Source organism: Rhizobium terrae (assembly GCF_003425685.1).
Taxonomy (GTDB): domain Bacteria; phylum Pseudomonadota; class Alphaproteobacteria; order Rhizobiales; family Rhizobiaceae; genus Neorhizobium; species Neorhizobium terrae.
On sequence record NZ_QJKM01000022.1, the window covers coordinates 1 to 55,578 of the forward strand.

Genomic DNA, 55,578 nt, shown 5'->3' on the forward strand with positions numbered 1-55,578 from the left:
GCCACCCAAAGAATGGGCGATGGCAAAATCCCAATTCGCCGTTCTCTTCGCGGACCGCTTCCACGCCGCGAGGGCGTAAAACGAAATGTTTAACCGCACGCCCGTACACGAAATTCCTGACACTCCCCCTGGGCCTACGACTACGCGTCGTCGCGCGTCGAGTTGATCGATAATCGCGCGCTAACCATCCTCTGCTACGAACCCGGTTACACCCTAGTAAAAAAGCTCCAGGCCATCTCCACCAAATATCGCCTGGATCAGGAAACTGAAAAGTTCCCCGTCAATTTTCTGCGGCACTACTACGACGTCTACTGCCTGCTTGACCAACCGGACGTGCAAACCTTCATCGGCACGAAGGCGTATAATGTCAATAAGGACCGACGCTTTCCGAAGCTCGACAATAAGGTCATCAGCAGCAATCCCGCGTTCAGCCTTTCCGAGCCCGTGGCATTCCGCCGTTATGAACACGCCTATGAGCAGACCGCGGATCTCTATCACCACGGCAGGCCCAGCCTGAAGGAGATTCTCGCCCGCATAGCATCCTGCGCAGAGCGCCTCTAACGACCCTGTCGCTTTCTGGCTGACCTTTCGCTTTCCCTCTCGTGCCTGTGTCAGGACAACGACTCCTCTATCCGGGGTGTGAGGCAGAAATCCAATGCGTCCGTCCCGGCGCACCCAAACGACGCAAAGTTTCTTTGCCGATTGAGGCTGCTCGAGCTGCCTGGAAGCTGTGGGTTAAGGCATTCACTTACCTCCAGAAAATCAGCGCCATGCCGGCGACGACAAATGCGGCTCCGACCCAGGCCCCGGGTGCAGGCGGCTCCCGCGTCTTTAGCCAGAGCATTGGCAGAATAATCACCGGTGTTGTCGCAGACAGCGTCGAGGCGATCCCGACCTCTCCGCCGGAAAGCGCGAAGAGAAGGAGTGTCATGCCGAGGGCCAGGGCAACGATGCCCGTCATGGCAGTCTGAAGAAAGACACTTTTGGTCAGCGGAGCCTTCGGCCTGGCCGCTTCGATGGGCAATTGGGTGATCGCGGTCAGGCAGAGGGCGGCGACTGCAACGCGCAGCATGGAAGCGGCCAGGGGATCGATCCCGGTCGCCATGACAGGCCTCGCGATCAAGGAGCCGATCGCCTGGCTGAGCGCAGCCAGAAGTCCGACCAGTACGCCAAGCCAAAGCGGTCCCTTCACGGTCTCCCATTCGTGCGGCTGCGCCTTACGCTTGCCGAAGAGGATTGCGAGCAGCACCCCGCAGAGAGTCAAGCCTATGCCAGCCACGGCAATACCGGAAAGCTTCTCGTCAAGCACCACCCATCCGAGCAGCGTTGCGATCGGGGCATTCAAGGCAAATAGGATCCCCGAGCGGCGCGGCCCCAGCCGATTCAGGCAAGTGAACAGAAGCGTGTCACCTACAAATATGCCGATGAAGCCGGACACGAGAAGGGGCCACAATACATCCGGCTGCAGTTCCCGCCATGTCCCCGACGCGAGGACGTAAAGACCGAGCAGGAAGGTGATAAAGAGCTGCCGCGTCCTGTTGAAGGCCAAAGCTCCGAGATATTCCGCTGGGCGTGCAGAGAGGAGCCCCGTCAACGCCCAACAGGTCGCCGCGCCCACGGCTGCAAGTTCATAGATCCGCATCTCGTCCTCCTTGTTCTTCTGCCCGCTTTATCCGCTCATCCAGGCTAACCGTGCCTGCGCGCCCATCGCAGGTTCTGTGTCAGCCCACCGTAGCCATAGGCATCGCCGTCGACGGCGTGAACCAGGACATAGCTTGCCTCGTGCACCGGACCGATCAGGGCATTCATCTCGTCATAGACACGTCGGACCCATTCGGTCGTCTCGTCTTTGATATTCGTATGCTCAGTGATCGAGACCTCGACATAGAAGGTTCCAAGCTTCTGGTCGGCGACGCTCGATCCGGCAACAATCCAGTCACCGGGTTCGGCGCTTTCGACGAGGACCGCGGTGACACCCGGATCCTTGTGTAGGATTTCGGCCGTAAGGCGAGACAGCAGAGCTGCAACGTCCAGTTTCGGATCGCGTCCGTCCTGAGGTTTCGTGTAGCGGGCTTTGATCATGGGCATGGGGTATCTCCTTGTTGCCGGATGACCTTGTGCTAATCTCATCATAATGAGAAGATGCATCACGGTATTCCAAACATAGTGATTTCATATGATTGATCTCGAGAGCGTCCGCCTGTTCATCCTTTCCGTCGAACTCGGCAGTCTGACGAAGGCGGCCGATGCGGCAGGAACCGTGCAGCCTGTCGTCAGCCAGAAACTGAAGGCGCTGGAGCAGCGCATCGGCAGGCGGCTGATCGACCGTACACCACGGCACCTGCGGCTGACGGAGGACGGCCAGGTCTTCCTGCCGAAGGCACGAGAGCTGCTCGCCAAACACGAGGACGCGTTGATCTTCGGCGACGAACCACCGCTGCACTTCTCGCTAGCTGCCAGTGACCATGCAATCGGGGGCCGCCTGTCGGCGGCCATACGGGCGATTCGGATGGCGCTCCCCGCCAACGCGGTGATCGAAGTGAGTATCGGCTTCTCCCTGAACGTGAAGGATATCTTCGCTTCCGGGCGCGCGGACGCCGCCATCATCCGGCGCAACGGCGGTGGCTCCGACGGCGAGATCCTGCGCACCGACAGCCTGGGGTGGCGGGCGGCCCCCGGCTGGCGACCGCGCTCGAACAGCGCCATCCCGCTGATGTCGTTGGGATCCGGGTGCGGCGTCCGGGAAATCGCTGTGACGGAGCTTCGACGGGCCGGCGTGGACTGGCGCGACGCCTTTACCGCCGGCAGCTGTGCGGCGCTCCACGACGGAATTCTTGCAGACGCGGGTGTCGCGCCGATGGGCGACATCTGCGCCCGTGGCCTGCCCGACCGAGGAGCTGAGCTGGGGCTGCCGCCACTACCATCTTCGGACATCGTCCTTCTGTCTCGAGCACGAACGCCAGCCCATGCATCGGCGATCAGGGCACTGGCCGCGGCCGTGTCGGGCACGGGCGGCTGACGTAGCGCAATCACCGCAAGCTGCTGCACCTTGGCTGGTGACTCCGCATTCGAAACTCGCGGCATCGCCAAACAATTTTGGATCTTGTTTTGCAGCTGAAAGGGTGAGAGCCAACGACCCTGTTATTGCAAATTCCGTCTGTGGAAGATCGTAGGTCAGCTAATACTTAGCCTAGCTGGAATGACTGATTTGGGTCGGAGAACGAACCGGCTGTGAGAAAACGCTGACGTTACGTCTATTTGTTGATATCGACGCATGCCAGCGTTCATGGTAGGCAGGTTCGATTTCGAACTCCCTCCAGATGCCAAAGGCTTTTGCGAATTCGCGCTGGAAGAGTTATACCTCCTCAACAATTGCCGACAGACGTGCAAGCACAGCACCTTCCAGAACCTCTGCGAGTTGGGGCCGAGGGACGAACGAAAGCACAAAGCCGGAAACACGAACATCCGTATTTCCGACTATTGGCGGAATCGCTTTCCCGACAGCGATTTCGGGTTCGAGCACAGCTTCGTCAAATATGCGTCCGATCTGAAGATCGACTTGCGCAAACCTCCGGTGATATTGGGTTTTTTCGGATTTTTAGCCATGCCGACAGCGGGAACAGGAACCCGGACGGCAGGGAGATGAAATCACGGCACCAGCATTTTCTCGATGACATACATGGGTAGCACCAGCCGCATCGAATCCGGCAGACGCACGAACCCGTTGCCTTCATAGAAGGCGGCCGCGCGCTCGTTGATCGCGTCGACGACCAGCATCGACGAACCGATGGTCGAGGCGGAAGCGTAAGTACGCTGCACGGCGTCGGCAAGGAGGATCGCCCCCAGGCGCTCCGCTTGCCGTGCGGTCGACACCGCAAGACGCCCGACCAGCGTGGCGTTCACCAGCGGATAGCGCGGGATATGCTTGCGGGCGGCGACGGGAACGTCGCCCTGCGGCAAGCCCGTCGCGCAGAGCGTGTAATAGCCGAGCACCGTTCGGGGCTGCTCGGGTTCGAAGAGGATGAAGACGCCGTTCGCCTTGCGCCGCACGTCCTGGCTCGCCTGCGTCCGCAGGTAGCGGTCGAGGCTGTCGACCCCGCATGAGAAGGCATCGCGATCGTGATCGACCGAAAGCGGCACGATCTGCAAATCCGCTTGAGATGTCGTCACTCTTGCGGGGCGACCCGGTGCTTGTGGTCGGCGAGGGCACGCTGAAGACGATCGTTCGGTGTGGGCGGATTGATCAGGGCGTTGAAGAAAGCCTCGCGATCGCGGTCGGAGAGCACGAGCATTTCATGCTCTGTGATCGTCCGGCGCGCGGTGTCGGCGAGCGCCGTCACGCAAAAGTCGCTCACTTTACGCTGCGACAGGTATGCAGCACGCTCGATGAGATCTTTTGTTGCCTCGTCAACACGGAACCCGAGCCGTTCAATCCGGCCCGGCGTGTCCCGGTGCAATCTGGTCTACTTCTGAGGCATGGATATTGACCTCAACAAGTTTCTATTCCTCTGGATATGCACGTTCATTTGACTAACAATGCAAGATCAGCCGTCACCAGAGATGAAGCGATATGAAAACGTGACATTTTTGATTTTTCCGGCCAGTGGCCGCGATACCTGGCAGATCAGAGATCGAGAAATGACTGAAGCAGCTAAGAGGCCGACTACCGACTGTATCGGCGGAGAACGCCTTGAAACACGCGTAACCGCTGACCAGAACACCTGATAGAACATGCTGCTGCCCTCCAAGGGCGCACGGTGACAGCACGGCAAAATGGCACCAGCGGCTCTGCGACAGCCGTCAACGATATCAAACAACCTGCTCGACGTGCAGCGTACCCATTGCCAACGGCCTGATCAGGGTCTTAGCGGAAACCGTTGGCCAGTCGCCAGGAGCTGCGGTCGAGAATGAACGATCTGCCGGTCGTGATAAAGGGAGATGTCGAGACCAGGAAGCATGTCAGCATGATGAAGGCTTCCCGACTTGCCGCATCGGCTCGAATGCACCCGTTCAAATACCCGTAGATGTAGAGCTTCAGCATGTCGTCCGGATCGAACCCGTTCGCCCTGTTTCCTTCGCCGCCACCCGCTCGAATCCGGCGGCAGCAAGATCGAGGCCGTTAACTTTGATTGCAGCAGCGCCTACCCTCGCGCCAATCGCGCTCCGCAGTCAAATATGCCCAAGCTTGCCGACACTGGTAATGGTTTAGACTGAGAGATGCCGGATATGTAGACGAGAAAAGGCGAGATTTCGCAATTTACAGTAGCGCGGCAATCTCCTACAAAAGAGAAACTCTGAATCGGGACCGGCATTGGACGTCGATCTCCATAGAAGGTCAGTCCCCGCCACTGGAGGCATTCGAAGCTGACTGAGCAATGAAGCGTTCTGCGTCCTCGATGGGCTCATTGAGCTTCGATACGAAGACAACCCCACCTGAAAGCGCGACCACGCCCGAATAATTGCGTCTGAAGCCTGCTTGGTCCGCCCGACTGATGTCTGCCAGCGGCACCTTTGGAAGGGACGCAGGTTCGAGATGCTCTTAGCGAGTTTGCTATTTCAGTTTTCTGAAGCGTGCAACGCCGCGCAAAATCAAGAGGACGTGTCAGCCCTCGTTGAACGGGTGACCGCCGCTCTTGGCTTCGAGCGGTTCGCAATGACAGGGCTTCCTCTTCCCCATGAGGGACTTGAGAGCCATTTTCTATTAAACGGCTGGCCGCCCGGCTGGTTCTCCCAATATGTCGAGAAAGACTACTTTCGCGACGATCCCGTCGTCAACCTCGTCCGTCGCGTCGACCGCGCCATTATCTGGTCCGAGGCGATCAACAAGCAGGCCCTTCCCCCCAAGGCCAGTCAGGTCATGCGCGAGGCCGCCGATTTCGGACTGGTGGACGGTGTGACGGTCCCGATCTTTTCCCAAGCCGGCTTCGTCGGCCTTTTTTCGCTGTCCGGAAAGCAGGTCTCGTTATCTCCTCCTCATCGGGATCTTCTGCACATCATCGCGATCAGCGCCTTCACACGGCTTCGAGAGCTTGGCGGGACCAAAACCAAGATTGCGGACGAGGTGATGATTTCCCGTAGCGAGAGCGAATGCCTCACCTGGTGTGTCGCTGGCAAGACGGATCGAGAGATCGGGGAAATCACCCGCCGTTCACCCCGAACAGTTCAAGCGCATCTCGCCAATCTGCAGCGAAAACTTAACGCCGTAAACAGGGCTCAACTGATCGCCGAGGCCTTCCGACGCGGTCTGCAGCGGTGAAAATTACGACAATTTACGAATAGAATTCTTCCACCGGAGGCTGCACAATTAGCCAGTTATCCCCCGGAGGCGATTGAATGTTGGAAATCGTCAGAGGCGAACAAGGCCGGCAAAACCGCGTTCTTTTAGAAAAAGTATGGCGCTTTCGTCATCGATGCTTCGTTGAAGAGCTTGGCTGGGAAGAGCTCAGACGCGCCGATGGCCGTGAGCGAGACCAGTTCGACACAGCCGCCACAATTCATCTCGTGTTGACGGAGAAAGGCGAGGTCGCGGGTTATTCACGGCTATTGCCCACGACCACACCCCATCTGCTTTCCCACATCTTCCCGCAACTGGTGACAAAACGCCCCTACCCGAAGGGTGAGCATGTTTTTGAATGGGGCCGGTGTGGAACTGATAAGGGCGTGAACCAAATTCGCGGCGTTGCGACTGCTGATCTTTTGATGACCGGCGTCTTGGAATTTCTTGTAAGTGCGGAGATTGAAACCGTCATTATCGAAACGAACCTGAGGCTTGTCGATATGTTGAAGAGGAGAGGCTATCCCATGGATCTTCTAGGCGAACCTATGGTTTATCGGGGCGAGACGCTGATAGCCGTTGCGGCATATCCCTCCCCTCAATTGCTCGAACAGCATCGTGAAGCCTATTCGATAGACGGCTCCTTGCTTTCTTTCCCACCTGGCAAATGGCCAGCTATCGCCACTGCGCGTACCAATCTTCATTCGCAGGAAGGATGTGGCATCTAAGGGAACCGTCGAAACCGCGGCCCCTTGGACGTTGGGTGATTGGCAACGCCTCCGCCAACGCACGGAACAGCTCAATCTGGTCCCCAGGACGCGATATGCTGATGATAAGGGTTCTTAATTTTCGGCTTTGGGCCGCAATCGTGTCATTGCTTCGACAAGTGACAACAGGGAGTCTACCGCGTCGGAGGGCAGCGTTTCGACAATCTTAATGAGCGCAAGGCGCCTGTCTGCTTCCTCTCGGGTCTTGCCAAGTCGATAAGGAGCTGCAGCCATGACCACATCGATCGGCGAAAAATCAAGGAGTTCGCTTAAGTGAATGAGCCGGCTGACATTCATCTTCGTCTCGTTTCGCTCATATCGCCCGTAGACTTGAGGATGAAGCCCGAGCATGAGCGCAACATCGGCGTGCTTGAGCCCGCTTCGTTCACGCAGCTTTCTCAGCGTGTCGGAAATTCGCGCGTCGAGTTCGGAAAAATCCGGCACGCCTTCGTATCCGGGACGCCGGTAGATCAGCTTGTCGGCCTCCGGATCTTTGATCTCCACAAGGCCCTCATCCTCAATGTGCGTCTCAAGTCTGTTTTTCATGAAAGGAGGCTCGTCATTGTTTTCTCATCCTCATACATCAACGATACTCCCCATAGCCAGGCGGCAAGATATCGTTTCGAATGGCCGCAATTCGTCAAGCCCCGACCAAGACACAGTGGAAAGAGACGATGCTTCGCCAGATCTGGCAACCCTCACCTGCCATCACCAAAGCCTGCTGCTCGCTTTATTGCGGCACAATATTATTGATCAAGGAAATCCCCACCTCGCGGAACTCGTCCGGGCCGAGCGATTAGTCCGCCAACAACTTGTCTTGTGGCAACCAAGAGATGAACCTGAAGCACGCTTAAAGCTCGCATATTTCGCGAGCTACGTGTTGGCCACCCGAACTGGCTTCGACGCGGAGGCTATGCAGATTATTCGCGGCTCGGTAGAGAGGTTCTTCTAATGCAGCGCCTTGTCTCGGCCAAAAGTCACCGTCACGAGGACCAAGGCCGTAATTTTGCCGCCCAGATGCGGCGATCGCTGAGCGCCGCTGCTTAATCCTGCCATCGACCACCTTAACGGGACCCGGAACCGTATGAATGACAGGCGGTTTGAATGACAATTCTGCTTGATCGTCGGAGAGTGAGGTTGTTTGGAAAAAGGCGGTCATCTCCATATCCTGCAGAAAATTATCTTTCTTTCATGGCCGCAGAAGTGACTTCCGCGATCGGCGAAAACAAGTACTCCAGAATCCGGCGCTGTCCTGTCTTCACTTCCACTGTCACGATCAACCGTCACCAATGTGGCGCAATGACTCTTCGGCGAGCAAATTACGGCGCCAGACATTCCTCGCAAATACCGCAACAGTCTTCCTCGGTCGATGCTGGCCGTCCGCAACAGGCGAATGGCGGCGCTGTCGGATCAGCCGACACGGTCTCCGGTGGCAGGATTTCGATCTTGGGCAGGGACGGCGATCTCAGAACGGGCTCCGGAGTGATTTACGCCTTCGACTTCAGGCGTGAATCATAGAGCCATCTACGAACCTTCGTCGCTGAGATTTTGCCAGCGTCTGGGTGCAGCGGATTGACGAGCACATTCGACTCGTCGGGTACGATGACCGAAGGAACGAACAGACAGGCCGACCGACGTTCAGCCAGCCAAGTCGAGCCAAAAGCCAAACTGGCGCGCCCCGCCGGTAGCGCATCCCATCCTACCGGCGCTGTTTTGGCATCCAGCCGCTCGCTTGCGTCCCAGAGGTCTTGAGGGATGTCGATTCTGACGAGGTAGCGGTTTAAAGGTAAGCTAGACGCAGCAAAATGCACCAGCGTTTCCATTGCCGCGAGCGAGATGTTTTCCGCGCAGTAGAGTACGGCGAAGCCCGCCGCATTCCATCTCCCCCCCGTAACTTTTGCGCCCGTTCCTGTGAGGTCGTCCGCTTCATAATCTGGAGTGTCCGTCGCGATCCGCCAAACTGCGGGCATCAGGAATAGGCCCCACTCTGCATCCGGGCGAGTAATTGCGACACCATTGCCTGCCCTTCAAGTGTATCGATGAAATCGAGTGGACGGGCACCCCCAAGAGCCGGCACGGACTGCTGTAGCCAGGCGGCCAGCCAGCTTGCTGCGTCAAAGTCTTGCGCATCACCAGACTGCCGTACTATCTCAGTAACTTGGCCAACGAGTTTGGAAACGCCCAACACGCGCTCGCTATCTTCCGGGGATAGGTTTTCCTGCTTACTCACCTTGCGGTTCAACGTGGCGGTTGACATCCTGAGGCTTTCCAAAAGCACACTCTGAGGTATGCCAAGCCGCTCCTGCAGATGCTTCACGTCTCGTGCGCTGATCCCTTCGCGTATCATCTCAATCCGCTGCCAAGGCGGTGCTCGGAAGATTTCCTCGAAGTCGGAAACAGAAACAGTCCTCTTCCGCTTACTGCGACGCCCGGATTCCGATTTCTCGCCGAAAATCGCCCGCAGGAGCTTTTCCTCCTGGTTCAGCTGATCGAAATCGGATTTGACTTCGCGTGTCGATGTATCTCTTGCTGTTGCCGGGTCCATATGAATATCACGACATCACTTGTCGTGCTCCTTTGAGCATTAATATAACTCAAATGATTAGATATTCAAGCGCCATTGCCGCTGATTGGCTTTGCGATCTGGCAAATGGCAGGGTTGATGGACTCCAACCACCGACACTCGGTTACCAGGCTCAAGTTCCACGCCGCCACATGAATAAACGTTGGTCTCACCTGCAAATTTCTTGAGCCACTCAGTCTAGACAATCGTTCCGCTGAATGTCGATCATACAAAAGCAGATGTCCTTGTCATCGACGACGAACGGGCTTAGCCCATTAGAGCTGGCGAAGGCGGCGCGACGAGACAGAAGGAAAAGGACATAAAAAATGTAGAGATAAACAATGATGAGAAAAAATTGAAAAATTCGACGTTTATTTTATAGTAAATCCCTCGTATAATAATATAATCCAATTAAAGTTAGTGAAACCGGCAAGAAACCTACAGGCATTATTTATTTATACTTTGGGGCGCGCCGCCTAAAGGTTAAAGGATTTATAATTACATCTAAATCCAGAAAGGGCTAGTGCTGCAATTATTACTTGATAAACTTCATGTCCGTTAAAATTCTTCATTGTACCTGTGAATCTAAATGGTCGACGGTAGCCCCTGATCGAGTCTTCTTCCTGAGGATATGCAATTATGAGTTGCGAAATTGCAAACCAAGGTTTTACAAAATCAACCGGGAGTTTTAAACTCTCGTCTGTTTTGCCTGCTCTCATGGCGGTGCGTTTGAAATCCTTGAGCTTGCAGAAGAAGTTTTCGATCAAATGCCGGTGTCGAACCGCCAAGGGCGCGAACCAAATTCGCGGCGCTGCGACTGCTGATCTTTTGATGACCGGCGTCTTGGAATTCTCGTGCGGCACAATATCACTGATCAGGGAAATCCCCCACCTCGCGGAACTTGTGCGGGCCGAGCGATTAGTCCGCCAGCCAGCAACTTGTCTTATGGCAACCAAGAGATGAACCTGAAGCACGCTTAAAGCTCGCATATTTCGCGAGCTACGTTTTGGCCACCCGAACTGGTTTCGACGCGGAGGCTATGCAGCTTATTCGCGACTCGGTGAGGAGGTTTTTCTAGGGCCTCGCGTCGCTCGGCCGAAAACGATCCTCACAAGGGCGAGGACGCCGCCAGATCGCCGTGTCCAGCCTCTTCTCAATGACGCAAATTGAACCAGAACCGGCGCTTGCCGCCCTCACCGTCGGCGATATCGAAATAATAGGGGTCGGTACGCCGCGGCCTCGGGATAGATATCTCGACTAGGCAGCTGTTACGGTTACGCCAATCGTCGTTGCCGCTGTCCAGATAACGAAGCCGAACGCCCGTCCGTTCGTTTACAATTTCGTCGCCGTAGTGGCTTTGAAACTCTGCGCGGTCTTCGCATCTGTCGACCGTCTGAATGCATCGGTCGACGGTCGTAGGATTTGTGCCATGATTGCCGTTGGGATTGACCCGAGTTCCGACGGGGCAATCGCCATATTCCTCGTAACCCGACTTATCGACATTGGCTTCGCGACAAATCGGCCAGGAAAATCTTGGCTTTTTCATCTCGCGGATGAGCCTTGTCATTGGTGGGACACAATAGCCGATGCCCTGCCATGACGGCTCTCTGGAAGCTGCGCATAAAAGGACCTGACATCCCCAGGAAGCGTCCTGCGCCCGGGTCCAATCTGACGGAGGAATGAGAAACACGGCAATTCCAGCTAATTTCAAGAGAAGCCTTTTCATCATGGCATCCTTTACTCATCGCTATTGATCGGATCGGTCGCAACGGTCCAGACGTGAACAGAGAACGGTGGGCGGATTTTCCATTCGCCCACTCCGATCAGATCTTTCTGGTCGACGCTGATGGTTAGGTTTCCCACTATCCGAACCATAAGGTGGCCGGCGCTCCTCCGCAGCGGAATGCAGGCGCGGCGCTCGGCCGGCATGACCGCACCACTTCTCATGGCATGCCGACATCACAGCCCAGATCCCATAACCGGCGGACATAGCGTGGCTTTGATAGAGCAAATAACTGGGAGGGACCGGAGACGGGGACGAGACACGAGCCAAGCCAACGCGCAGCATATCGAGCGCAATGTCGCGACCCGCCACCAAACAGCGCCCCTGCGCAAGATTATCTGACCCATGATCCAGGGCGAAGCATTCGACGGATCGCCCACCGACCAACCTCTCCAGCCAGGCTTTGGCCAGCGCTCCGCAAGGCAGAGGTGACCGCTGATCCCGTGCTTTCGTCTGCAACGGCGAACGGGGATAGAATAAAAACTGCGGAATCGTACAAGTATCGATCTGTGCTAGCCGGACCCATTGCCCGCTTGCGGGATAAAAAAGTGTCCGGCCATCGACGACCGAGACCAAACCTCGATAGACCACCCCAGGATGGACCGAAAGCTTTGATCGAGCGTGACCTAAAAGGGCAAAATTGGTCGGACTTGTCGCTGGATCGGCGCCTTTTGCGGTCGGCACGATCGCGGCAAGAACTATTAAGCAGCCCGCGTAACATACGAGCTTGGGCAAACGCCTTAGAGGGGCTGACATGGGGCTAACGATCAAAGAGCATGCTGATCGGGAGAGAGATTTGCCACTCATGGTTCTTTCGTCCTTGGATCTGCCCACATCCCGAACGCCCCTTTCCTGCCGATTTGCTCGGCTCTCATGAGATCTGGACGGGCGGGGGAGCCATCACCGATTTTTTCAAGGCGCAACGCCCCCAATGACACAAGCTGCTCCTCAAACATCGACACGCTATCGAGACTGCCCGGAAAATAATGATAACCGTAGCAGGTGGCGTTCTGGACTTTGGCTTTCTCCTCACTGATGAACGCTCGGCAGAAGATAACCTTCGGATTCTTGAGCATGATCTCGAGCTGCTGCCGGGCATAATCTTCGCAGCGCCCGACAAAGCCGTCGCGTTGATTGACCATTTCTCCATCGCAAGGCGCCACCCCGTAAAGGTGGATAGCCATTGTCTCATGAACCCGAAAATCGGTTCCAGACAGAGCTTTGAACGGGCCTGACGCCGCATAACCCTGACGGCGGACCACGTTTTGCTTCCCGTCGTAATATTCGATCACAAGCACGGTACGTCCGGGCGCGGCCAGCGAACGCACATAATTTTTATCAAGGGCCTCCGCAGCTGGGCTCGGCATGGCAAGCACCAAGCTTCCGAGTGCACAAACCGCATTTCGCAACCCCATCATCATAACTAAATCCGTTATATCAGATCTGGAGAATCAGCCTTGCAATCGCCTCTGTTCCGTGTAGATATATACGAAAAACGTATCCCATTCAACTGGACTCCATTCGCCAAAGAATGAGACCGTGATGCGCCAGAGCCAGCATTTTTCCTCGATCCTAGAGCAAGCGTTACTCGCCTGCATGGCCTGCTTTGCAACGCCATCGGAGCATATAGATTTTGAGTATAAATTTCATAATTTATACGTAAAATCAAAGAACTATTATGAAAATCTGAAATTTCAATATAGGACGAACACACCCCTGGCTTCGAAAGACCTAGCCAGTTTCACGAAAGAGCCCCCTGCCCTGGGCTCTGCACGGGAGGATGCCCACAACAGCGGATACAAAGGCGAAACAAGTTGGTACTTTTTTAGTAACAGCCTTTCGAGGCACCACCTGCCGTCACTCGTTCTCGCCGGGCCCCATGGCTATACCAAAAATATGACACTGTTGAAAAACCGTTCAGCTTCCGTATCCATAGATCCGAAACCGGCGTGGAAGGCTCAAGAATGCGGCCCCTCACCGCTTGCGCCCACAGAGATCCGTCGTCTCGTCCAGCAATCGGCCAGGCGCCATCAGGTCGATGAGGCCTTGGCGATGGCGATCGCCTGGGCCGAGAGCGGCTTTGATCGGCGCCGGAATTCACCGAAAGGCGCTCGTGGACCGATGCAACTCATGCCGGAAACCGCTTTGCGCTTCGGCGTCACCGACATCTGCGACCCGGAAGACAATATCGAAGGCGGTATGAAATATCTGCGGGTATTGTTCGACGAGTTTCAAAACCCGCTCTTTGTCGCGGCCGCCTATAACAGCGGTGAACAGCGCGTTCGACAATATTCCGGGATCCCGCCGTTTGCCGAAACCCTCGGATACGTGGCGAAAGTCGTCAACCATCAGCTTGGCCTGCCAATGCCGTCGTTAAAGCGGAGCGCTACCCGTCGCTCGGGCCGCGCCGCCGCTGCGACCAACCGCGACGACGCAACCGGTGTCATCCCAGTTGAAAAAACCGGCCGGTTCATTGGCGGCGTCATGCATTTTTAAGAGGAGAAGTCGATGCGACAGGAAGGCAAAAACGCCCTTTTTACCGCACCAAAACCCATCATAGTCATCAGCTTCAGCATCGCCTTACAGCTGATTGTTGTCGATAGCGCATTGGCGCAAAGCAATGGGGGCGGAGCGTTTGCGCCGCTACAGGCGGCAGTGCAGATGATCGTCGACTTTATAACGGGTCCCTTTGGCCGACTGCTGGCGATCATCGCGGTCATCGGTCTTGGTTTCCTCGCCTTTGCCGGTCGCCTTTCTTGGTTCACGGCAGGCGCCGTAGTGATTGGGATCGGTTTGGTGTTCGGCGCACCGGCGATCGTCGATCAGATGATTGCGGCTGTGGGGCAGTAATTCGATGAACCCGCTTCAGGACGAAAGGCCGGTGCTGACGCCGCTTGTCATCGGCTTAACGAGACCACCCACGCTATGGGGAGTTCCCTATATGGCGGTGATTATCGTCATCGGCATCACCATCATCGGCTGGCTGGCGACAAATCATCTTTTGGCGCTTTCGATTGCCCCTGTCGCTTATCTTGTCTTGTTCTCGCTCTGCGCGCTCGACAGCAAGATCCTCGACGTATTGCAAGTTGCTTCCCGCAAGACGCCCCGCACGCCCAATACGCGTTTTTGGGGCACGAATTCCTATGGGCCGTAATCATGTTGAAGATCGTCAGCCAAGAACTCGGGTTTGGCCGCGTCGCTCGCGGCGAACGATCCATGTCGCGGCACATCCCCTATCTGCGACATGTGTCTGATACGGTGATCGGGCTTGAGAATGGCTCCCTGCTCAGCGTCATCAAACTGCAGGGCCTGTTTTTTCAGACCGAAGACCAGGCTGAGCTCAACATGCGCTCGGTGGTGCAAAACACGATGATCCGCGCGCTCGGGTCCAGCCGTTATGCACTTTGGTCAACGGTGATGCGCAGACAAGTCGAACCCGAAATCAGGGGCGTTTTCGAAAACGCCTTTTGTGCGCGTTTGAACAGGCGTTACCTGGAGCAATTGCATGACAAACGGATGTTCAGGAACGAGATCTATCTGACGCTCCTGCGGTCGGGCATGCGAGGCATGCTCGGCGTCGGCGGCACCGTTAAGGCGCTTTGGGAACAGGTGGATAAGGACACCCAGCTTAAACGAATGGGCGAAGAGGTTGCCGAATTCGAGGAACTTGTCGGCAATCTCGTCCAGGATCTCGGCAAATACGAGGCGCGCCCGCTCGGCATAATCTATCGGAGGCAGTCGAAGGGCCCTCAAGGCGATGAGGAACTGGCCGACACGATAAACGGAGAGCCCTATTCGGAGCCTTGTGAATTCTTCAATATGATCTTGACCTGCGGTGTGCCGCGCAAGATGCGGTTACCGCGGATCGGAATCCGGAACTATATCGGCGCCGCCCGCCTGCATTTCGCCAGGAGGACAATGCAGGCACAAGCGGCCAGCGATGAAGACAGTCGCTATGGGGCAATGCTGTCGGTTAAGGAATATCCGCCGTTCACCGGTCCGGGCATGCTCGACGGCTTGCTCCAGGTGAACCACGAATTCGTGCTGACGCAATCCTTCACTATTGCTGACAAGCCGATTGCGCACGAGCGGATAAGCCGATTGCAACGGCAAATCAGGGCGTCGGACGAAGCGGGAAGCTCGGTCGAGCAAGATATCGACCATGCTTTGAACAGCTTGATGAACCAGGAAGCAGTGTTTGGCTTCCATCATCTGTCGCTTTTATGCCTGTCGCGCGACCTCGAGGGGCTTGGCCGAAGCGTTAGTGAACTTGGTGCCTGCCTGACCGATATGAACATCAACTGGCTGCGTGAGGACCTCAACCTCGAAGCGGCCTTTTGGGCGCAGCTTCCTGGCAATTACGCTTATATCGCCCGCAAAGCGCTATTATCGAGCGCGAATTTTTCCGGGCTATCGGCAATGCATAATTTTGCAGCGGGACAGGCCGACCGCACCCATTGGGGATCGCCGATCACCATTCTCGAAACGACCTCCCAGACACCTTATTGGTTCAACTTCCATCGCCGCGACATCGGCCATTTTTTGGTCACCGGCCCGACCGGATCGGGCAAGACCGTCGCTTTAACCTTCCTAATGGCGCAGGCGATGCGTGTTTTGCCCACACCAAAGGCGGTCTTTTTCGATAAAGATCATGGCGCGGAGATCTTCGTGCGGGCGATCGGAGGCTCATACGAGATCCTTTCACCGGGAACGCCGACCGGCTTTAACCCGCTTCAGCTCGAAAACACCGGTCCGAACCGCGATTTTCTGCTGCGGCTCTTAAAGGCAATGCTGCGTTCTGGAGACCGCGGCGACCTCACGCAGGAGGACGAAGATACACTCGAGCGGGCGATTGTCCGCCTGATGTTAGAACCAAGGCCAGCCCGCAATTTCGCCAACCTGTCGGGCCTCTTGGTGGGGCGATCGCGGGCGGATGCCAATGACCTTCACGCGCGGCTGCGGCCATGGATCGACGGCGAGAAGGGCTGGGTGTTTAATGCGGCACAGGACGTTCTTGCCTTTTCGGCCGGCCGGGTCTTCGGTTTCGACATGACCCACATTCTCACCAACGAGGACGTCCGCACGCCAGTCCTGATGTATCTCTATCACCGGCTCGACGAGCTACTCGATGGCACGCCCACTATGTTTTTCATGGATGAGGGCTGGCAGCTTCTGATGGACGAGACCTTCAGCAATTTCATCGTCGACAAGATGAAGACCGTGCGAAAGCTGAATGGCATTGTCGGTTTCGGCACACAATCTGCCGCTGACATTGCAAGGGCAAAAGTCTCCCATACGCTGATTGAGCAGACAGCCACCCATATTCACTTCCCCAACCCGCGCGCAGATGAGGAAAGTTACGTCAAGCGCTTCGGCCTGACGATGAAGGAATTCAATTTTATCAGGACCACGCCCCCTGAAAAACGAACATTCCTGATTAAGCACGGCAATGATTCCGTTATCGCGAGGCTTGACCTTTCGACGATGCCCGATCTCGTCAAGGTGCTTTCAGGGCGCAAGGAGACAATCGAAGAATGCGCGCGCCTGCGTGAAAATCATGGCGAGGCACCGGACCGTTGGCTTGACCGGTTCTGCGGTTGGGGGGCGGACCAATGAGCAAACGGCCTGCTCTATGGGTGCTCGGCCTTTCCTTGGCGTTCGGCGCCGGCGGTCCAGCGCCGGCGCAAGTCCCGGTGATCGATCGCATCATTTTGTCGAGCGATGCCAATCGTGATGAGACCACTTCAAAGATCGAGGGCACCGATAACCGCCGTTTTTCTGTCAACCAGAGTGTTACTTGCGCGATCTATCGGCCGGGTCACCCAGGCGATGCAGCTTCGAGCGCCACCGCCAATCCTGAAATCGCCGGTCTCGTAAAACGTATCGCACGGGAAGAAAATGTCGAAGAAAGCCTTTTTCTCGCTTTGGTCTACCAGGAGAGCCGTTTTAACCCCTGCGCGAAATCGACGGCAGGCGCAATTGGCCTGGCGCAGCTGATGCCGGAAACGGCGCGAGAGCTTGGCGTCGATCCCTATGACATCGAAGAAAACCTTTCCGGCGGCGCTCGTTATCTTAAGCAGCAGCTTCAGCAGTTTAACGGCGACAGGTCGTTGGCGCTGGCCGCGTATAATGCAGGTCCCGGCCGCGTGCAGACTTATGGTGGCATCCCACCATTTAGGGAAACGCAGGGTTACGTGGCGGCAATCACACAAAAATGGCTACCAGCCTTTGGCGGCTCGAACGTCTCTGACATTCCGGCAAATTACGGCGGCGGTTCAATCGCCTATATCGGGATGCGTAACGCCACGATCACCTCAATGGCCACCTCGCGGGCGATTTCCGATAGCAGCGGCAATGTCGCGTCTTGGTTGGGACAATTGGGCGAAATGCCGGCCGGCACGCTTAAGGATAGCTGGGATCATAATGCCGGCGCCCGCATCGCAAACCTTGAGATGATGAACCAGGTCATTCGCCTTGGCGCAACCATGACTGATCTGTTTCATTCCCGTAGCGCGGTCAAGGTCAGCGGCCTGTCAGGCTCATCGCGCTCGGTCGATACCGAGGATGGTCACGAAAGTAAGGACGACCCTGACACAGCCGGAACTTGCGATCCGCACCAGGGACTGGAGTGGAGCTCGATTGCGAGGGCTTGTGTTCTACCGCGTCAGCGCTCAGCCGATATCGCACTGATGTTAAACGCTCAATGAGGAGAGCTGTCATGAAGAAGTTGGTACTCATAGTGTCCTTGCTGTCGATTACATCACCCGCGCTCGCGCAGGTGCCCGTCATCGACAATGCTAACTTGAAGGTCGCCGAAAAAACCTCGCGCACGACGGACGAAATCCTCGAAACGAATAAGCAGGTTCTAAAGACCGCCGAGGAAACGCTGAAGGCGGTGACCGGAAACCGCGCCGGCGAGGCAAGTCCGATGCAAAAGCTTGCCGTCGGCGACGGCTTCAGTGTCTCCCAAATGCCGCCACTCGATAGTCTTGTTTCCAGCGAGACGGTGAATTTCGGGGCTATGAAGGGCGACGCTGCACAAGTTGCCACCAGGCTTCTCAACGGTCTGCAGCTGGTCAAAAACCTGTCAGGCAAGAACAATAGCGGTTATTCCGGCGACAAATCCTATGAGGAGCTGGTCAAGACGGTGCTTGGTGTGGCCGCACTCGTCGCCGGATCGCATCAGGCGGTTCAAAATCGCCGCGTCGCATTTGAGCGAGCAGGCGCCAGCATCGGGCAGAGCCAAGACATTAAAGGTTCGATCGATCAAAATACCCAGCTTCAGGTCCAGGCCGGCATGACCATCAACGAGCTGATCGGCGTCATGAATGGCGCGGTCTCCTCACTGCAGGCCGACAACCAGCGTCGGCTGACGGATATGTCGAACTCAAAAAAAGCACTCAGCTATCAAGACGAGTAACCAATGATGATCGCCAAGAGGCTTGTTTTTTTGGTCGCCGCGGCCCTTGCCGGCTGCGGCAGCGCCTCTCAGGATAAAACGGCACCGTGCAAGCGGCCTGCCGAGCTAACATCCTTTGCGCCCAATCCAATAACAGACTGCGGCAAGATGACGAAGGTCAACGGCGACGCCAACGCCGCCTTGGCGGCCATTGACGCGTTGGCGGATAGATAGAGAGCCCGGCATGCACGACTTTCTAGGCGACCTCCTTGAACGCGTTGAGCAAACAGGTGCGCATTTCTCCGAAGCGGCCTTTGGGATCGTAGCGACCCAGATCGCGCCGCTACTTACGGTCCTATTCATCGCCTATGTGGGCTATTACGGTCTCCAGCTCCTGATCGGGACCGCGCGGGTGAGCATCGGCGAAATCATCGGCCGCGTCACGCGCATGCTCATCATCCTGTCGCTTGTTCGTGAATGGGGAAATTTCAACAACCTATTTTACACCTGGCTGAATGATACGCCCGAAGACGTGGGACGTGCGATCCTGGCAGCGACCGGAACCGGTATCACCGAGCCGACCAATGGGTTGTCGATGATCTGGAAAACCGCCAATCAGGCCGCCTCAGCATTTGCCGAGGAGTCCGGTTATCTTTCGATCCTGCCCTCGATGGTCGGTTTCTTGATCATGTTATGCGTTGCCGTTTTCATCGCAGTGGCGCTTGCGATCCTCCTGCTTGCGAAGGTGATGATGTGGGTGTTGACGGGCACAGCTCCGATCTTCATCGCCTGCATGCTCTTTGATCGGTCCCGCGGCATTGGGGTGGCCTGGGTTCAGCAAGTTCTAACCTATGCGTTAATCCCCCTATTCGTTTATGTCGTAGCGGCGTTTTTAATTGCCGCCATGGATCCGGAGCTTTCGAAGGTGACAGATGCTGCTGGCCAAAGGCGTCTGCAACTGAGCGACGTCTCGGCCTTCCTGTTGCTTTGCTGCGCCGGCGCTTTCGTTCTCTTTAACATCCAAGTGCTCGCTCAAGGCATTACCGGTGGCGTCGCCGCGGGCATTGGCAGAATGGCGCGCAACGCCGGACATCTCATGGCGCTCACCATGCCCAAAGCGGCGCTTGGATTATCCCGCTCATTGGCCGGCGCGGTTGGCAATCTTGGCATGCAGGCCAGAACGCGAACGATGGAAGGGATGAGGACCAACATTCGCAACGCAGCGGCTGAGGCAATGCAAAATCGCATCACCAGCAACAGCCTGCCCAACTGAGGTTGTTGTTCGTCGCGGATGATTTTGGAGGTACGCGCGAAATGACCAAATCGGACGACACCGCTCTTCATAGCTATTTTCAAGACGGCGAGCGATGGGAACAAGAAATCCTGAAAAGCGCCAAACGCTCTCGCGCGATTGCCTGGCTCCTCGTCGTTATCTTCGCCTCCATGACTCTATTGTCACTGACAGCCATCATCCTGCTGGTGCCGCTCAAAACCTTCGAGCCTTATATCGTCGAAGTCGACAAGAATACCGGCTATCTGGAGGTCAAATCCGGGCTTACCCGACCCGCCAAGCTCAGCGATCAGCAAGCCGTCACCCAGGCCAATGTGGTCCGTTACATTCGCGCCCGCGAGGGATATGATCCCTTTGCGATCACCGACAATTTCGAACTTGCCGCCTTGCTGTCCACCGGCGCTGCGGCCCGTGAGTTGCAGGAGCTTTATAGCGCGGCGCGAGAGGACAATCCGGCGAAGGTGTATGGCAAACACAAGACCGTAAGCGTCGATGTGAAATCCGTCACATTTTCAAATTCAAGCACGGCCCTCGTCCGCTTCTCGACCACCGAAAAATCCGACACCGAGCAGATCGTCCGCCATTTCATAGCGGTCGTGCGTTATCGCTATACCGAAACACCGGCGACAAATGAGTGGCGGTTCGAAAACCCCCTCGGCTTTCAAGTCTATAACTACCGCCGCGACCAGGAAACGGTAACTGCGGGAGATGCCGGATGATGAAGCCGTTCGCCCTTCAGGCAGCCTGCTGCTCTCTTGTCGCCGCCAATGTCTTTGCCGCACAAGCGCCGCGTCCAGGCTCGCTTGATCAGCGCGTCACTAGCGTCGTCTACCAGCTCAACAATGTCGTCGAGGTGTCTGCGACCTATGGCATCTCGACAATGATTATCTTCGACGAGGACGAAAAATTCGAGACAATCTCGCTCGGCGACACAGACAGTTGGCAAGTCGCCCCTTCAGAAAAGGGCAACATTCTTTTCGTGAAGCCAGTCGCAAAGGACGTCGCCACCAATATGAACGTCGTGACGACTAAGAGGATCTATTTCCTAAAGCTCAATGACTATGCGCCGAGAGATGGGAAGCAGGTGTTCGGCATTCGCTTCCTCTATCCGGAGAAGGATTTAAACGCGCGATTGCGCGAGGAAGCCCAGCATCGGGCGGCCTTTCCGAATATCTCGAGCATCGACAAGGCAAATGTCAATATCGACTACTCGTTTTCGGGTGATCCCGCTCTCAAGCCATCGATGATCTTCGATGACGGGAAGAAAACCTTCTTTAAGTTCAAGGCAAGCGTGCCGGCAATCTTCGCCGTGCAGGCGGATTTTTCGGAAACGCTGCGCAACTTTCGCAAGGAAGGCGACTACATCGTCGTTGACGGCGTCGCCCAGCAATACACACTTCGAGACGGCAACCAATGGACCTGCATCTTCAACCTTGGAAAGCCGGATGTCAGTGACCCGGATCCCGACATTTTGGGGCCGGTCCTTGACGTGAAGGCGACAAAACGGCGGGGCGGCGGCAACCAATGAAAGTGGGCCCCGAACTTCAAGCCTTGGCGGCGGCCGATCAAACGCCAATCGGCAACCATAATGCCGGGCGAAATCAAGCCCTGGGAATGGTGGCGTTGCTTATTGGTGGTGTCATTGCCGGTTATCTCACGCTGACGAGCACCACAGAAAAGTCGCAGGACAATCTTCAAAGCGACGAGGAGTTTCAAACAACGACGTTCCGGCCGCCCTCCTTCCTCAGGGAACTTGAAAAACCGAAGCCCGAACCACCGCAGCCGATCATCCAACTGCCGCCTCCACCCCCGGATATGTCCAATACGCAGCCCACGACATTTGAGGTCCCTCCCCCGCCGGCGGCGATGGAGCCTCTGGCGGCGCCCCAACCGGCAGAGGAGGATTTTCCGAAGCGGTATCGCTCAAGCCTGATCACGCTCGACCAACAAGGCGATCGAACTCGCGATGATAATTTGAGCAGCAGCGATGGTTCCACTCTGGTAGCCGCTGGAGAGGACCGCAACAACAAGTATCTCAACACAGCCGCCGGCCTTGCCGATCGCCGCGCCACGGCACGCCAGATCGAGCGGATCGACGCAATAATTCCTGAAGGCACCCTCATTCCAGGCATTTTAGAGACCGCGATCAACAGCGATTTACCCGGTCAGATCAGGGCAATCACATCCGAAGATGTTTATTCATTCGATGGCCGACATGTCCTGATCCCGACTGGCACGCGCCTTATCGGAGAATATCAGTCCGAGGTGACCCGCGGCCAAAGGCGAGTTTTTGTCATATGGACTCGTCTCCTGCGTGACGATGGTGTTTCGGTCCGGCTGAACTCGATCGGTGCAGACAGTCTCGGGCGATCCGGATTGAGCGGTCACGTCGATAACAAGTTCCGCGAACGCTTCGGCGCGTCGATCATGTTGTCGGTCGTTGGAGCCGGTGCCAGTTATCTGACCGGATATGGCAGCGCGCGGTCGTCCGGCAACCGCGATGACAGTGAGCGCGGCGCCGAGCTTGCCCGCCAAACCATAGCGGAAACCTTTAGCGATATGGCAAATACGGTGCTTTCCGAGAACCTTCGCATCCCACCGACCATCAGCGTTGCCCAGGGCGAACGCATCTTTGTTTATGTCCGTCAGGATCTCGATTTTAGCGCTTTATACGACGATCCGGTTAATCAGGCGATGAAGGAGATCCAACGTGAACGGCGCGGCAGGTAATCTGACACCGGCATGGCGCGATCGCGATTACTTTCTCCAGCGCGCGCTTGAGCCCATCCGGCATTTCCTCAACGATCCCGAGGTGATCGAGATTGCGATCAACAAGCCGGGGCACGTGTATGTCGAACGGCGCGGCGCCAACTTTATGGAACATCATCTGATCGACGGGCTAACCGCCGGCGAAATCCAAAACCTCGGCGAGCGTGTTGCGGCGGCGACAAGTCAATTCATCAGCCGCGCCAAACCGATCTTGAGTGCCTCGCTTCCAACTGGCGAACGCATTCAGATCATCCTGCCGCCGGCCGCGGTCGAAGGCGGTGCAGTATCGGTGCGAAAGCAGGTGGTAAGTCATTTTACGCTTGAGGAATTGAGAGATGCCGGAGGGCTGGAAAAGGTCACCGTCTCGGTCGGTGGTTTTAGCGACGTCGATCGTGATCTGGTTGGGCATCTGCGCGGCAATCGGATTTACGATTTTATCCAGACGGCAGTCAGCCGGCGGCTGTCGATGTTAATCAGCGGCGGCACGTCGTCCGGCAAGACGACATTTTTAAATGCCTGTTTAAAAAGCGCCCATCCGCAAGAGCGGATCATCACCCTTGAAGACACACGAGAACTTTTCCCACCGCAGCAAAACGCGGTTCACCTGGTCGCCTCGAAGGGCGATCAAGGCTCCGCCGACGTGACTATTCAGAGTTTGCTCGAAGCGTCACTTCGCATGCGGCCCGACCGCGTGTTCGTTGGAGAAATCCGCGGCGCGGAAGCCTTCTCTTTCCTTCGCGCCATCAATACAGGACATCCGGGCAGCATGTCGACAGTGCATGCCGACACGCCGCTTGGCGCTTATGAACAGATTGCCATGATGGTCCAGCAAAACGGGCTGTCAACGGGATTTTCCAGGCAAGATCTGATGGCTTACATCAAGATGGTCATACCGATCGTTATCCAGCTCCGCCGCGAGGGCGGGAGACGCGGCGTCTCTGAGATCTTCCTTGCCAGGAATGAGCTATGACCGGGAAGCTCAGGGCCTTTTATCTCGCCTTCTGCCTGGGCATCGCGCTTCCGGTCTGGATGCTAGGTTACGGCCTTTGCCTTCAGCTCTTCTACAACGACGGCCGCATTCTTGAAGCAACGCTGACAGACAACCCGTTTGCCGCGGTCGAACAGCTCTGGTTTTATAAGACGAACCGCGCTTTGCAAAAGGTGGCTCTCGGCGCGACAGTGCCAGCATTGCTGGTTGCCGGCTTCGTCGCTCATATTGGCATTCGGACCAAGAGCAGTCCTTTGGGTGATGCTGCGTTTCAAGACAGGTCCTCGCTTCGGCGCGGCAAGTGGTTTCGAAAGCGGGGACATATCCTTGGGCGCAGCGGCAGTAGAATTCTGCGTGTCGACGACGATCGGCACCATCTAGTTATCGGCCCGACCCGCTCCGGCAAGGGCGTCGGTTATGTTATTCCCAACGCTTTGTTGCACGAAGGGTCGATGATCGTCACCGACCTGAAAGGCGAGATTTTCAAGGCCACCGCTGGTTATCGCCGCCGCAACGGCAGCCAGGTATTCCTGTTTGCACCAGGGTCCGAACGGACAAATTCCTACAATCCACTTGATTTCGTGCGGATGGAGCGGGGCGATCGAACCACGGACATTCAAAATATCGCCGCCATCCTTATTCCTGAGAACATCGATTCCGAAAATTCCGTTTGGCAGGCAACAGCACAGCAAGTTCTAGCCGGCGTCCTCAGTTATATTCTCGAAAGCCCCCATTATCACGACCGCCGCAACCTTGGGGAGGTCAATTCCTTTTTCAATACCGGTCTTAACCTGCAAGCGCTGATGAAGCTCGTCAAGGAGAAGGAGCCTTCTCTTTCGAAGTACACGACCGAGAGCTTCAATTCCTATATCGCGCTTTCCGAGCGCGCTGCCGCTTCGGCTCTACTTGACGTGCAAAAGGCCCTGCGTCCATTCAAAAACGAACGGATTGTTGCCGCGACCTGCTTCACCGATATGAACCTGCGCGCCCTGCAGCGCCGGCCGATGTCGATCTACCTGGCGCCTAATATTCGGGACATATCGTTGTTGCGTCCCTTGCTCACCCTCTTTGTCCAACAGGTCATGAATATCCTGCTGCAGGAGCAAGAGTATGATCAGAGCTCGTTGCCCGTCTATTTCCTCCTGGACGAGTTCCGCCAGTTGAAGCGGATGGATGAGATCATGATGAAAATGCCTTATGTCGCGGGGTACAAGATCAAGCTAGCTTTCATCATTCAGGACCTGAAGAGTCTCGACGAAATCTACGGCGAGACGGCACGTCACTCGCTGCTTGGCAATTGCGGCTATCAGCTGATCCTTGGAGCCAATGACCAAGCAACTGCCGAATATGCCTCTCGGGCGCTTGGCAAGCGCACCATCCGATATCAGTCTGAATCGCGGACCATCGAGTTGCTCGGTTTGCCCCGGCGGACCAAGACCGAACAGATCCGAGAGCGCGACCTGATGATGCCGCAAGAAATTCGGCAAATGCCGGACGACAAGATGATCCTTCTTGTCGAGGGTCAAGCTCCGATTTTCGGGGAAAAGTTGCGATACTTTCAAACCCAGCCATTTAAATCGGCGGAAGCATTCGCGCGGCGAAACGTTCCCCATCCGCCACGGATCGAACCTTGTCTACAATTGTCTATTCCAGCGGCGATCGCTCGCTACGCGGCATTGCTGGATATGCCCTCATCGACGTCGGTTCAAGACAAGGAAGACCAGACCTAACCCGCTTTGCGCGGCGGATGATTAAGGACGCGGTGTCTGCACATGTATCATGACCCTATGCCGCAGATCGATCATTGGGGGCATGCCGATGGCTGCATTCCTCCCATGACCCACCGCGAGCATCCTTACATCTGTGCTCGCGTGTAGATGCACGCCGTCTTACGTGTCTGGCGACATCATCAGCATTTCGCCTGTTAAGGCATGTAGGCGAAGGCGACCTTTCAGCCCTCAGATGCGGGTTAACCGGTTCGTGTTCCTCAGCCTTCCAATACTTCAGCCTCGGGAACCATCTTGGCGTAACAACTCGCCTCAATCCCCTTTACCTGCGGGCTACGTCACCCGGCGCGGTTCACAGAGCAGACAGCTCGAGAGATTCTGCGCGAGCCTCCTAACAGCCGACGCCACCCACTCAATGCCGTCCTTGTCCCTCACCGCTTAAACTCGACCTCAGACCTGATTTCGGGAACATCCAAAAAAGAAGGCAACGGAGCGACCCAGCGGCGGGCGGTGGCGGCCGCATCGATGCCGAAGCGGAAGGGGTCGCGCCCGAATGCTTCCCAGGTTACCTTGTCATCGAGCTCAAGCAGACCCCATGTTCCGGCGGGCTCCGGATGGCATGTGAAGGTCTCCGTCAGGGATTGGACGGTCACATGCGGGATCCCGTCAACCATCGTCACAGTGTTCCAATGCACATGACCGGAGAACCAGACGACGGGGATGGTCGCGGCACGCAGAAGCGCGCGAACGCGATCGGCATTCGGATAGCAGGAGAACTGCGGATTGCGCTCGAAATAATAGTTGCTTTCCTGAGCATGTCCGGAGACCGGTACGTGGCTCATGATAGCCAGCGGACGATCGGCGCTGCGCACCACGCCCGCCAGCCAGATGAAGTCGCCTTCGCTTAATTTGAAGCCATCCGTTCTCACCAGCGTGTCGGCCGACCAAAGGACGATGCGCCATCCGCCGAGATCGATCGTCCGGTGGCCGAGGGGTTGTCCGAAAATTTCCTCGTTCTCCGCAACCGAAAGCCAGTTGCGGTCGTGATTTCCGCAGATGTGGTAGACGGGCCGTACGATCGGCCTGAAGGCCTCGGCGATCTCACGCTCAAGCCTCAGATCGGTTTCGCGGTCCACGTCGGAGATCCGGTCGCCGAGATCAATGACCGCATCGGGGTTTGCTTCGGCGACGAAACGCCGGAATTCCTCCATCAGCGCAAGCGCGGTGCTACCCTTCTTAGTGAACTTGTCCGTTCCATGATGGATGTCGGCGATAAGTGCGACGCGTACGGGGGCCATGTTCGTTTTCCTTCGTGATCGAACCGAGGCGAACGATCACCTCGAAATTGGCTGTGCCTTTGACCGGGCGTGAAGGACGCCGCGTGGGAACGGCGGCGTCCGCGATGGGGACCGGCCCGAGGGGGTGGCGGTCCCGGCGCTGGCTTAGGCGTGGGGAAGCAGGCCCTGGACCGCCTGGCCCAGATCGGCTAGCGCCTGATCGCCGGACTTCTTGCCGGTGAGGACCGGATAAAGGCCGTCGACGATGGTCTGTGTTATCTTCAGGCCGTTCTGTCCCGGAAACTCGAACCAGCCGGTGATCTTGTCGGTGCGCGAAGCGCCGAGCTTCTGCAGAGGATCATCCCGGTAAAGCTTGGCGAGCATGTCCTCGCGCTCGGCCGGAACCGTTGTCGAGGGAATGTATCCGAGGTGCTTCACCATCGAACTCGCGCCGATCGGGCCGGTGGCGAACTTGATGAACTCCCAGGCAGCCGCCTGCTTTGCCTCGCCCTTGGAGAACATCATCGCAACGCAGCCGCCCGCCGGCACGGTGCCGTTGTCTGCAGAGATCGGATGGGACGCGCCGACCAGCGGGAAACGGTTGCCGATCTCGCGATGGAAGCGGCCGAGTTCGGCGCTCGACGTGTTCATGAAACCGAGGCGGCCGGAGAACATTTCCTGATACATCACCTGGTCGCTGAGGTCCTTCATCCTGGCCTCGTCCACGAAGCGCTGCAGGAGCTGCAGCGCCTTCTGGCCCGGTTCCTCGGTAAAGCGGACCTTCGTGCCGGTCTTGTCGACGAACTCTCCGCCATGCGAACGGATAAGCGCCTGAAAAGCCCAGTCGCCCGCCATGCTCCAGCGATAGAACATTCCCTTCGTATTGGTGGAGGCGTTGTCGATCGCCTTCGCCAGTTCGATCAAACCGTTCCAATCCGCGGGCAGAGCTTGCGGATCGCCGCCAGCCTTCTTCACGAGGTCGGCGTTGAAATAGAAGACGGGCTGGGACATGCCGAAGGCGATCCCTACCTGCTTGCCTTCGAGCTGCCCGACCGAGAGAAGCGCCGGTTTATAGCCGAGCTCGGCGACTTTCGGATCAGACTTCAGGAACGGCGTGAGATCGACCGGCAGGTTTCGGTCCAGCAGCGCGCGCTGCCGGTTCAATCCATGCAGTCCGACATCTGGAAGAGTGCCGGTAATGCTGTCGCGAAGGCTGCGCTGGAGCAGTTCCGGGTAGCCGGGCTCGGGGGCGCGATACTTGACGCGGATGTTCGGATTGGCAGCTGAGAAAGCGGTTGCGATCTCCTTCATGGCCGGGTCAAAGACAACGGGTGACTGGTACTGAACCTCGATCTCGGTCACGCTGGACTGCGCGCGCAGGTAGGAAGGCAGGGCAACGGCGCTGCCGGCGGCAGCAGCTCCGGCAAGGATCTGACGGCGGGTGACGGGGATGCTGGTCTTCATGTCGAAACTCCTCGGAGAATGATGATTATTTCATGGAACTCATGGTGAGGCCGTCGATGAACCATCGCTGGGCGATCAGGAAGGCAATGACGAGCGGGGCGTTGACCACGGTCGCCGCCGCCATGAGACGACCGAAATTGGTGCCGGCTTCAGCGGTAACGAAGAACATGACGCCAAGCGCCGGCGTCGCGAGCTCGGGCGTTTGAATGGCGATGAGCGGCCAGAAAAAGTCATTCCAGTGGCCGACAACCGAAAGAATGCCAAAGGCGATCAGGCCGGGAATGGCTGTTGGCAGCATGATGCGCCAGACGATCGCAACCTCCGAAAGCCCGTCCATTCTGGCGGCGCTGATGAGGTCGTCAGGAACCGTGCGGAAGAATTGCCGCATCAGGAATATGCCGAAGACCGAAATGGCAGAAGGAAGGATCAGGGCGGCATAGCTGTCCAGCAGCCCGAACTTCCACAGCATGATATAGACCGGCACGGCGGGAACCTGTGGCGGGATCAGCAGGCCGAGCAGGACGAAAGCCATGGTGAGGTTGCGGCCGGGCCAGCGCAACTTGGCGAGCGCATAAGCGCAGGGAAGTGCAAACAGCGCCTGGGCTAGGAATATCCCGACGCAGACGAGGACGCCATTCAGGAGATAACGCCAGAGCGGCTGCATCGCGAAAGCCGCGACATAGTTCTCGATCCCGTCGGGGCTGGTCGGCAGGAGGGAAAACTGCGGGTGATAGATCTCCCCCTCGGTCTTCAGGCTGATCGAAACCATCAGTACGAAGGGAAGCACCATCAGGACGGCGCCCGTTGCAAGTATGAGGTGCCTGAACAGGGCGGCTGCGATGCTGGTTCTCATGGGTCATCCGTAATGGGTTTTGCGATCGACCAGCACGACCTGGAGCAGAGTGAGGACGAGCACGAAGAGCAGGAAGACGCAGGTCAGGGCCGACGCATAAGCCGAGCGCAGGAAAGAGAAGCCTTCCTGGTACATCTGGAAAAGGAGGACGTTCGTCGCATTGCCGGGTCCGCCCTGGGTCAGCGCGATGACTGTGTCGAAGACCTGGAACGACTTGATCGCCGTGACGGTCAACACGAAAAGCGTCGCCGGGCCCAGCATCGGCCATGTCACCCTGCGAAAGCGCTCCCAGGCACCATCGGCACCGTCCAGGGCGGCGGCGTCGTAGAGGTCCTTCGGAATTCCCTTGAGGCCGGCCAGGAACAGCACCATGTTGAGGCCGACCGATTGCCAGATGCCAATGACGCCCAAAGCGAGCAGCGCCGTGTCCGGGTCCCGGAGCCAGTCCCGCGTCGGAAGCCCGAAGGCCGACAGCGTCTGGTTGATGATCCCGACGGTTGGATGGAAATAGGCGAACTGGAACACGAATGCCATCGGCAGAAGCGTTGCCGTGACCGGCAGGAAAAACACGGTGCGGTAGAAGCCGCGCCCGGACGTGCCGCTCTCGATCAGCAACGCTGCTCCGAGACCAAGAAGAACGGAGAGCGGCATCGTGAAGGCGACATAGACGAGCGTGTTGAGGAAGGAGGTCCGGAACAGCTGGTCCGCAACCATCTCGCGAAAGTTGCCGAGTCCGATCCAGGACATGGTGGGCTGACCGAAGGACCAGTCCGTGAAGGACAGGAGGACGACGGCAGCGGCGGGACCGAGCAGGAGAAGCCACATCAAAGCGACAGCCGGACCGGCGAGCGACCAGGCCGTCGCGGTCTCCGCCACCCATCGGCCAATCAGCCGCCGGCTCGCCGACGAAGCCGACGACCGGTGCCGTGCCGTTGCGAGCTCAGCCATGAAGGTTCCTCACCTGCGACGGGACGGAACGCGTCAGCGTCGCCGCTCTCTTCCCGTTTTCGGTGAAGACGAGAATGCGCGCGGGATCAACGGCAAGATGGATCGGGCTGCCCAGCCGATAGCGTGTGGCGACGGTTGGCTCGACGCGGGCGACAACGGAAGCGGCGGAGCCGGCAAAGGAGACATGGAGCAGCGTTTCCGACCCCAGCAGCTCGATGTGCCTCACGGTGCCCGTGAGAAGCGAGCCTTCGCCGGGCTGCTGTGCCACCTCCCAGACTTCCGGACGGACGGCTACGGAAACGGGCGCATGCCGTCCGGCATCGACGACAACAGGCCAGATCTTGTCGAACACTTCGATCGCGCCGTCGTGCCGGACGGTGCCGGGAAGAACGTTGATCTCGGGCGTACCAATGAAGCGCGCGACTTCGAGGGTCTTCGGTTCGTCATAGATGCGTTGGGGCGGATCGACCTGCAGCAGACGCCCGTGCATCATCACCGCGACGCGGTCCGACATGGTCATCGCTTCGATCTGATCGTGCGTGACGTAGATGAACGTTGCCTGCAGCCGGCGATGCATCTCGGAGATTTCAGCGCGAGCTTTAACGCGCATCTTCGCGTCGAGGTTAGAAAGCGGCTCGTCCATCAGAAAGGCCTGCGGCTGGCGCACCATCGCTCGCGCCAGAGCAACCCGCTGTCGCTGTCCGCCGGACAGCTGGCCGGGGCGCCGGGACAGAAGATGCGCGATGCCGAGGCTCTCGGCGACCTGTCGTGCCTCAACGGCGATTTCCCGCCGGATCGCTCCCGCGCCCGGCAATAGCCCACCGAGGAGGGGTAATCGCTGGAGAGTGCCCATCCGCCGCATCGTCAGAGGGAGCGAAATGTTCTCTTCGACCGTCATGTATGGATAAAGCGCATAGGACTGGAAGACCATCGACAGGTCGCGCGCCTTGGGTGCCTTCATATCGACGCTGGAACCGGCGATGGCGATCGTGCCGGAATCCTGATGTTCAAGCCCCGCGATAATCCGCAGCAGCGTGCTCTTGCCGCAGCCGGAGGGACCAACGAGCGTCAGGAACTCTCCATTCGCGACGTCGAGCGACACACCCTCGAGTATGATCGTGCCCGCGAATGACTTACTGATATTCGCAATCGAAATCTCCGCCATCGCCGGCTCCTTTGAAGACCGGGGGTTTATACACCCCTTGTGTGACAGACGAATGAAATAAGCTCATTATATTTCTCTTTTGTTTCTGATGAAATCTCATATGATGGCGAGACAAATGCTTCGATCGTGCGGTCTGGTCTCTATCGAGGATGAAGATGGCCTCTTCCGCTGAAGGTATTGCTGCGAGTCGCTCATTTCGACGAATGCTCGACTGAAGATTTGTCAGGATTGAATGCGGGCAAGAACTGAAATGTTGAATGAATTAGAGGCAGCCGACGGCTACTTGTTCGATCTGGACGGCACGCTGCTCAGCGGTGGGGCGCTCTTGCCGGACGCCCGTGCGATGCTTGCCGAAGCGCGGCATAATTTTGCGATCGTCAGCAACAATGCCGAACATCTCCCATCACAGATCGCCGCGATGCTGGCCGATCTCAGCCTCGACGTTCCCGCCGAGCGGATTGTCACGGCAGGGGCTGAAACCCTGAAGCTGGTGAGCGAGGAACTGCCGGGCGCGGCCATTCTTCTCCTTTGCAGCGGCGCCCTAAGTGATTTTGCCGTTCAGAGAAAGTTGGTTCCGTCCGACGAGCGCGTTGACGCCGTCGTCGTTGGGCGCGACAGAAATTTCTCCTATGAAAAACTGCGGCTTGCCGCCAATGCGGTGCTGAACGGAGCCCAGCTGTTCGTCGCCAACCCGGATCTGACGCATCCGAGCCCCGGCGGCTTGATCGTGCCGGAAACCGGATCGCTCGCCGCCGCCATACTCGCTTGCACCGGCAACGTCCCCTACCGGGTCGTTGGAAAGCCGGAGGCGCATCTGTTCCGCCGCGGCCTGAGCGTTGTGGGAACGGAGGCCCGGCGGACAATCATGGTTGGAGACAATCACGAGACCGACGGAGCCGGCGCTGCCAGAATGGGGATCCGCTACGTTCACATCGGTGAACACAAGCCCTCGGTAACTCCCTCGCCAACGACAGGCAATCCATCCTTGTCGCCACAGGCGGAATGCGCCGGGAATACAATGGTACGGAAAGGCAGGCCATGAAGGAACTACGCTCAAAAGCCGAAAAGGCGCCAGCCCTTGAAGGGGCCCTAGACCGTCTTCGGGTGCTCAAGGGCTCCTTGCCTCCGACGGCCGCACGCATAGCCGACTTCATCGTGGAAAACGCCCAGGACGTCGTTCACATGTCGGTGACGGAAGTCGCTGAAAGCGCCCAGGCGAGCGAGGGAAGCGTCATCAGCCTCTGCCAGCAGCTCGGCGCAAGAGGGTTCCAGCAACTCAAGATCGCGCTCGCGCGCGACCTCGTCCAGCCGGTCCAGTTCATCCACGAGGATGTCAGCCGGAACGACGGGACATCGACCGTCATCGAGAAGATCTTCCGAAGCGACATGCAGGCTCTGCAAGATACCCTGAAGGTAATCGATCACGTCGCCATGTCCCGCGCCGTGACGGCAATTCTGAAGGCAAGGAGGGTCGAAATCTACGGCATCGGCAGCGCCGCGCCCATCGCCGAAGACGCCAATTACCGCCTGGTGCGTATCGGCATAGAATCGAAGGTTCTGGTCGATTCGCATCTCCAGGCGATCAGCGCCTCGCTGACAGGCAACGATGTCGTCACCATCACCATCTCGCATTCGGGCTCGACGCACGAGACCGTCACCGCCACGAAGCTGGCGAAGGAGGCCGGGGCGACGACCGTCTGCATCACCAATTTCGGGCGATCTCCTTTGCTCTCCTATGCCGATATCGTCCTCTACACGATGGCGAAGGAAACGCAATTCCGCACCGAGGCGATGACCAGCCGCATCGCGCAGCTCGCGATCATCGACGCTCTGATCGCCTGCGTCAGCCTTGCCAGTTACGACCGGGCCGTCGCGACGATTGCCAACACGTTCGAGGTTCTTTCCACTAAACGCTTTTGACTAGCCGCGTTGCTAGCGATTGCTGGCTTCGGCCGGAATCGGCCCGACCGGAGACCAGGCGGGAGAGCCCGCGCCCCTCCCCTCGTATCCTCCTCCCGCCCGCCGTCTCATCAAAGCAGTCGGCCCTCAAATTCCGGAGCAAGCGGATCGGCAAGTGAAATGCTCAGGCGCAGCGGTTCAAAGTGCCGGATGTTCCGGGTCAGCAAGCAATGCTCATGTGCCTCGGCCGTAGCCGCAATCAAGACATCCGAAAAGCCTGGATGACGTCCATTAGCTCTTGCTCGCTCCGCAAGCGCGCCGGCCACTTTCCCAACGGCACTGTCGAGGGGCAGTACCCTGTTGCCGTAATAGGCGAGAATGCGATCGAGCCATCGCTCGAGCGCCTCTGCCCGGTCTTTTACCCCGGCCGCGCGTAATTTTTCGATCCCGGCCGAAATCTCAACAACAGTGACCGCCGAGAGATACAGGACATCCGTCCTATCCCGAAGCCATTCCAGGAGGGGAGGCTCGGCGCGGACATGGCCGTCTTTTGTCGGCGCCAACTGACTGATGACGTTCGTGTCGAGCAGCCACGATTTCACAGTTCGATCTCACGGGCAGGTTCCTCGTCCCGCTCGAATTCAAGCCCGTGGGGGATCGATATCAGCAGATCGGCAAAGCTCGGCGGGTTGTCGGGATAGATCCGACGCCCCTCCTCCACCGGAACCACCATGGCGGCCGGCCGGCCGTGTTTGGTGACGATGGTCGGCTCTCCGTGTTCAGCGGCTTCGACAATCGCCGAGAATGTTGATTTGGCGTCTCTCAACTGCAAGACCTTCATCTGGATCACCTTCAGTGACTACAGTGTGGTCATAATAGATGCGCCATGAGCCGAAAGCAAGGCCGAGGCTTATGTGTATCGCCGAATGATCGTATTAGTGTATGAACTATAGCGCGGCGATCAGGATGAGACGGCGCATTGCCTCGCGAGAAATGCTTCCCTGATTGTTGGTCTGGCAAAATGCCATGCGCCCGGCCCGGCTAACCGGCGATGAGAGGATGGGCTTCAGTCGGCCCACCCTGCTTTCTTTGCGATTGACCTTGCGACCCCGGGGCTGACTTCATTGTGCCTTGGCACTTGAGCGTCGTCTTTGTCTGGTTGGCGGTATACATCGTTGTGCCAGTAGGCTTTGCCGCATTACAAATACAAGGTGATTTATCTGAGAATTACCGGTCGCTTGGCCGGAGATGTAGGGGAAGATTACCGAGCTTCAGACGGCCATATCACACCTCTTGATTTTATTGCATTGCACAATATTGTTCTCTTAAGCCAACAGCTGAGGTGCAAGCCATGCGCGTCGAGTTGAGATCCAGGCTGATCGAAGCCGCCTCATATGAGGAAGACGTGCGCTTGCTGCGTCTATATATGACAAATGGGCAGTTGCGGGAATTTAGCGATGTACCGAAACGGATCTTTGATGATCTGTCGAACGCCAAGTCGGCTGGTACCTATTACGTGAACAATATAAGGGGCCGTTTCTCCGAGCCCGCTAGTTACCCGGTCGGCGCAACCGCTCCTCACAGATAGGTCGGACCAATTCCTTCAGCACCAAAATGCGTTCGATCAGCCACCGAAGCTCCTCCTCGGTGATCTCGTAATGGGGTGAATATCTGGCATCCACGTATGCGCGATCGAGTCTTTCGAAGCAACGGCGGGCAAATTTCGTGTCCCGCGGCCAAGCCTCGATCAATCGCGGTTCGATGCGCTCCGCCGAAGAGCGAAGTGATTTAAGCCGATGTGATTTCGGGCTGTACAGGGTCAGGACGAGCAAGACGCAGTGGTAAAGGCGCTCCGCTGCCTGATGGAGTTCGAACGCTGCGATCTTAGGGCGCCCCTTTTCCATCGCGTAAAGGCCCTGGTCGTAGAAGTCCTCCGCGCTTTGAAACCATTCTTTGAAATGCCCGCCAGCCTCTTCCCTCGCCTCATCTTCGCTAAGAGGTTTGGGTGTCACGAACGGATGGCCTTCCTTTTCATAGAGGATGACACCGTCGCGGACGATATCGATGAAAAAAGGCCTTCCGCGCGCCAACTGGTCATTCACGTCCTGCAGCGTATGGACGATGACATTGACCGGCGTCTCGATCGTCTTCGTAACCACCAGTTCTCGCAAAAAATGATCCGAAACGTCGTGCCACAGCTCATTTTCTTCGCCGACGCTTTTGATGTTGACGACAACCAGGATGTCGTAGTCGGACCGGTAACCGCTCTTGTGGTCCTCAACCCAATCGCCGCGGCCATATGAACCAAAGAGGATAACCTTTAAGATCCGGCCGGCGCGTTGTTTTTCCGAAAGCTTGGTCTGTTGGGCAGCCTCGAACTCCTCAAAGATGATTTTCAAGGCGCGCGAGAGCTCCCGCCGCTTGCGGTCTGGAAGATGCCCAAGGGCCTCGTTATCAGTCACCCCAACACCTGTGTCCATTGTCTCCGAGGCGATCTCCAACCCAGGGGCGCCATTCCTGTACGTTCAGATCTGATAGAAGATCAAGAATCACGCCGGCTGCCTACTGGTCAAGTTCAACAGCCAAGATACGAGAGTTTCGGGTTGTTGTAATCCCGATAATCGCACAACTGGATATGGGGCAGGCGCCGAGATTTGATCGCGTCTTCATCGAAGCGCCGACGCGAAGCCGGCCGGCATCCCGATCAATTGACGGCGGTTTTCGGCTCTAACGATACCCCTTGGGTCAGCGACTTTGGCACCAAGCCTCCCGGTACACGAGCAGATTGATGCCGGCGAAGAAAAGGCTGACCATGAGAGATATGTGGAGCGGCCCCTTGGGCAAGTGCTTCTTCAGAAGGCCACCGCTGTCGGCCTTCTATCAGATAGCGGCCCCCGGATCATCCTCATCGCCAACGGGCGGCAATGCGTAGGGTCAATTTAAGCTCTGGAGAATTGATGGCTTTTCCTGGCCCAGCTCACCAACACGCACAGTTTCATTGTTCGCCAAAGTCTTGAAATCGCGTCGAAACTAACGTCAGATCGTCCAGCCACCATCAATCGCGAAGGCTTGTCCGGTCGTGTAGGTCGCCCCAGCGATGTAGACGGCGAGATCGGCGATTTCCTCCGCCGCTCCCAAACGGCCTTGAGGCTGGCGAGCGATGAAGGTTGCAAGAGCATTGTCGTAGTCACCCGTGGCCTGAAGCCTCTGATGAAGCGACGGACTATCGACGGTCCCCGGGCAGATCGCATTGCACCGTATCCCCTGGGCCACATAGTCAGCGGCAATCGACTTGGTCATTCCAATCACGGCAGCCTTGGTTGTCCCATAGGCAAACCGGTTCGGGACGCCTTTGATGCTGGATGCAACGGACGCCATGTTGATGATACAGCCCGATTTCGCATTGATCATGCCTGGCAGAACCGCGCGGGTGGTGCGCACCATCGCCTTCACGTTGAGCTCGAACGCAAAGTCCAGATCATCCTCAGCCATATCCAAAACCGAACCATTGTGCACGATGCCAGCGCAATTGAAGAGGACATCGACCCGGCCAATATCGCCGATGGCGGCCGCAACCGCGCCACTATCGAGAACATCAAGCACGCTTGCCCGGATACCGGAGATACCGTCCAGTTGCTGGACGAGGTCTGCGTTGATATCGGTCGCATGAACTCTTGCGCGGGCGGACGCAAACGCCAGCGCCGTTGCTCGGCCAATTCCCTGCGCTGCGGCAGTAACGAAAACAGTCTTACCCTCGAGTATTCCGCTCATGCGACAGCTCCAAAAACTGGAAGGCGAGGATTGGCCGGCGCAGCGCCAAGCTCGCTTCGCTCCAGGCGCTTCGGACGAGCCCATTTCTCGCGCGCACTATTGGAAAGCACGAGACCATGGCCAGGCCTGTCGGGCGCATAGGCATATCCGTCCCGGATCTCGATAGGCTGTTCCACCAGATGGTCAAAGTTCTGGAATGAATATTCCAGCCATTCGACCTCCGGCAGCGCCACGGCCATATGCACGCCTACCTCAAGGAATGTGTTTCCGATGGTCACCGGAATCCCGAGGTCGGCAGCAAGCCAGCCGATGCGCATCACATCCGTGACGAAAGCATGGACGTTGAGAATGTCTGCACCGAACGCTTCCAGCAGGAGCCGCTTGCCATGAACGTCAAGATATTCGCCGGAATTGATCTGTGTCCAGCTTGCGGCATGGCGAAGGGTGCGCAGCCCTTCATAGTCGTGACGAAGGATCGGATCCTCCACCCAAAGCAAATCGTGGCCGGCAGCCCGGATTGCCTCGAGCTTCATCAAGGCTTCCTTGGAATTCCAGGCCTCATTCGGATCGATCATCACCTTGGATCCGGCTGGCACGCATGACTTGAGAAGTTCCAGGCGTCGCATGTCTCGCGCGAAATCCGTGTGACCGACCTTGATCTTGAAGGCTTCATAACCCTGCGAGGCGGCATATCCGAACAGTTTTACAAAATCATCATCGCTCAGATGAAAGTCGAGACCTGAGGCGTAAGCGCGAACCCGGTTCCGCCGGCTTCCCAGTAGCACATGCAGGGGCAATCCAGCTTCTTTTGCGGCAAGATCCCATAGGGCAACTTGGATGGCCTCGCCGAACGGCAGTGAAAACGCCCGCTGGTTTCCACCACGTGGGCGGTTCACACGATGGACGAGAGCGATCGCTTTCTGTCCTGTCAGTCCCGGCCACACTTCCCGCTCAAAGATGCTCTCGATCTCCGACTGATCCGGTAGAGCGGTGAACAGGGTCTGGATGAAGCCGAGACCGACTTCGCCGCTTTCTGAAATTAATTCCAAAGCGGCGACGTTGGTGTCATCCGCCCGAACCTGACTATCGCCAATTACCCTGTCGCGGGCGAACTGAAAACGCGTTATACGGAAATGAGAAAGAGTCATCACGGTGGCCTTCTGATCGATTATAATCGATTTCTGATCTATCAGATCCCTACCGACTAGCAAATGAACGGAGTGGCCGCAAGTGGCGCTGAAGGCAAAACCGAGTACCGATCAGTCCCCTGCGACACAACGCATGAGCGACGTCGCCTATGATCGAATCCTTGAAGGTCTCTTTGATCGTCGCGTCCCGGTTGGCGCTTTTATCTCGCAAAACGAGCTATCCGCGATCATCAACGTGCCTGTCGCGCCGCTGCGCGATGCCTTGCGGATGCTGGAGGCGGAGGGCATCCTGACGATCCATCCAAGATCAGGCATTCAGTTCGTCCGTCCAGGAATGGAGCTGACGCGAGCGACATACCAGTTTCGCATCATAATCGAACGCGCGGCTGTACGGGTTTTTGCCGAAGAAGGCGACGAGCATCTCATGGCAACGCTTGAAGTACGTCATTCCCGGCTGGCTCGGGCCACCGAGAAGGGGACATTGACCTCCGAAATGCTGCAGGAACTAGACGCGCTCGAGATCGAGCTGCACAGCAGCATCATTCAAGCGCTACGCAATCCCCTCATCGACACAACGTACCGCCGCATGCATAATTACCTACGTCTCTTAAGGCTTGACCGAAAGCTGACGCCCCCGATCATCCTGCGAACGATCGGCGAACATCTCGATATTCTCGAAGCCTGCAGCAAGCGCGATGCAGATGCGGCGGAGGCAGCGCTGGTTGCCCATTTCCAAGCTGCAGTTCAACGAAACCTTGGCTTCATCTAATGCACGGACTTGACGCCAAAGCAGCAGTTGCACCCGCAGTTAAATGATGTTATCCAACCCTCAACTGATCGATCAGAATGATATTCTGATATTTCTGGGAGGAGATGGATATGCAGCTGAATCGCAGAGAGCTTCTGGCTGGCGCGACCGCAATGGCATTGGCAAGCCAGATGGGCACCGCTCGTGCCGCCGGAGCAATCAACTATTGGCATCATTTTGCCAGCCAGTCGGAGATGGAGGGTCTCGCGAAGATCATTGCCCTCTTTCAGGCGAAATATTCCGGCACGAAGGTCACACAGGAAGGTATTCCGAATTCGGAATACATGGCGAAAGTGTCCTCAGCTGTCGTCGCCGGCGGCAAGCCCGATACTGGTATGGTGATCACCGAGCGGTTTGCCGATCTTGTGGCTATGAATGGTCTTGTCGACCTCAGCGCGCGGGTCAAAGCCTGGCCCGGAAGATCGAGCTTTCCTGATAATCGTTGGAAGGGCCTGTCTCAGGACGGCAAGATCTATGCAGTGCCTGCGTTCGCCTTCGTTGACTGGATGTATTATCGCGCCGACTATTTCGAGCAGGCCGGCCTTTCCGGACCGCCGAAGAACTTTGACGAGTTCGTTCAGGCAGCCCGCAAACTGACCGACCCATCCAAGGGGCGATATGCTTTCAGCATGCGGGGCGGCGCTGGCGCCTTCAAATACGTTATCGACGTGATGGAAGCGTTCGGCTCACCGATCGTCAAAGACGGTAAGCCTGCCATTGACCGCGCGGCGGCCATCGAGGCAGTGACATTTTATTCGGACCTGTTCGTAAAGGAGAAGGTCGTTCCGCCGAGTGCGCCGAACGACAGCTATCGTCAGATCATGGAGGCATTCAGGACCGGCCAGACGGCCATGGTCTGGCATCACACCGGATCGTTGAGCGAGATTTCCGGTGCGCTCAAGCAGGGCACGCAGTTCCAGACGGCCCCGATGCCGGCGGGACCCAAGGCACAAATTGCCCGCGTCGCCTATGCGGGCAACGGCGTCATAAAGGAAGACAATATCGAGGCCGCCTGGCAGTGGGTCAGCTTCTGGGGCGAGCCGGAAGCGGCGATCGCGCTGCTTGAGGCAACCGGATATTTCCCGGCCTCGACCGCAGCATTACAGGATCCGCGCCTAACGTCGAACAAGATCTATGACGCGGCGGTCAAGACGCTCGATTTCGGGCGCTTGCCCAATACCTTTGTCGGCGCTGCGGGCTGGTCTGAAAACGTCGTCAATCCTGCATTCCAGTCCGTTTTGACCGGTCAGTCCAAACCGGCTGATGCAGTCGACAGGATGATCAAGGGTCTCGACGCAGCAATGCGCTGATCCCAGACGGGGGGCGCGCTTCGCGCCCTCTCCCCGCCTTCTTCAGGAACGGCGCCAAAGCCGAGGATTGAATGGATACTGGATCTCATCTTCCCAAAACCGGGATGATTGGGGAGCTTTCCGAGACGCGATACTGGATCTACCTGCTCCTCTTGCCGAGCCTGGTGATCATCTTACTCGTGATCGCCTACCCGACCATCTACGGCATGGCTATCAGCTTTCGCGAAATGCGGCTGACTCGGCCGGGCCTCACCGGCTGGGTCGGGTTCAAGCATTACATTGTCATGATCGATGATCCGGTGTTCTGGGTCGCTCTTAAGAATACCGTGCTCTGGGTGACCTTTGCGGTGGTGCTGGAACTGGGATTGGGTTTCATCGCTGCAACGGCTTTGAATCGCAACGTGCCGGGGACCGGGATCTTCGCAGTCCTGATCCTGGTGCCTTATTTCCTTCCGAATGTCGTCGCCGGCCATATGTGGGCGCTGCTGCTGGACCCGCGCCTGGGTGTCATCAACGACGTCCTTGTCCGCATCGGCATATTGAGTAGTTACAAAGCCTGGTTTGCCGATCCGAACACCGCGCTCGCCGCGACGATCTTCGTCGAGGCCTGGCATGGTTTTCCATTCTTCGCCCTGCTGTTGCTTGCCGGCTTGAAAGGAATTCCATACGACCTCTACAGAGCCGCCGCGGTGGACGGTGCCGGGCCGATCGCTCAGTTCAGGCTGATCACCGTCCCAATGTTGAAGTCGGTCATCGCGGCCGCCGTGATCCTGCGTGTCATCAGCCTCGTCAACTCGCCGGATCTTCTGCTCATACTGACCGGTGGTGGCCCGGGCGACGCGACGCAAGTCCTGTCGCTCTATGCCTTCCAGACGGCCTATAAGGACTTCAACTTCGGATATGCGTCGGCATTGTCAGTCGTGATGTTCGTGATCCTGATGGTGTTCGCCTACGCCTACATTCGCCTTTCCAAGATAGGTCAGGAGTAAATCATGGCTGCAACCCGCCGCAGCCGACGAATGGCTGCCGACATTCTCACCTATTTTGTTCTGGTCTCGATGTCGCTGTTTTGCATCGGACCGATTGTCTGGATGTTTCTGACCTCCCTGAAACTTGAGGCGGACATCGTCACCCAGACGATGCAGTACATCCCGAACCGGATCACATTTCAGAACTATGTCGCAATCTGGACCCAGTCGAGTTTCCCGGTTCTGATCGGCAACAGTTTGATCGTTACCCTCATCACCATCGTCGTCTGCCTCGCCACGGGGACGCTCGCGGCATATGCGTTCTCTCGCTACACATTCAGGGGCCGCAACGCGCTGATGCTCGGTTATCTCGTCGTGCGCATGTTCCCGGCCGTCATGATGATCATCCCGCTCTATGTCGTGCTTCGATCTGTCGGCCTGATCGACAGCCGCATTGGTCTCGCCCTCGCCTACACGAGTTTCCTGCTGCCGCTATTCGTCTGGATGCTTAAGGGCTTTTTCGATGCGGCGCCCAAGGAGCTTGAAAGCGCCGCGCGCATCGACGGTTCCACCCGCTTTGGCGCCATGCTCTGGATCGTCATCCCTCTTGCCAGAAACGGTTTGGTCGCAAGTTCCGTCTTTATCGCGATCGCTGCGTGGAACGAGTTCCTGTTTGCGCTGATGCTGACGACCGGACAGGGCTCCCGGACCTGGCCAGTCGGCCTTCAGTTGATGGTTGGCGAGTTTCAGCTTCCCTGGGGCGTGCTCGCCGCCGGGGGCATACTTAGCATTCTGCCGGTCATGTTGATGTTTGCGCTCGTGCAGCGCGTGATGGTGCAGGGCCTGACGGCCGGCGCCATCAAAGGCTAAGGACAACCACTATGGCGACATTGTCTCTTCAGAACGTTCAGAAATCTTATGGTGGCCTTCAAGTGTTGCACGGGATCGATGTGGAACTCGAAGACGGAGGCTTTCTCGTTCTTCTTGGCCCTTCCGGGTGCGGAAAATCTACACTCCTCAATCTGATTGCCGGGCTCGACGACGTTTCGGCAGGCGATATCCGCATCGATGGTCGATCGGTCATCGAACTCGCGCCGAAAGACCGCAATATTGCGATGGTTTTCCAGTCCTACGCACTTTATCCAACAATGTCGGTCGAACGTAACATCGGGTTTGGCCTGGAAATGCGCGGCGTCAACAACACTGAACGCAATGCTGCAGTCAAGCAGGCGGCGGACCTGTTGCAGATTTCGCATCTTCTGGACCGACGGCCCGCCAATCTTTCCGGGGGTCAACGCCAACGCGTAGCCATGGGCCGCGCTATCGTTCGCAACCCCGATCTGTTTCTTTTTGACGAGCCCCTTTCAAATCTCGATGCGAAGCTCCGTGCCGAGATGCGTACTGAAATCAAGCGACTTCATGGAAGGCTCGGCACGAGTGTTGTTTACGTCACGCACGATCAGATCGAAGCCATGACGCTCGGCACGAAGGTGGCCGTCATGAAAGGCGGCTACATACAGCAGTTTGCGGACCCGCAGACGATCTATGAAAAACCGGCCAATATGTTTGTTGCCGGTTTCATTGGTTCGCCATCGATGAATTTCGTGACCGGCACCCTGACGTCCGATGGCCGTCTTGCGCGTTTCGAAGCACCCGGCGTCCAGGTGGAGGCCCCAATGTCCTCCGGCGAGATCTTTGGCGCAAAAGCCGCAGTTCTGGGAATCAGGCCGGAGGAGTTGAAAATAGCCGATAGTGCAGGCTCGATGTTGACAGGGATAATCGACGTCGTTGAGCCGACCGGACCGGACACCATGGTGACAATCCGCATCGCGGAGCAACCGATCGTCGCGCGTCTCCCGCCTCGTTTCTTCGGCAGAGTTGGAGAGGCCATCTGGTTGTCAGCAGATGTAAGGAGCGTAAGCTTATTTGACGCCGAGACGGAGAGGCGTATTCCGCTCGGAACCGAATGATGGCCCGCGACCACGCCAGAGCACTTCACGCTCTTGATGGGTTTCGAACGACCATCCACTATCGGCTTTAATAGCCCTGACTTCCCAGACCAACTGTCCGGCTGGCGGGTTTCCCGCACAAGCTAAAACTAAGGCATCGATGACCGCATGCAGCCTAAGCACCATTGTCCAGCCGGACGACAACTGCCTGCTCGACGTGGGCGAGATGGACGAACACTATGACCGTGTCTAAACTTCGGGACACCTCACAGACGCTGACGAGGCATCAATGCTCGATGTAATCAATGATATTATCGTTTAGATTGAGAGGCTTCCTCTCAGGGTACGATTGGCAAAACTCTAGCAATCCAGAATGATATCGTTGCGCGGAATGGCCTGGCACATCAGGACCTGTCCTCGGGCCACGACCGGCTCCTCGTCGCAGGTCGGATAGCTGGTCCTGCCGCTGACGATGCGTTGGGCACAGGATTGGCATTCGCCGCTGCGACAGGAATATTGGATCTCGACGCCGTTGGCGAGCGCTAGGTCGAGCAGGAAGCCGCTCTCCGGCCTCCATGTGACCCGTTTGCTGGACTTGGCGAATTCCACGTTGCAAGGCGCATAGGCGACAAGCGCATCGATAGTGCCGGCTGCCGAGCGACCGCCTTTCGCCTCGAAGACTTCCGTTCTGAGGCTTCCAGGCGCAGCACCGAGAGCGATCAGCCCCTGTTCCAGCGAGGACATAAAGCTATCGGGCCCGCAGATGTAGAAATCAGCGTCCGGGATCGATACATGCCGGGCGATCACCCCGGCATCCAGGCGTCCCTCGTGGTGACAACTGTCGCCGGCCTCGGGTCTCGAGTAGATGGTGAGCAGCCTGATGGCCGGATTGGCGGCGACCATTTGCTGCGCCTCCCCCACGAACAGATGATGCCTGCCGCTGCGCGCTGCATGGATGAACAGCACGTCGCGGCTACCGCCCTCGCGGGCCAGATGTTCGGCCATCGGCAGGAGCGGCGTGATGCCGACGCCGGCGCTGACCAGCACCACCGGACGATGGGGATCGCTGTCGAATACGAAATGCCCGGCCGGTGCGCCGAGTCGCAACTCGTCGCCGACGGCGATCCCGTCATGCAGGACAGCGGAAATGCCGTCATTGCCAACGCGGCGCACGGAGATGCGCAGCGTATGCTTGTCCGGCATGCCGGAGATGGAATAGCAGCGGCGCTGGCTGCCAAGCCGTTTGTGCCCGGGCAACGACACTGTGATGAACTGGCCCGGCGCCGCATTGCCGACAGGCGCATCGTCGCGCGGCTTCAGCAGGAAGGATACAACATCGGGGCTTTCCTGCCTGCGGTCGACGCAGGTGAAACTGCGCAGGCCGGCCCAGGCCGGCGCCCGGCTGTCGGACCATATGCGCGAGCGGGTGAAGGCGGCCGAGCAGTGGAAATAGATTTCCTGCGGCTGCACGCTCAGACGGCGCCGCTCCTCGCCCTCACCCGCCACTTCGCGATAGGTGCCGTTAAGGCGCAGTGCATCGCATCGTCCGGGCTCGGCGGCGAGCAGCGCGCATTGGGCGGAATGGGGTATGTCCGCCCGGTCGGCGACCTCGCGGTCGATCTCCAGCAGGAAAGATGGCTGGTTGGTCGCAGGATCTAGCCTGAGCGGCGCATGTCCCGCGAGTTCGATCAGGATCTCGCCATCCTCGCCCTCATGGGCGAAAACGACGAAGCGTGCATCGTTGATGAAGCCCATGAAGCCGGGGCTCGGCAGATCGTAGACCTTGGTCTGCACGATCGGGCTCGGCGTTCCGTAGAAAGCCCTGATGCCGGTATCGGCAAGGCGCGTTTCGGCGGCGGCATCGTAGAGCACCGGATTGCGGCCGCGCTCGGCCTGCCATTGCTTGTCGCTGAAATAGATGTCCAGCGCATCGAGCGGCGGCTTCCTGCCGGAGGGGCCGACCCAGAAACCGCTCTTGCGAAACGCCTCGCTTGCGACGAATTCCATCCTGCCCGGCTTGAGCACCATCACGCTCAGCGCCCGGTTCTCGTCGGCCGGGAAGGCGGCGATATCCTCATCGGCCTGCGACACGGAAGCGTATGCGGCAATGCGCAGATAGGTCTCGGAATTGCGGTTGATCAGCAGCAGCGCAACATCGGGATTGCTTAGGATGTTGCCGATCGTATCGAGCCGCTTGTTGCCGATATAGTCGGGCAGCAACACGCAGCCATCGGCGCGCAGCCGCACCACCGAAGGCTGGCCGCCACGCGGCGAGACGTCCATAGCACCTTCGCCATTGCGGGACGCGATGAAGAGCAGCGTCGCCTGCTCGATGAAAGAACGCGTGTGATCATCCATGGTCTTCATCCACTGTGGCGGCGCGGGAGGCTGTTCTCCCCCCAGCCGTCTCTATACCGTCGCACCTGCCAGCGCCCGACGCCTGAAGAAGTCACGGCCGGGAACGGCGTCCAGCAGACGGCGGGTGTATTCGGCGCGTGGGGCTTCGAAAAGGTCGCACGCCTGCGCCTGTTCGACGATGCGGCCGTTCTGCATGACGACAATCCGGTCGGCAATTTCGCGGGCGACCCGGAGATCGTGAGTGATAAACAGCATGCTCAGGCCCATTTCCGCCTTGAGATCGGACAAGAGCTTCAGCACCTGCGCCTGCACCGACACGTCGAGCGCGGAGACCGCCTCGTCGGCGATAAGGCAGACCGGATCGAGCGACAGGGCACGGGCGATACAGATGCGCTGCCGCTGGCCGCCGGAGAATTCATGCGGGAAACGATCGAGCGCATTGGCGCCGAGACCCACCTTTTCCAGCCAACGCGTGGCGGTCGCCACCGCATCCGCGCTTGAGGCGCCGAAGGCCATGGGGCCGCGGATGATGCTTTCGCCGATCTTCAGCCGCGGATCAAGCGAGGCATAGGGGTCCTGAAAGACGATCTGCGCCTTGCGCCGGAACTGGCGTAGCGCCTCGCCCTTCATAGCCCGGACAGATGCACCGTCGAAGGTGATATCGCCGGCATCGGGCTCGATCAGGCGCAGCACCATCCGTGCGAGCGACGATTTGCCCGAGCCACTTTCACCGACGACGGCGAGCGTATCGCCGCGGTTGAGCGTGAGATCGATGCCATCGGCGGCGACCACGCGCCGCGGCCGGGCAAAGAAGCTCTGCCGGGTGACGAACACCTTCTGCAGGTTGCGGATCTCCAGTAGCGGCGCATCCTTTGCGCTGCCCGCCAGCACCGAGCCGCGTCCCGGCACGGCGTCGAGCAGGTCGCGGGTATAGTGGTTCTCAGGATTGTCCAGAACGGCGGAAGCAAGCCCCTGCTCCACCACCTTACCGTGACGCAGCACGACGACGCGACCGGCGATATCGGCGACGACGCCGATGTCGTGGGTTATGAACAGCACGCCCATCTCGCGCGTCTTCTGCAGGTTGCGAATCAGGTCGAGGATCTGCCGCTGTGTCGTGACGTCGAGCGCCGTGGTCGGCTCGTCGGCGATCAGCAGCTTCGGATCGTTGGCGAGGGCCATGGCGATCATCACGCGCTGGCGCTGGCCGCCCGAAAGCTGGAACGGATAGGCCGAGACGAGCGAGGCCGGATCGGGAAGGCCGACCTGGCCGAACAGTTCCAGCACGCGCGCGTCGACCTGTGCGTCGGACATGCGTCCATGGATGCGGATCGACTCGCCAACCTGCTTGCCGACGCGGGCGAGCGGATTGAGCGCGGTCAGCGGCTCCTGAAAGATCATGGCGATCTGGTTGCCGCGCAGCGCCCGCATCTCGTGCGGGGGTATGCCGAGCAGGTTGCGGCCGCCGAAGCGGATCTCGCCCCCCAGCGCCGTCACCTGCTTGGGCAGGAGGCCGAGGACGGCATGGGCAGTCATCGACTTGCCGGAGCCGCTTTCGCCGACGAGGCAGACGATCTCGTTGGCATTGACGTCGAGGCTGATACCGTCAACGGCATGGCTACGATCCGCACCCGCGGGCAGGCCGACGACGAGCTTTTCGATGGAAAGCAAGGGATCGGTCATGCGCGGGAAATCCTGGGATTGAGAGTATCGTTGAGCGCCTCGCCCACGAGGTTGATGGCGACGACGGTCAAAAGAATGGCGATGCCCGGGAAGACGCTCATCCACCAGGCCTGACGGATGACCGTGCGGCCGGCGCCGATCATGTAGCCCCAGCTCATGAAATTGGGATCGCCGAGGCCCATGAAGGACAGTGCCGCCTCGATCAGGATGGCGGCGGCGACCGTCAGCGATCCCGCGACGATGATCGGCGAGACGGCATTGGGCAGCACATGGCGCAGCACGACGGAAATGGTCGATTGCCCCTGGCAGCGCGCCGCCTGGACGAATTCCCGCTGGGAAACGGTCTTCACCTGAGCCCGCGTCAGGCGCGACAGAGGCGGCCAGCTGACCAGGCCGATCGCCAGAATGATCGTCGTGATCGATGGGGTCAGGATGGCGACGAACAGGATGGCGAGCACGAAGCTCGGAATGGTCTGGAAGATCTCGGTAAAGCGGACGATCGCCGCATCGACGGCGCCGCCGGCATAGCCGGCAATACAGCCGAGCAGCACACCGATGCCGAGCGCCGTTGCCGTGGAGGCGAAACCGATCAGGATCGAGACGCGGGCGCCGTGGACGATGCCCGCCGCGATATCGCGTCCGAGCGTGTCGGAACCGAGCAGCATGCCGTTCTCGCCGGGCCGGCTGAAGGGTATGCCTACCATTTCCCAGGGCGAGACGGGATAAAGCAGCGGGGCGACGATCGCCAGGAGGCAGACCAAGGCGAGCAGAACCAAGCCGACGCCGCCGGCGGGCCGACTCAAGAATGTGCGCATGAAACCTTGCATGGTCGTTCTCCTATCGGCCCTTGATGCGCGGATCGATGATCCGGTGCAGGACGTCGGTCAAATGGTTGGTGGCGATGACCAGAACCGACATCATCAGGAACAGGCCGAGAAGAACGGGATAATCCCGCGCGGTGACCGCATCGAAGGTGAGCCGGCCGATGCCGGGCCAGGAGAACACCGTTTCCACCACCACGGCGCCGCCGATCAGCGCGCCGGCCTGCAGCCCGGCAAAGGTCACGACCGGAACGGCGGCGTTGCGCAGCATGTGGCGCCGCAGGATCTGCCCTTCGTTCAGCCCCTTGGCGCGGGCGGTGCGTACATGATCCTCATGGGACACTTCGATCAGCGAGGAACGCATCAGCCGCGTATAGACGGCCATGTAGATGGCCGAGAGCGTGACAACGGGGAGGATCAGGTGTTTGGCCACGTCGAGCGCATATTCGATGGGACCAAAACTCGAGGCGCGGATATTGGCGTAGCCGAAGGCCGGCAGCCAGTCGAGCTGGATCGAGAAGACCAGGACCAGCATCAACCCAAGCCAGAAGACCGGCGTCGCATAGAACAGCAGCGAGATCAGCGACACCGCGAGATCGGCCCATGTGCCGTGCCGGCGGCCGGCGAAGGCGCCGAACAGCACGCCGCCGATCAGCGACAGGAAGAAGGCCGACAGCGTCAGCATCAGCGTCGGCCCGAGCCGTTCGAGGATGAGCTGGCTGACCTCGGCGCGCTGACGATAGGAATAGCCGAGATCGAGCTGCACGACCTTGCCGATATAGGTGCCAAGCTGCACCAGGAACGGCTGGTCCAGGCCATATTCGGCGCGAACCTGCTCGATGAACTTCGCATCGGCCGCACCGGATTGCCCGGCAATGACCATGGCGGGGTCACCAGGTGCTGCGTGTATCAGAACGAAATTGATCGAGGTTATGACGAGGATCGTGAACACGATCCCCGCCAGCTTCGCGCAGAGACGGGATAAAATCATCATCAGGCGTATTTCATTCCTTCAATTACCGTTGCACGCCGAGCAACTGGTCGAGAACATCGAGAAACAGCTCGGCCCCGACCGGGATCAGCGCGTCGGGAAAATCGTAATCGGGATTGTGGACCATCGGCCTGTCCATGCCCGAACCGATGAACAGCAGCGCGGACTTTGAGCAGGAACCGAACAGGCCGAAATCCTCGGCGCCGCGGATCGGCACGTAATCCGTGACCCGCTCGAGCTTCATGCGGGTCGCCGCCGTCTCGAAAGCCTGCGACGCCTCGGCATCGTTGATGCAGGCGCGGAAGAAATTATGCGTCGAATGGACGAGCGCGAGGCCTTCCTCGGCCGCCACGTCGCGCACCATCTTGAGCACGTCGTCCAGCAGGCCATGGATCGCATCGCTGGCTGGCGTGCGCAGCGTCATGCGGATTTCGGCGGAGCCAGGCGTGATGCCGAAGACAGCCTTGCCCATCTGCACCTGCGTCAGCGCCACCCGGCGGAACCCCTGGGCGATCACGTCGCCCGCCTGGAAGGTCTTGACCGCATCGATGATGCGGGCAACGGCGGTCGCCGGCGAAAGGCCCGTCTCAGGCATCGAGGCATGGGCCGTCTTGCCGGTCAGTTCGATGCGCAAGCCCATCGAGGCGCAGGTGATCTGCCCCGGCGCCACGGCGACGGATCCGAGCGGCAGGCCGGGCATGTTGTGGATCGCGAAAGCGTAATCCGGGGTGATCTCGGTAAATTGCGGATCGGCCAGCACCGCTTCGGCGCCATGGGCCGTTTCCTCGGCCGGCTGGAACAGCAGCACCGCCCTGCCCCGCAGTGGACGATTGATGCCGATATGGCGCGCCACCGCCGCCATCATCGTCATATGCCCATCATGGCCGCACATATGGGCCTTGCCGTCGATACGCGACCTGTACGGCAGGTCAGAGATTTCATGGATCTGCAGGGCATCGAGTTCGCAGCGCAGCAGTACCGTCGGTCCGTCTTCCGCACCGTTATAGACCAGCGCGACGCCGTGTCCGCCGAGCCCGGTTACGACCCGGTCGGGACGCGTGTCGGCCAGGAAAGAAACGACCTCGCGCGCCGTCTCGGCTTCTTCGCTCGAGACTTCCGGAAACTGGTGCAATTTGTGCCGCCATGCCGTGAGAATGGCAATTTCGGCCTCGTCGAAATACGCTGTCATGCTGGCAGGGAGCCCTTTTCCATACGGCCAACGGCCGGGTAACACAGATGACGCGAGCGCGGGTATGCCCTGGGGCATGCTCCCCGCGCTCGCGCAAGCTCTTAGGCGAAGTGGGTCTTGCCGAAATTGGCATTGACGCCGGTCGAGGTGGTGATCAGATCCTTCAGCCTGTTGTCGTAGATTGTTGGATATTTCTGCTCGCACAGCCAGATAACGGGGGCTTCCTCAACCAGAAGCTTCTGCACTTCCGTATAGAGCGCCTGGCGCTTCTCCTGGTTCAGCTCGACGGCCGCCGCCTCGAACAGCTCGTCCACCTTCGGGTTGGAATAGCCCGATGTGTTGGAGAACATCACGCCCTTGCGTATGTTCGAGGAGATATAGGTGCGGGCGACACCGAGGGCGGGATCGCCGTTCTGGTAGAGCTGATTGCCGCTGATGTCGAAATCGCCATTGCTGACGGCCGCAACCCAGCCGGCCAGGTCATTGCTCTGTAGCTCGATCTTGATGCCGGCCGCACCGCAGGCCTGGCGGACATATTCGGCGATGCGGGTCCAGGTATCGCCTGCCGGTACCATGGTGAATTTCAAGGTCACGCGGGTGCCGCTGGCATCCGGCTTCAGGCCCATCTCGTTGAGCAGGGCGACGGCCTTCTGCACCGACGACTCGTAGGTCTTCACGTTGGGATCGTAGAAACGCATCGACGAGGCGATCGGGCCGGTCGCGGCCTTGGCGAGGCCGAACATGATGCGGTCACGCACGAAGTTGCGATCAATCAGGTGCATCAGCGCCTGGCGGAAACGCTTGTCGTTCATGGGGGGACGGCGGCAATTCACTTCCACCCACAGCATGGGCGAGAAGTATTCGTAGCCTTCGGTCGTCATGTCGAGATGCGGCAGGTCGGTGAGACGGGCCGCATCGAAGGGCTCGATGTCCTGCCATTGCGCCAGCTGCGCTTCGCCCTGTTCCAGGGACACGGCGCGCGAGGCGGAGTCGGGAATGACGCGATAGAAAATTTCCCTCAGCTTCGGCTGGCCTTCGCGATAGTAGCCGTCGAATGCCTCGAGGCGGATATGCGAACCCTTGACCCATTCCGCTAGGCGGAACGGACCGGTGCCGATCGGCGGCTGCTCGGCCCCGGCCTTGCGGTAGTCCTTGCCTTCCAGCATATGGCGCGGCACCATCGGCGCAGACGCCGTTTCGAACGCCATCAGGAATGCCGGGAAAGCCTTCTTCAGCTTGAACACGACGGTATGTTCGTCGGGCGCGGAAATGTCTTCGCAACGGTTGAACACGTCACGGGCGCGCGGATGGACTTCAGGCAGCATGGTCTTGCAGGAGAAAACGACGTCGGCGGAGGTGAACGGCTGGCCGTCATGCCACTTCGCATTCTTGGCGAGGTGGAAGGTATAGGTCAGGCCGTCCTCGGAGATTTCCCACCTGTCGGCGAGCAGCGGCTGCGGCGTCAGGTCCTTGGCATAGGACAGGAGGCCTTCGTACATCTTGCCGGCCACGACGCCGGTCGGCGTCTGCTGGTTGAGGCCGAGATTGAGGATCGGCGGTTCGGGATTGACGATGGACGTCAGCGTGTCGACGCTCGCCTGTGCGTAGGACTGCCCGGAAAAAACGGTGGCGCCGAACATGGCCGCCATCATCAGATTGAATTCCCGCCGATTCATTTATTCTCTCCTTTGCCGATAAAATGCTGTTGGGATGCCGCGGCCCGCCCCCTTGGCTCCGCCGCGGCATGTCGACGGGTTATTTCTTTGTGACCAATGCGCATGTGGACTTTGCCAGCGGCTGGAACGCATGTTCCGCATCGATCTTGGCGAGCAGCTTGTAATAGTCCCACGGCTTCTTGGATTCGTCGGGCTTCTTGACCTCGAACAGGTACATGTCGTGCGCCATGCGGCCGTCCTCGCGGATCGCGCCCTTGTAGAACAGGTCCTGCACGGGCAGTTCCTTCATCTTGGCCATCACGGCCTTGGTCTCGTCGGTGCCCGCGGCCTCGACCGCCTTGAGATAGTGGCGTACGGACGAATAGGTGCCGGTCTGCAGCATGTTCGGCATGGCCTTGACCTTGTCGAAGAACTTCGACGACCAGGCGCGCGTCTCGTCGTTCATGTCCCAGTAGGAAGCCTCGGTGATGGTCAGGCCTTGCGCCTCGGCGAGGCCGACGCCGTGCACGTCGTTGATGAAGGCGGCGAGCGTCGCCAGCTTCTGGCCGCCCTGGGTCAAGCCGAACTGCGCCGACTGCTTGATCGAATTGATGGTGTCGCCGCCGGCATTGGCGAGCGCCACGACCTTGGCACCCGAACTCTGAGCCATCAGCAGCGCGGAGCCGAAATCGGTCGTGCCGACCGGAAGGCGCGTGTTGCCGAGCACCTTGCCGCCCTGCGCCGTCACCACCTCGCCCGTGTCCTTTTCCAGGCTGTGGCCGAAGGCGTAGTCGGCCGTGACGAAATACCAGCTGTCGAAGCCGGCACCTACGAGAGCCTGCCCGGTGCTGTGGGCGATGGCATAGGTGTCATAGGCCCAGTGAACCACATAGGGACCGCATACGTCGTTGGTGATGCGCACCGAACCGGGCGAACTGAGCGTGATGATCTTGTTCTTCTGCTTTGCCACTTCGAGCGCCGCCAATGCCGGCGACGACGAAGCCACGTCAAGTATGGCGTCGAGCCTTTCCTCATCGAACCACTTGCGGGCGATCGAGGCGGCGATGTCTGGCTTGTTCTGATGGTCGGCGAAAACCACTTCCACCGTCTTGCCGAGAACCTTGCCGCCGAATTCCTCGACAGCCATCTGCGCCGCCGTCACTGCGCCCTTGCCGGTGATATCGGCATAGACGCCTGACATGTCCTCGATCAGCCCGATGCGGATGACATCGTCACTGATCTTGCTATCATCGGCAAGGGCGATTGCCGGCATGACCGTCGTTGCCGCAAGGGTTGCCAGACACAAGCCCACGGTTGTTCTGTTGGATCTCATTTAGGTCGTTCCCTCTTATTATTATTAACGCATCTTTCCGGATGCGATATGGCCGACACCTTAGGTAAGGCACCTCACGGCGTTCAATGTCTCGGAACCACACCTTCGAAGGTCAGTAGTGTCGATCATCGACAGATGAGCCCGAGAAGGATGAGGAGGTTAGTGATCTTGGCATCTATCCCGCAATGCCGCAGACATGGTGCGGCGCAGCGCGGTCTGCGACCCTCCGGGCGCTGAAAGGCCCGACTCCTACCCCGATCCGGCCATCGCTGCAAAAATTCCGGGCGCATATGTCGGGTAAATGTATCTGGAGCCTATTCATTGCCTGGGACTATGTGGATAAAATACGTTATCGGCGACGCGAAAACGTGGCAGTCCGATCGTGTGACCTGAATACGCGACCGCGAAACGGAGAACGTGAATGTCCAGTGAAGCCGGCGCCGTGCCCGTTGGTCAGAAGACGAACGGAGGCGCAGAGGCCGCGCAATATTACCGGCGCCTGCTGGAACTGCTCGGCAGCAATGCTCCGCTTTCGAGTTTCGAACAGCTGGCCGCCGGGGCCAAGGGCGTCGCCTGGGAGGACGGGTTCGCCGATTCGATCGCCGACGCCATCGCCACCGCGGTGCGGCTGCGCGAAAATTTCGAGCTCAAGCGCAAGCGCGAAGTCGAGCTCTCCGCCCTTTACGACACGGCGCGCGATCTCTCGGCCCTGCGCGACACCGACCAGATCCTGCAGGCCATCGTCCAGCGCGCCCGGCAGCTGGTCGGCAGCGACATCGCCTATCTCTCCGCTGCGGACGAGGAGCATGGCGATTTCTATGTGCGCACGACAGAAGGTGTGATTTCCCAGGATTTCGGCCGGATCCGCGTGCCCCGCAATATCGGCGTGTGCGGCAGCGTCGCTCGCACGCGGCGGCCGTTCTATTCCAGCAATTACTCGGCAGACCGCAATTTCGACCACGATACCGGCATCGACCGGGCGATCAGCGGCGAAGGCATCATCTCGATCCTCGGCATTCCGCTCGAACTAGAAGCCTATGTGATGGGCGTGCTGTTCGTCGGCGATCGCTATGTCCGCTCATACACGCCGCAGGAGCGTTCGGTACTGTCCTCGCTCGGCACGTTCGCGGCGCTGGCCATCGAGAATGCCCGCTTGCTGGAAGAGGCGCAGCGCGCGCTGTTTCTCGCCAAGGACGCGAATTCGGCGCTGCGTGCCAAGGCGGATGATATCGAACAGGCCGCCGTCGCCCACGAACAGCTGACTGAACTGATCGCCCGCGGCGGCACGCTGGACGATCTCGTCGACCGCGTGTCCAATCTCCTGAAGGGTCAGGTCGGGGTGATCGACGAAACCCGCAACCTGATCTCGGGCGAAATGGCCGGTAGCCTCGGCGACGACGAACTGGCCCGCGCCGTGCGCGAAAGCGACCGGCTCGGCCGGTCCGTGGCACTTCCGGCCGCGGGCGGCAGCACCACGGTGGTCGCGGCGGTGATGGGCGGCTCGACCCGCTGGGGCGCGCTGGTGCTGAGCCGGGCCCGCCCCCTTTCGCCGTCGGAAACCCGCACGCTGGAGCGCAGCGCCATCGTCACGGGCATCGTGCTTCTGTCGCTGGACCGCATCGCGCAGATCGCCCATCGCAACGTGGTCGACACCGTCTCGGCGCTGCTGCGCGGAACCAGCGACCCGTTCTCGCCCGAAAGCGCGCGCCGCCTGCCTCCGGGCATCTCACTCTCGTGGCCCGTTACCGTCATGCTGGTGGAACTGGTGGCGATCACCTCGGCCCAGGCGTCTTCGGCGTTGCGTTCGACGCTCGCCGGTCGCGACACGATCTTCGCCGAGTTCAACGGCGACCTGGCGATCGTCACCAACGCATCCGAGCCCGAGCAATTGGCGCGGCGGATATCCGACAGGCTGGACGAAGCCTTCGGACTGCGCTTCACCGTGGTGATATCAGACCTGATCACCTCCTTCGACAAGGTGCCGACCGAATACGAAGCGCTGCGGCGCTGCATCAGCCTGATCCAGGGCCTCGACCAGCGGGGCCGGGTCGTGTTCGAAAAGAGCTTCTCGATCTACGCGCTGCTGTTCCAGAACAAGGGCGACGACGCGATCGCCTCCTTCCTGCGAACCTCGGTCGGCTCGCTGCTCGATCAGGACGAAAAGCGCAAGAGCCAGCTCGCCATCACCCTGCTCGCCTATCTCGACACCGGCCGCAGCCTGCAGAAGGCGGCGGAAATGCTGGGCATCCACGTCAACACCATGCGCCAGCGCCTCGACACTATCGCCCAGATCAATCCCGACTGGGCCGATCCCGCCAAGAGCCTCGAAGTGCACATCGCGTTGCGCCTGCATGTGCTGCGGCAGGTGACCTGGGGCGCCCCCTCACCCGGCCTCCGCGTGATTTCACTGGACGCCGCAAGGGAATA

At 58.7% G+C, this 55,578-nt stretch carries 57 protein-coding genes (1 of these 57 only partly in view); 28 read left to right on the forward strand and 29 right to left on the reverse strand.

Going from position 1 to position 55,578, the window contains the following annotated elements; genetic code table 11:
* The first annotated feature begins 162 nt into the window (after positions 1-162).
* Positions 163-561 (forward strand): nucleotidyl transferase AbiEii/AbiGii toxin family protein, encoded by a 399-nt coding sequence (locus tag DMO26_RS28895; RefSeq protein WP_205421273.1) that lies wholly within the window; start codon positions 163-165, stop codon positions 559-561.
* A 187-nt stretch (positions 562-748) separates the two neighbouring features.
* On the opposite strand, the gene DMO26_RS28900 is transcribed toward DMO26_RS28895, so the two are convergent.
* Positions 749-1,642 (reverse strand): DMT family transporter, encoded by an 894-nt coding sequence (locus DMO26_RS28900; protein WP_117195787.1) that lies wholly within the window; start codon positions 1,640-1,642, stop codon positions 749-751.
* A 44-nt stretch (positions 1,643-1,686) separates the two neighbouring features.
* Positions 1,687-2,088: a tautomerase family protein gene (locus DMO26_RS28905; protein WP_117195788.1), complete on the reverse strand. Its 402-nt coding sequence runs from the start codon at positions 2,086-2,088 to the stop codon at positions 1,687-1,689.
* Positions 2,089-2,176: 88 nt separating this feature from the next.
* Here DMO26_RS28905 and DMO26_RS28910 point away from each other — a divergent pair, with 88 nt between their 5' ends.
* The gene (locus DMO26_RS28910) at positions 2,177-3,019 is read left to right on the forward strand and encodes a LysR family transcriptional regulator (RefSeq protein WP_117195789.1); all 843 of its coding nucleotides are present in this window, start codon (positions 2,177-2,179) and stop codon (positions 3,017-3,019) included.
* A gap of 255 nt (positions 3,020-3,274) precedes the next feature.
* Positions 3,275-3,646: a hypothetical protein gene (locus DMO26_RS28915; protein ID WP_117195790.1), complete on the forward strand. Its 372-nt coding sequence runs from the start codon at positions 3,275-3,277 to the stop codon at positions 3,644-3,646.
* Positions 3,647-3,648: 2 nt separating this feature from the next.
* Here the strand turns inward: DMO26_RS28915 and DMO26_RS28920 are convergent, their stop codons facing one another.
* From DMO26_RS28920 to DMO26_RS34195, 3 genes are all read right to left on the reverse strand, one after another.
* Positions 3,649-4,170: a GNAT family N-acetyltransferase gene (locus tag DMO26_RS28920; protein ID WP_117195791.1), complete on the reverse strand. Its 522-nt coding sequence runs from the start codon at positions 4,168-4,170 to the stop codon at positions 3,649-3,651.
* Positions 4,167-4,457, reverse strand: a complete 291-nt coding sequence (locus tag DMO26_RS28925; protein WP_117195792.1) for a type II toxin-antitoxin system TacA family antitoxin — start codon at positions 4,455-4,457, stop codon at positions 4,167-4,169. Before DMO26_RS28925 ends, DMO26_RS28920 begins: the two co-directional genes overlap by 4 nt.
* Positions 4,458-4,864: 407 nt before the next feature.
* Entirely contained in the window at positions 4,865-5,041 is a 177-nt protein-coding gene (locus DMO26_RS34195; protein WP_205421274.1) for a hypothetical protein, read from the reverse strand.
* Between the two features lie 492 nt (positions 5,042-5,533).
* On the opposite strand from DMO26_RS34195, the gene DMO26_RS28935 reads away from it, so the two are divergent.
* Together DMO26_RS28935 and DMO26_RS28940 are read left to right on the forward strand one after the other, a co-directional pair.
* A complete protein-coding gene (locus tag DMO26_RS28935; protein WP_117195793.1) occupies positions 5,534-6,256 on the forward strand; it encodes a helix-turn-helix transcriptional regulator in 723 nt (240 codons plus the stop codon).
* 77 nt (positions 6,257-6,333) lie between these two features.
* The gene (locus DMO26_RS28940; protein WP_117195794.1) at positions 6,334-7,002 is read left to right on the forward strand and encodes an acyl-homoserine-lactone synthase; all 669 of its coding nucleotides are present in this window, start codon (positions 6,334-6,336) and stop codon (positions 7,000-7,002) included.
* Positions 7,003-7,116: 114 nt separating this feature from the next.
* On the opposite strand, the gene DMO26_RS28945 is transcribed toward DMO26_RS28940, so the two are convergent.
* Positions 7,117-7,587 carry a helix-turn-helix domain-containing protein gene (locus DMO26_RS28945; RefSeq protein WP_117195795.1) on the reverse strand — a complete coding sequence of 157 codons (471 nt, stop codon included), beginning with the start codon at positions 7,585-7,587 and terminating at the stop codon, positions 7,117-7,119.
* Between the two features lie 16 nt (positions 7,588-7,603).
* Between DMO26_RS28945 and DMO26_RS28950 the strand changes: the two genes are divergently transcribed.
* Entirely contained in the window at positions 7,604-7,993 is a 390-nt protein-coding gene (locus DMO26_RS28950; protein ID WP_162895099.1) for a hypothetical protein, read from the forward strand.
* A 535-nt stretch (positions 7,994-8,528) separates the two neighbouring features.
* Here the strand turns inward: DMO26_RS28950 and DMO26_RS28955 are convergent.
* The 6 genes from DMO26_RS28955 to DMO26_RS28980 all read right to left on the reverse strand — a co-directional run bounded on the left by DMO26_RS28955 (position 8,529) and on the right by DMO26_RS28980 (position 12,808).
* A complete protein-coding gene (locus DMO26_RS28955) occupies positions 8,529-9,011 on the reverse strand; it encodes an RES family NAD+ phosphorylase (protein ID WP_117195797.1) in 483 nt (160 codons plus the stop codon).
* Positions 9,011-9,586, reverse strand: coding sequence for a type II RES/Xre toxin-antitoxin system antitoxin (parS, locus tag DMO26_RS28960; protein WP_117195798.1), 576 nt, complete (start codon positions 9,584-9,586; stop codon positions 9,011-9,013). The genes DMO26_RS28955 and parS overlap by 1 nt, the downstream gene beginning before the upstream one ends.
* A gap of 494 nt (positions 9,587-10,080) precedes the next feature.
* On the reverse strand, positions 10,081-10,578 hold the full coding sequence (locus tag DMO26_RS34200; protein ID WP_205421275.1) for a hypothetical protein: 498 nt from the start codon (positions 10,576-10,578) through the stop codon (positions 10,081-10,083).
* A gap of 179 nt (positions 10,579-10,757) precedes the next feature.
* Entirely contained in the window at positions 10,758-11,333 is a 576-nt protein-coding gene (locus tag DMO26_RS28970; RefSeq protein ID WP_319025415.1) for a hypothetical protein, read from the reverse strand.
* Between the two features lie 8 nt (positions 11,334-11,341).
* Positions 11,342-11,533 (reverse strand): hypothetical protein, encoded by a 192-nt coding sequence (locus DMO26_RS28975; protein ID WP_117195800.1) that lies wholly within the window; start codon positions 11,531-11,533, stop codon positions 11,342-11,344.
* A gap of 657 nt (positions 11,534-12,190) precedes the next feature.
* Positions 12,191-12,808 carry a hypothetical protein gene (locus tag DMO26_RS28980; protein WP_226951453.1) on the reverse strand — a complete coding sequence of 206 codons (618 nt, stop codon included), beginning with the start codon at positions 12,806-12,808 and terminating at the stop codon, positions 12,191-12,193.
* A 121-nt stretch (positions 12,809-12,929) separates the two neighbouring features.
* Between DMO26_RS28980 and DMO26_RS28985 the strand changes: the two genes are divergently transcribed.
* The 13 genes from DMO26_RS28985 to DMO26_RS29045 are packed head-to-tail and all read left to right on the forward strand — an operon-like array spanning position 12,930 to position 25,564.
* Entirely contained in the window at positions 12,930-13,883 is a 954-nt protein-coding gene (locus DMO26_RS28985; RefSeq protein WP_226951454.1) for a lytic transglycosylase domain-containing protein, read from the forward strand.
* Between the two features lie 12 nt (positions 13,884-13,895).
* Complete coding sequence (locus DMO26_RS28990) at positions 13,896-14,237, forward strand: TrbC/VirB2 family protein (protein ID WP_117195801.1); 342 nt, start codon at positions 13,896-13,898, stop codon at positions 14,235-14,237.
* Between the two features lie 4 nt (positions 14,238-14,241).
* Positions 14,242-14,541, forward strand: a complete 300-nt coding sequence (locus DMO26_RS28995; protein ID WP_117195802.1) for a type IV secretion system protein VirB3 — start codon at positions 14,242-14,244, stop codon at positions 14,539-14,541.
* Between the two features lie 2 nt (positions 14,542-14,543).
* Entirely contained in the window at positions 14,544-17,003 is a 2,460-nt protein-coding gene (locus DMO26_RS29000) for a VirB4 family type IV secretion/conjugal transfer ATPase (protein ID WP_117195803.1), read from the forward strand.
* A complete protein-coding gene (locus tag DMO26_RS29005) occupies positions 17,000-18,094 on the forward strand; it encodes a lytic transglycosylase domain-containing protein (RefSeq protein WP_117195804.1) in 1,095 nt (364 codons plus the stop codon). Before DMO26_RS29000 ends, DMO26_RS29005 begins: the two co-directional genes overlap by 4 nt.
* An 11-nt stretch (positions 18,095-18,105) precedes the next feature.
* Positions 18,106-18,807, forward strand: coding sequence for a conjugal transfer protein (locus DMO26_RS29010; RefSeq protein ID WP_117195805.1), 702 nt, complete (start codon positions 18,106-18,108; stop codon positions 18,805-18,807).
* Between the two features lie 6 nt (positions 18,808-18,813).
* Positions 18,814-19,020 (forward strand): hypothetical protein, encoded by a 207-nt coding sequence (locus DMO26_RS29015; RefSeq protein WP_404947097.1) that lies wholly within the window; start codon positions 18,814-18,816, stop codon positions 19,018-19,020.
* 10 nt (positions 19,021-19,030) lie between these two features.
* Positions 19,031-20,059 carry a type IV secretion system protein gene (locus DMO26_RS29020; protein WP_117195807.1) on the forward strand — a complete coding sequence of 343 codons (1,029 nt, stop codon included), beginning with the start codon at positions 19,031-19,033 and terminating at the stop codon, positions 20,057-20,059.
* Positions 20,060-20,100: 41 nt separating this feature from the next.
* Positions 20,101-20,796 carry a virB8 family protein gene (locus DMO26_RS29025; RefSeq protein ID WP_117195808.1) on the forward strand — a complete coding sequence of 232 codons (696 nt, stop codon included), beginning with the start codon at positions 20,101-20,103 and terminating at the stop codon, positions 20,794-20,796.
* Positions 20,796-21,605 carry a TrbG/VirB9 family P-type conjugative transfer protein gene (locus tag DMO26_RS29030; protein WP_404947096.1) on the forward strand — a complete coding sequence of 270 codons (810 nt, stop codon included), beginning with the start codon at positions 20,796-20,798 and terminating at the stop codon, positions 21,603-21,605. The genes DMO26_RS29025 and DMO26_RS29030 overlap by 1 nt, the downstream gene beginning before the upstream one ends.
* A complete protein-coding gene (virB10, locus tag DMO26_RS29035; RefSeq protein ID WP_117195810.1) occupies positions 21,602-22,807 on the forward strand; it encodes a type IV secretion system protein VirB10 in 1,206 nt (401 codons plus the stop codon). Before DMO26_RS29030 ends, virB10 begins: the two co-directional genes overlap by 4 nt.
* A complete protein-coding gene (virB11, locus tag DMO26_RS29040) occupies positions 22,788-23,816 on the forward strand; it encodes a P-type DNA transfer ATPase VirB11 (RefSeq protein WP_117195811.1) in 1,029 nt (342 codons plus the stop codon). Before virB10 ends, virB11 begins: the two co-directional genes overlap by 20 nt.
* Positions 23,813-25,564: a type IV secretory system conjugative DNA transfer family protein gene (locus DMO26_RS29045; RefSeq protein ID WP_226951455.1), complete on the forward strand. Its 1,752-nt coding sequence runs from the start codon at positions 23,813-23,815 to the stop codon at positions 25,562-25,564. The genes virB11 and DMO26_RS29045 overlap by 4 nt, the downstream gene beginning before the upstream one ends.
* A 428-nt stretch (positions 25,565-25,992) precedes the next feature.
* Here DMO26_RS29045 and DMO26_RS29050 read toward each other — a convergent pair whose 3' ends face one another.
* From DMO26_RS29050 to DMO26_RS29070, 5 genes are all read right to left on the reverse strand, one after another.
* A complete protein-coding gene (locus DMO26_RS29050; protein WP_117195812.1) occupies positions 25,993-26,859 on the reverse strand; it encodes a metallophosphoesterase family protein in 867 nt (288 codons plus the stop codon).
* Positions 26,860-27,003: 144 nt separating this feature from the next.
* Positions 27,004-28,302 (reverse strand): extracellular solute-binding protein, encoded by a 1,299-nt coding sequence (locus DMO26_RS29055; RefSeq protein ID WP_117195813.1) that lies wholly within the window; start codon positions 28,300-28,302, stop codon positions 27,004-27,006.
* A gap of 25 nt (positions 28,303-28,327) precedes the next feature.
* Complete coding sequence (locus DMO26_RS29060) at positions 28,328-29,155, reverse strand: carbohydrate ABC transporter permease (protein WP_117195814.1); 828 nt, start codon at positions 29,153-29,155, stop codon at positions 28,328-28,330.
* A gap of 3 nt (positions 29,156-29,158) precedes the next feature.
* Positions 29,159-30,103, reverse strand: coding sequence for a carbohydrate ABC transporter permease (locus tag DMO26_RS29065; protein WP_117195815.1), 945 nt, complete (start codon positions 30,101-30,103; stop codon positions 29,159-29,161).
* Positions 30,096-31,268 (reverse strand): ABC transporter ATP-binding protein, encoded by a 1,173-nt coding sequence (locus tag DMO26_RS29070; protein WP_117195816.1) that lies wholly within the window; start codon positions 31,266-31,268, stop codon positions 30,096-30,098. Before DMO26_RS29070 ends, DMO26_RS29065 begins: the two co-directional genes overlap by 8 nt.
* Before the next feature lie 250 nt (positions 31,269-31,518).
* Here DMO26_RS29070 and DMO26_RS29075 point away from each other — a divergent pair, with 250 nt between their 5' ends.
* Both DMO26_RS29075 and DMO26_RS29080 read left to right on the forward strand, forming a co-directional pair.
* Complete coding sequence (locus DMO26_RS29075) at positions 31,519-32,310, forward strand: HAD-IIA family hydrolase (protein WP_162895100.1); 792 nt, start codon at positions 31,519-31,521, stop codon at positions 32,308-32,310.
* Entirely contained in the window at positions 32,307-33,188 is an 882-nt protein-coding gene (locus DMO26_RS29080; RefSeq protein WP_117195818.1) for a MurR/RpiR family transcriptional regulator, read from the forward strand. Before DMO26_RS29075 ends, DMO26_RS29080 begins: the two co-directional genes overlap by 4 nt.
* A 110-nt stretch (positions 33,189-33,298) precedes the next feature.
* Here DMO26_RS29080 and DMO26_RS29085 read toward each other — a convergent pair whose 3' ends face one another.
* A complete protein-coding gene (locus tag DMO26_RS29085) occupies positions 33,299-33,769 on the reverse strand; it encodes a type II toxin-antitoxin system VapC family toxin (protein WP_117195819.1) in 471 nt (156 codons plus the stop codon).
* Entirely contained in the window at positions 33,766-34,008 is a 243-nt protein-coding gene (locus DMO26_RS29090) for a type II toxin-antitoxin system Phd/YefM family antitoxin (protein WP_117195820.1), read from the reverse strand. The genes DMO26_RS29085 and DMO26_RS29090 overlap by 4 nt, the downstream gene beginning before the upstream one ends.
* A 510-nt stretch (positions 34,009-34,518) precedes the next feature.
* On the opposite strand from DMO26_RS29090, the gene DMO26_RS29095 reads away from it, so the two are divergent.
* Positions 34,519-34,755, forward strand: coding sequence for a KTSC domain-containing protein (locus tag DMO26_RS29095; protein ID WP_226951456.1), 237 nt, complete (start codon positions 34,519-34,521; stop codon positions 34,753-34,755).
* Here the strand turns inward: DMO26_RS29095 and DMO26_RS29100 are convergent.
* The 3 genes from DMO26_RS29100 to DMO26_RS29110 all read right to left on the reverse strand — a co-directional run bounded on the left by DMO26_RS29100 (position 34,718) and on the right by DMO26_RS29110 (position 38,086).
* Positions 34,718-35,647 (reverse strand): HEPN domain-containing protein, encoded by a 930-nt coding sequence (locus DMO26_RS29100; RefSeq protein WP_117195821.1) that lies wholly within the window; start codon positions 35,645-35,647, stop codon positions 34,718-34,720. The two genes, DMO26_RS29095 and DMO26_RS29100, sit on opposite strands and share 38 nt — an antisense overlap.
* Positions 35,648-36,203: 556 nt before the next feature.
* Positions 36,204-36,938 (reverse strand): SDR family oxidoreductase, encoded by a 735-nt coding sequence (locus DMO26_RS29105; RefSeq protein ID WP_117195822.1) that lies wholly within the window; start codon positions 36,936-36,938, stop codon positions 36,204-36,206.
* Positions 36,935-38,086 carry a mandelate racemase/muconate lactonizing enzyme family protein gene (locus tag DMO26_RS29110; RefSeq protein ID WP_117195823.1) on the reverse strand — a complete coding sequence of 384 codons (1,152 nt, stop codon included), beginning with the start codon at positions 38,084-38,086 and terminating at the stop codon, positions 36,935-36,937. Before DMO26_RS29110 ends, DMO26_RS29105 begins: the two co-directional genes overlap by 4 nt.
* A gap of 133 nt (positions 38,087-38,219) precedes the next feature.
* On the opposite strand from DMO26_RS29110, the gene DMO26_RS29115 reads away from it, so the two are divergent.
* From DMO26_RS29115 to DMO26_RS29135, 5 genes are all read left to right on the forward strand, one after another.
* Positions 38,220-38,855, forward strand: coding sequence for a GntR family transcriptional regulator (locus tag DMO26_RS29115; RefSeq protein ID WP_117195824.1), 636 nt, complete (start codon positions 38,220-38,222; stop codon positions 38,853-38,855).
* A gap of 233 nt (positions 38,856-39,088) precedes the next feature.
* Complete coding sequence (locus tag DMO26_RS29120) at positions 39,089-40,204, forward strand: ABC transporter substrate-binding protein (protein WP_226951460.1); 1,116 nt, start codon at positions 39,089-39,091, stop codon at positions 40,202-40,204.
* Between the two features lie 152 nt (positions 40,205-40,356).
* Positions 40,357-41,193, forward strand: a complete 837-nt coding sequence (locus tag DMO26_RS29125) for a carbohydrate ABC transporter permease (protein ID WP_226951457.1) — start codon at positions 40,357-40,359, stop codon at positions 41,191-41,193.
* 3 nt (positions 41,194-41,196) lie between these two features.
* A complete protein-coding gene (locus DMO26_RS29130) occupies positions 41,197-42,042 on the forward strand; it encodes a carbohydrate ABC transporter permease (RefSeq protein WP_117195826.1) in 846 nt (281 codons plus the stop codon).
* An 11-nt stretch (positions 42,043-42,053) separates the two neighbouring features.
* Positions 42,054-43,142 carry an ABC transporter ATP-binding protein gene (locus DMO26_RS29135; RefSeq protein WP_117195827.1) on the forward strand — a complete coding sequence of 363 codons (1,089 nt, stop codon included), beginning with the start codon at positions 42,054-42,056 and terminating at the stop codon, positions 43,140-43,142.
* A 339-nt stretch (positions 43,143-43,481) separates the two neighbouring features.
* On the opposite strand, the gene DMO26_RS29140 is transcribed toward DMO26_RS29135, so the two are convergent.
* From DMO26_RS29140 to DMO26_RS29170, 7 genes are all read right to left on the reverse strand, one after another.
* Positions 43,482-45,479, reverse strand: a complete 1,998-nt coding sequence (locus tag DMO26_RS29140) for a pyridoxamine 5'-phosphate oxidase family protein (protein WP_162895101.1) — start codon at positions 45,477-45,479, stop codon at positions 43,482-43,484.
* Positions 45,480-45,530: 51 nt separating this feature from the next.
* Entirely contained in the window at positions 45,531-47,162 is a 1,632-nt protein-coding gene (locus DMO26_RS29145; protein WP_117195829.1) for an ABC transporter ATP-binding protein, read from the reverse strand.
* Complete coding sequence (locus tag DMO26_RS29150) at positions 47,159-47,989, reverse strand: ABC transporter permease (RefSeq protein WP_117195830.1); 831 nt, start codon at positions 47,987-47,989, stop codon at positions 47,159-47,161. Before DMO26_RS29150 ends, DMO26_RS29145 begins: the two co-directional genes overlap by 4 nt.
* 10 nt (positions 47,990-47,999) lie before the next feature.
* Positions 48,000-48,977 carry an ABC transporter permease gene (locus tag DMO26_RS29155; RefSeq protein WP_117195831.1) on the reverse strand — a complete coding sequence of 326 codons (978 nt, stop codon included), beginning with the start codon at positions 48,975-48,977 and terminating at the stop codon, positions 48,000-48,002.
* Between the two features lie 22 nt (positions 48,978-48,999).
* A complete protein-coding gene (locus tag DMO26_RS29160; RefSeq protein ID WP_117195832.1) occupies positions 49,000-50,163 on the reverse strand; it encodes an amidohydrolase in 1,164 nt (387 codons plus the stop codon).
* Between the two features lie 101 nt (positions 50,164-50,264).
* The gene (locus DMO26_RS29165) at positions 50,265-51,839 is read right to left on the reverse strand and encodes an ABC transporter substrate-binding protein (RefSeq protein ID WP_117195833.1); all 1,575 of its coding nucleotides are present in this window, start codon (positions 51,837-51,839) and stop codon (positions 50,265-50,267) included.
* A gap of 79 nt (positions 51,840-51,918) precedes the next feature.
* Positions 51,919-53,151: an ABC transporter substrate-binding protein gene (locus DMO26_RS29170; protein WP_117195834.1), complete on the reverse strand. Its 1,233-nt coding sequence runs from the start codon at positions 53,149-53,151 to the stop codon at positions 51,919-51,921.
* A 421-nt stretch (positions 53,152-53,572) separates the two neighbouring features.
* Here DMO26_RS29170 and DMO26_RS29175 point away from each other — a divergent pair, with 421 nt between their 5' ends.
* On the forward strand, positions 53,573-55,578 hold the 5' portion of the coding sequence (locus tag DMO26_RS29175; protein WP_117195835.1) for a helix-turn-helix domain-containing protein. The gene runs 1 nt beyond the window's last position; 2,006 of the gene's 2,007 nt are visible here — the first part of the coding sequence; the start codon lies at positions 53,573-53,575; the stop codon is cut by the window's right edge — 2 of its three bases fall inside, at positions 55,577-55,578.

What these genes read in the sequence shown, in the direction of transcription:
- DMO26_RS28900 (WP_117195787.1), bottom strand. Translation starts at nt 1,642, where the DNA reads ATGCGGATCTATGAACTTGCAGCCGTGGGCGCGGCGACCTGTTGGGCG.
- DMO26_RS28905 (WP_117195788.1), bottom strand. Translation starts at nt 2,088, where the DNA reads ATGCCCATGATCAAAGCCCGCTACACGAAACCTCAGGACGGACGCGAT.
- DMO26_RS28910 (WP_117195789.1), top strand. Translation starts at nt 2,177, where the DNA reads ATGATTGATCTCGAGAGCGTCCGCCTGTTCATCCTTTCCGTCGAACTC.
- DMO26_RS28915 (WP_117195790.1), top strand. Translation starts at nt 3,275, where the DNA reads ATGCCAGCGTTCATGGTAGGCAGGTTCGATTTCGAACTCCCTCCAGAT.
- DMO26_RS34195 (WP_205421274.1), bottom strand. Translation starts at nt 5,041, where the DNA reads ATGCTGAAGCTCTACATCTACGGGTATTTGAACGGGTGCATTCGAGCC.
- DMO26_RS28935 (WP_117195793.1), top strand. Translation starts at nt 5,534, where the DNA reads ATGCTCTTAGCGAGTTTGCTATTTCAGTTTTCTGAAGCGTGCAACGCC.
- DMO26_RS28940 (WP_117195794.1), top strand. Translation starts at nt 6,334, where the DNA reads ATGTTGGAAATCGTCAGAGGCGAACAAGGCCGGCAAAACCGCGTTCTT.
- DMO26_RS28945 (WP_117195795.1), bottom strand. Translation starts at nt 7,587, where the DNA reads ATGAAAAACAGACTTGAGACGCACATTGAGGATGAGGGCCTTGTGGAG.
- DMO26_RS28955 (WP_117195797.1), bottom strand. Translation starts at nt 9,011, where the DNA reads ATGCCCGCAGTTTGGCGGATCGCGACGGACACTCCAGATTATGAAGCG.
- parS (WP_117195798.1), bottom strand. Translation starts at nt 9,586, where the DNA reads ATGGACCCGGCAACAGCAAGAGATACATCGACACGCGAAGTCAAATCC.
- DMO26_RS28970 (WP_319025415.1), bottom strand. Translation starts at nt 11,333, where the DNA reads ATGATGAAAAGGCTTCTCTTGAAATTAGCTGGAATTGCCGTGTTTCTC.
- DMO26_RS28975 (WP_117195800.1), bottom strand. Translation starts at nt 11,533, where the DNA reads ATGCCGGCCGAGCGCCGCGCCTGCATTCCGCTGCGGAGGAGCGCCGGC.
- DMO26_RS28980 (WP_226951453.1), bottom strand. Translation starts at nt 12,808, where the DNA reads ATGATGATGGGGTTGCGAAATGCGGTTTGTGCACTCGGAAGCTTGGTG.
- DMO26_RS28985 (WP_226951454.1), top strand. Translation starts at nt 12,930, where the DNA reads ATGCGCCAGAGCCAGCATTTTTCCTCGATCCTAGAGCAAGCGTTACTC.
- DMO26_RS28990 (WP_117195801.1), top strand. Translation starts at nt 13,896, where the DNA reads ATGCGACAGGAAGGCAAAAACGCCCTTTTTACCGCACCAAAACCCATC.
- DMO26_RS28995 (WP_117195802.1), top strand. Translation starts at nt 14,242, where the DNA reads ATGAACCCGCTTCAGGACGAAAGGCCGGTGCTGACGCCGCTTGTCATC.
- DMO26_RS29000 (WP_117195803.1), top strand. Translation starts at nt 14,544, where the DNA reads ATGTTGAAGATCGTCAGCCAAGAACTCGGGTTTGGCCGCGTCGCTCGC.
- DMO26_RS29005 (WP_117195804.1), top strand. Translation starts at nt 17,000, where the DNA reads ATGAGCAAACGGCCTGCTCTATGGGTGCTCGGCCTTTCCTTGGCGTTC.
- DMO26_RS29010 (WP_117195805.1), top strand. Translation starts at nt 18,106, where the DNA reads ATGAAGAAGTTGGTACTCATAGTGTCCTTGCTGTCGATTACATCACCC.
- DMO26_RS29015 (WP_404947097.1), top strand. Translation starts at nt 18,814, where the DNA reads ATGATCGCCAAGAGGCTTGTTTTTTTGGTCGCCGCGGCCCTTGCCGGC.
- DMO26_RS29020 (WP_117195807.1), top strand. Translation starts at nt 19,031, where the DNA reads ATGCACGACTTTCTAGGCGACCTCCTTGAACGCGTTGAGCAAACAGGT.
- DMO26_RS29025 (WP_117195808.1), top strand. Translation starts at nt 20,101, where the DNA reads ATGACCAAATCGGACGACACCGCTCTTCATAGCTATTTTCAAGACGGC.
- DMO26_RS29030 (WP_404947096.1), top strand. Translation starts at nt 20,796, where the DNA reads ATGAAGCCGTTCGCCCTTCAGGCAGCCTGCTGCTCTCTTGTCGCCGCC.
- virB10 (WP_117195810.1), top strand. Translation starts at nt 21,602, where the DNA reads ATGAAAGTGGGCCCCGAACTTCAAGCCTTGGCGGCGGCCGATCAAACG.
- DMO26_RS29045 (WP_226951455.1), top strand. Translation starts at nt 23,813, where the DNA reads ATGACCGGGAAGCTCAGGGCCTTTTATCTCGCCTTCTGCCTGGGCATC.
- DMO26_RS29050 (WP_117195812.1), bottom strand. Translation starts at nt 26,859, where the DNA reads ATGGCCCCCGTACGCGTCGCACTTATCGCCGACATCCATCATGGAACG.
- DMO26_RS29055 (WP_117195813.1), bottom strand. Translation starts at nt 28,302, where the DNA reads ATGAAGACCAGCATCCCCGTCACCCGCCGTCAGATCCTTGCCGGAGCT.
- DMO26_RS29060 (WP_117195814.1), bottom strand. Translation starts at nt 29,155, where the DNA reads ATGAGAACCAGCATCGCAGCCGCCCTGTTCAGGCACCTCATACTTGCA.
- DMO26_RS29065 (WP_117195815.1), bottom strand. Translation starts at nt 30,103, where the DNA reads ATGGCTGAGCTCGCAACGGCACGGCACCGGTCGTCGGCTTCGTCGGCG.
- DMO26_RS29070 (WP_117195816.1), bottom strand. Translation starts at nt 31,268, where the DNA reads ATGGCGGAGATTTCGATTGCGAATATCAGTAAGTCATTCGCGGGCACG.
- DMO26_RS29075 (WP_162895100.1), top strand. Translation starts at nt 31,519, where the DNA reads ATGTTGAATGAATTAGAGGCAGCCGACGGCTACTTGTTCGATCTGGAC.
- DMO26_RS29080 (WP_117195818.1), top strand. Translation starts at nt 32,307, where the DNA reads ATGAAGGAACTACGCTCAAAAGCCGAAAAGGCGCCAGCCCTTGAAGGG.
- DMO26_RS29090 (WP_117195820.1), bottom strand. Translation starts at nt 34,008, where the DNA reads ATGAAGGTCTTGCAGTTGAGAGACGCCAAATCAACATTCTCGGCGATT.
- DMO26_RS29095 (WP_226951456.1), top strand. Translation starts at nt 34,519, where the DNA reads ATGCGCGTCGAGTTGAGATCCAGGCTGATCGAAGCCGCCTCATATGAG.
- DMO26_RS29100 (WP_117195821.1), bottom strand. Translation starts at nt 35,647, where the DNA reads ATGGACACAGGTGTTGGGGTGACTGATAACGAGGCCCTTGGGCATCTT.
- DMO26_RS29105 (WP_117195822.1), bottom strand. Translation starts at nt 36,938, where the DNA reads ATGAGCGGAATACTCGAGGGTAAGACTGTTTTCGTTACTGCCGCAGCG.
- DMO26_RS29110 (WP_117195823.1), bottom strand. Translation starts at nt 38,086, where the DNA reads ATGACTCTTTCTCATTTCCGTATAACGCGTTTTCAGTTCGCCCGCGAC.
- DMO26_RS29115 (WP_117195824.1), top strand. Translation starts at nt 38,220, where the DNA reads ATGAGCGACGTCGCCTATGATCGAATCCTTGAAGGTCTCTTTGATCGT.
- DMO26_RS29120 (WP_226951460.1), top strand. Translation starts at nt 39,089, where the DNA reads ATGGAGGGTCTCGCGAAGATCATTGCCCTCTTTCAGGCGAAATATTCC.
- DMO26_RS29130 (WP_117195826.1), top strand. Translation starts at nt 41,197, where the DNA reads ATGGCTGCAACCCGCCGCAGCCGACGAATGGCTGCCGACATTCTCACC.
- DMO26_RS29135 (WP_117195827.1), top strand. Translation starts at nt 42,054, where the DNA reads ATGGCGACATTGTCTCTTCAGAACGTTCAGAAATCTTATGGTGGCCTT.
- DMO26_RS29140 (WP_162895101.1), bottom strand. Translation starts at nt 45,479, where the DNA reads ATGGATGATCACACGCGTTCTTTCATCGAGCAGGCGACGCTGCTCTTC.
- DMO26_RS29145 (WP_117195829.1), bottom strand. Translation starts at nt 47,162, where the DNA reads ATGACCGATCCCTTGCTTTCCATCGAAAAGCTCGTCGTCGGCCTGCCC.
- DMO26_RS29150 (WP_117195830.1), bottom strand. Translation starts at nt 47,989, where the DNA reads ATGCAAGGTTTCATGCGCACATTCTTGAGTCGGCCCGCCGGCGGCGTC.
- DMO26_RS29155 (WP_117195831.1), bottom strand. Translation starts at nt 48,977, where the DNA reads ATGATGATTTTATCCCGTCTCTGCGCGAAGCTGGCGGGGATCGTGTTC.
- DMO26_RS29160 (WP_117195832.1), bottom strand. Translation starts at nt 50,163, where the DNA reads ATGACAGCGTATTTCGACGAGGCCGAAATTGCCATTCTCACGGCATGG.
- DMO26_RS29165 (WP_117195833.1), bottom strand. Translation starts at nt 51,839, where the DNA reads ATGAATCGGCGGGAATTCAATCTGATGATGGCGGCCATGTTCGGCGCC.
- DMO26_RS29170 (WP_117195834.1), bottom strand. Translation starts at nt 53,151, where the DNA reads ATGAGATCCAACAGAACAACCGTGGGCTTGTGTCTGGCAACCCTTGCG.